Annotated in this window: 59 protein-coding genes (2 of these 59 cut by a window edge); 5 read left to right on the plus strand and 54 right to left on the minus strand. The window is 63.1% G+C overall.

Annotated elements, in window-relative coordinates:
- A protein-coding gene (locus JQ572_RS30950) for a zinc-binding alcohol dehydrogenase family protein (RefSeq protein WP_211386640.1) crosses the window boundary here: on the plus strand, nucleotides 1–694 show its 3' portion. The gene continues 320 nt to the left of window position 1, outside the view; 694 of the gene's 1,014 nt are visible here — the last part of the coding sequence; the start codon falls outside the window, past its left edge; the stop codon is at nucleotides 692–694.
- 106 nt (nucleotides 695–800) lie between these two features.
- Here the strand turns inward: JQ572_RS30950 and JQ572_RS30955 are convergent, their stop codons facing one another.
- The 36 genes from JQ572_RS30955 to rpsL all read right to left on the minus strand — a co-directional run bounded on the left by JQ572_RS30955 (nucleotide 801) and on the right by rpsL (nucleotide 23,130).
- On the minus strand, nucleotides 801–1,100 hold the full coding sequence (locus JQ572_RS30955; RefSeq protein WP_211386641.1) for a DUF1330 domain-containing protein: 300 nt from the start codon (nucleotides 1,098–1,100) through the stop codon (nucleotides 801–803).
- Nucleotides 1,101–1,109: 9 nt separating this feature from the next.
- The gene (locus JQ572_RS30960) at nucleotides 1,110–1,898 is read right to left on the minus strand and encodes an SDR family NAD(P)-dependent oxidoreductase (RefSeq protein WP_211386642.1); all 789 of its coding nucleotides are present in this window, start codon (nucleotides 1,896–1,898) and stop codon (nucleotides 1,110–1,112) included.
- A gap of 78 nt (nucleotides 1,899–1,976) precedes the next feature.
- Complete coding sequence (locus tag JQ572_RS35175; RefSeq protein WP_349643119.1) at nucleotides 1,977–2,390, minus strand: c-type cytochrome; 414 nt, start codon at nucleotides 2,388–2,390, stop codon at nucleotides 1,977–1,979.
- Entirely contained in the window at nucleotides 2,294–2,809 is a 516-nt protein-coding gene (locus JQ572_RS35180; RefSeq protein WP_249129540.1) for a c-type cytochrome, read from the minus strand. Before JQ572_RS35180 ends, JQ572_RS35175 begins: the two co-directional genes overlap by 97 nt.
- 122 nt (nucleotides 2,810–2,931) lie before the next feature.
- On the minus strand, nucleotides 2,932–3,348 hold the full coding sequence (rplQ, locus tag JQ572_RS30970; protein WP_211386643.1) for a 50S ribosomal protein L17: 417 nt from the start codon (nucleotides 3,346–3,348) through the stop codon (nucleotides 2,932–2,934).
- Between the two features lie 120 nt (nucleotides 3,349–3,468).
- Nucleotides 3,469–4,500, minus strand: a complete 1,032-nt coding sequence (locus JQ572_RS30975) for a DNA-directed RNA polymerase subunit alpha (protein WP_063195091.1) — start codon at nucleotides 4,498–4,500, stop codon at nucleotides 3,469–3,471.
- A gap of 114 nt (nucleotides 4,501–4,614) precedes the next feature.
- Nucleotides 4,615–5,004 (minus strand): 30S ribosomal protein S11, encoded by a 390-nt coding sequence (gene rpsK, locus JQ572_RS30980; protein WP_007603045.1) that lies wholly within the window; start codon nucleotides 5,002–5,004, stop codon nucleotides 4,615–4,617.
- 122 nt (nucleotides 5,005–5,126) lie between these two features.
- Nucleotides 5,127–5,495 (minus strand): 30S ribosomal protein S13, encoded by a 369-nt coding sequence (rpsM, locus tag JQ572_RS30985; protein WP_211386644.1) that lies wholly within the window; start codon nucleotides 5,493–5,495, stop codon nucleotides 5,127–5,129.
- A 187-nt stretch (nucleotides 5,496–5,682) separates the two neighbouring features.
- Nucleotides 5,683–6,552: an adenylate kinase gene (locus tag JQ572_RS30990; RefSeq protein ID WP_211386645.1), complete on the minus strand. Its 870-nt coding sequence runs from the start codon at nucleotides 6,550–6,552 to the stop codon at nucleotides 5,683–5,685.
- Nucleotides 6,549–7,760 carry a preprotein translocase subunit SecY gene (locus tag JQ572_RS30995; protein WP_211386646.1) on the minus strand — a complete coding sequence of 404 codons (1,212 nt, stop codon included), beginning with the start codon at nucleotides 7,758–7,760 and terminating at the stop codon, nucleotides 6,549–6,551. The genes JQ572_RS30990 and JQ572_RS30995 overlap by 4 nt, the downstream gene beginning before the upstream one ends.
- On the minus strand, nucleotides 7,757–9,088 hold the full coding sequence (secY, locus tag JQ572_RS31000; protein ID WP_211386647.1) for a preprotein translocase subunit SecY: 1,332 nt from the start codon (nucleotides 9,086–9,088) through the stop codon (nucleotides 7,757–7,759). The genes JQ572_RS30995 and secY overlap by 4 nt, the downstream gene beginning before the upstream one ends.
- Nucleotides 9,089–9,238: 150 nt before the next feature.
- A complete protein-coding gene (rplO, locus tag JQ572_RS31005) occupies nucleotides 9,239–9,724 on the minus strand; it encodes a 50S ribosomal protein L15 (RefSeq protein ID WP_211386648.1) in 486 nt (161 codons plus the stop codon).
- Nucleotides 9,725–9,798: 74 nt separating this feature from the next.
- Nucleotides 9,799–9,993 (minus strand): 50S ribosomal protein L30, encoded by a 195-nt coding sequence (gene rpmD / locus JQ572_RS31010; protein ID WP_011088137.1) that lies wholly within the window; start codon nucleotides 9,991–9,993, stop codon nucleotides 9,799–9,801.
- 25 nt (nucleotides 9,994–10,018) lie between these two features.
- Nucleotides 10,019–10,609, minus strand: coding sequence for a 30S ribosomal protein S5 (gene rpsE, locus JQ572_RS31015; RefSeq protein WP_211386649.1), 591 nt, complete (start codon nucleotides 10,607–10,609; stop codon nucleotides 10,019–10,021).
- 44 nt (nucleotides 10,610–10,653) lie between these two features.
- Entirely contained in the window at nucleotides 10,654–11,016 is a 363-nt protein-coding gene (gene rplR, locus JQ572_RS31020) for a 50S ribosomal protein L18 (RefSeq protein WP_211386650.1), read from the minus strand.
- A gap of 11 nt (nucleotides 11,017–11,027) precedes the next feature.
- On the minus strand, nucleotides 11,028–11,561 hold the full coding sequence (rplF, locus tag JQ572_RS31025; RefSeq protein ID WP_027549201.1) for a 50S ribosomal protein L6: 534 nt from the start codon (nucleotides 11,559–11,561) through the stop codon (nucleotides 11,028–11,030).
- 16 nt (nucleotides 11,562–11,577) lie between these two features.
- On the minus strand, nucleotides 11,578–11,976 hold the full coding sequence (gene rpsH / locus JQ572_RS31030; protein WP_007603034.1) for a 30S ribosomal protein S8: 399 nt from the start codon (nucleotides 11,974–11,976) through the stop codon (nucleotides 11,578–11,580).
- A 14-nt stretch (nucleotides 11,977–11,990) separates the two neighbouring features.
- Nucleotides 11,991–12,296: a 30S ribosomal protein S14 gene (gene rpsN / locus JQ572_RS31035; protein WP_211386651.1), complete on the minus strand. Its 306-nt coding sequence runs from the start codon at nucleotides 12,294–12,296 to the stop codon at nucleotides 11,991–11,993.
- A 46-nt stretch (nucleotides 12,297–12,342) separates the two neighbouring features.
- The gene (gene rplE / locus JQ572_RS31040; RefSeq protein WP_211386652.1) at nucleotides 12,343–12,900 is read right to left on the minus strand and encodes a 50S ribosomal protein L5; all 558 of its coding nucleotides are present in this window, start codon (nucleotides 12,898–12,900) and stop codon (nucleotides 12,343–12,345) included.
- Nucleotides 12,893–13,207: a 50S ribosomal protein L24 gene (rplX, locus tag JQ572_RS31045; protein WP_007603031.1), complete on the minus strand. Its 315-nt coding sequence runs from the start codon at nucleotides 13,205–13,207 to the stop codon at nucleotides 12,893–12,895. Before rplX ends, rplE begins: the two co-directional genes overlap by 8 nt.
- On the minus strand, nucleotides 13,207–13,575 hold the full coding sequence (gene rplN / locus JQ572_RS31050) for a 50S ribosomal protein L14 (protein ID WP_007603030.1): 369 nt from the start codon (nucleotides 13,573–13,575) through the stop codon (nucleotides 13,207–13,209). Before rplN ends, rplX begins: the two co-directional genes overlap by 1 nt.
- 83 nt (nucleotides 13,576–13,658) lie before the next feature.
- Complete coding sequence (rpsQ, locus tag JQ572_RS31055) at nucleotides 13,659–13,907, minus strand: 30S ribosomal protein S17 (protein WP_007603028.1); 249 nt, start codon at nucleotides 13,905–13,907, stop codon at nucleotides 13,659–13,661.
- A 13-nt stretch (nucleotides 13,908–13,920) separates the two neighbouring features.
- Entirely contained in the window at nucleotides 13,921–14,127 is a 207-nt protein-coding gene (rpmC, locus tag JQ572_RS31060) for a 50S ribosomal protein L29 (protein WP_140982250.1), read from the minus strand.
- Between the two features lie 5 nt (nucleotides 14,128–14,132).
- Nucleotides 14,133–14,546 (minus strand): 50S ribosomal protein L16, encoded by a 414-nt coding sequence (gene rplP, locus JQ572_RS31065; protein ID WP_008136349.1) that lies wholly within the window; start codon nucleotides 14,544–14,546, stop codon nucleotides 14,133–14,135.
- A gap of 32 nt (nucleotides 14,547–14,578) precedes the next feature.
- A complete protein-coding gene (gene rpsC / locus JQ572_RS31070; protein WP_129268065.1) occupies nucleotides 14,579–15,304 on the minus strand; it encodes a 30S ribosomal protein S3 in 726 nt (241 codons plus the stop codon).
- An 18-nt stretch (nucleotides 15,305–15,322) separates the two neighbouring features.
- Nucleotides 15,323–15,709, minus strand: a complete 387-nt coding sequence (gene rplV / locus JQ572_RS31075; protein WP_211386653.1) for a 50S ribosomal protein L22 — start codon at nucleotides 15,707–15,709, stop codon at nucleotides 15,323–15,325.
- A 10-nt stretch (nucleotides 15,710–15,719) separates the two neighbouring features.
- On the minus strand, nucleotides 15,720–15,998 hold the full coding sequence (gene rpsS / locus JQ572_RS31080) for a 30S ribosomal protein S19 (protein WP_008136357.1): 279 nt from the start codon (nucleotides 15,996–15,998) through the stop codon (nucleotides 15,720–15,722).
- A gap of 12 nt (nucleotides 15,999–16,010) precedes the next feature.
- Nucleotides 16,011–16,844: a 50S ribosomal protein L2 gene (rplB, locus tag JQ572_RS31085; protein ID WP_211386654.1), complete on the minus strand. Its 834-nt coding sequence runs from the start codon at nucleotides 16,842–16,844 to the stop codon at nucleotides 16,011–16,013.
- A gap of 12 nt (nucleotides 16,845–16,856) precedes the next feature.
- Nucleotides 16,857–17,159, minus strand: a complete 303-nt coding sequence (locus tag JQ572_RS31090) for a 50S ribosomal protein L23 (RefSeq protein ID WP_211386655.1) — start codon at nucleotides 17,157–17,159, stop codon at nucleotides 16,857–16,859.
- Nucleotides 17,156–17,776 carry a 50S ribosomal protein L4 gene (gene rplD / locus JQ572_RS31095; RefSeq protein WP_074116741.1) on the minus strand — a complete coding sequence of 207 codons (621 nt, stop codon included), beginning with the start codon at nucleotides 17,774–17,776 and terminating at the stop codon, nucleotides 17,156–17,158. The genes JQ572_RS31090 and rplD overlap by 4 nt, the downstream gene beginning before the upstream one ends.
- Nucleotide 17,777: 1 nt before the next feature.
- A complete protein-coding gene (rplC, locus tag JQ572_RS31100; protein WP_211386656.1) occupies nucleotides 17,778–18,491 on the minus strand; it encodes a 50S ribosomal protein L3 in 714 nt (237 codons plus the stop codon).
- 53 nt (nucleotides 18,492–18,544) lie between these two features.
- Nucleotides 18,545–18,853 (minus strand): 30S ribosomal protein S10, encoded by a 309-nt coding sequence (gene rpsJ / locus JQ572_RS31105; RefSeq protein WP_002712302.1) that lies wholly within the window; start codon nucleotides 18,851–18,853, stop codon nucleotides 18,545–18,547.
- Nucleotides 18,854–18,935: 82 nt separating this feature from the next.
- Nucleotides 18,936–20,126, minus strand: a complete 1,191-nt coding sequence (gene tuf / locus JQ572_RS31110; RefSeq protein ID WP_200455586.1) for an elongation factor Tu — start codon at nucleotides 20,124–20,126, stop codon at nucleotides 18,936–18,938.
- A gap of 40 nt (nucleotides 20,127–20,166) precedes the next feature.
- The gene (gene fusA, locus JQ572_RS31115) at nucleotides 20,167–22,239 is read right to left on the minus strand and encodes an elongation factor G (RefSeq protein ID WP_211386657.1); all 2,073 of its coding nucleotides are present in this window, start codon (nucleotides 22,237–22,239) and stop codon (nucleotides 20,167–20,169) included.
- Nucleotides 22,240–22,272: 33 nt separating this feature from the next.
- Entirely contained in the window at nucleotides 22,273–22,743 is a 471-nt protein-coding gene (gene rpsG, locus JQ572_RS31120) for a 30S ribosomal protein S7 (protein WP_018322260.1), read from the minus strand.
- Between the two features lie 15 nt (nucleotides 22,744–22,758).
- Entirely contained in the window at nucleotides 22,759–23,130 is a 372-nt protein-coding gene (gene rpsL / locus JQ572_RS31125) for a 30S ribosomal protein S12 (protein WP_007603006.1), read from the minus strand.
- Between the two features lie 689 nt (nucleotides 23,131–23,819).
- On the opposite strand from rpsL, the gene JQ572_RS31130 reads away from it, so the two are divergent.
- Nucleotides 23,820–25,049: an FAD-dependent oxidoreductase gene (locus tag JQ572_RS31130; RefSeq protein ID WP_211386658.1), complete on the plus strand. Its 1,230-nt coding sequence runs from the start codon at nucleotides 23,820–23,822 to the stop codon at nucleotides 25,047–25,049.
- Here the strand turns inward: JQ572_RS31130 and JQ572_RS31135 are convergent.
- The 14 genes from JQ572_RS31135 to JQ572_RS31200 form a co-directional block, all read right to left on the minus strand.
- Nucleotides 24,986–26,995, minus strand: coding sequence for an ABC transporter ATP-binding protein (locus JQ572_RS31135; RefSeq protein WP_211386659.1), 2,010 nt, complete (start codon nucleotides 26,993–26,995; stop codon nucleotides 24,986–24,988). The two genes, JQ572_RS31130 and JQ572_RS31135, sit on opposite strands and share 64 nt — an antisense overlap.
- A 133-nt stretch (nucleotides 26,996–27,128) precedes the next feature.
- Entirely contained in the window at nucleotides 27,129–29,189 is a 2,061-nt protein-coding gene (locus tag JQ572_RS31140) for an FAD-dependent oxidoreductase (RefSeq protein WP_211386660.1), read from the minus strand.
- A gap of 193 nt (nucleotides 29,190–29,382) precedes the next feature.
- On the minus strand, nucleotides 29,383–33,579 hold the full coding sequence (rpoC, locus tag JQ572_RS31145) for a DNA-directed RNA polymerase subunit beta' (RefSeq protein WP_211386661.1): 4,197 nt from the start codon (nucleotides 33,577–33,579) through the stop codon (nucleotides 29,383–29,385).
- A gap of 129 nt (nucleotides 33,580–33,708) precedes the next feature.
- Nucleotides 33,709–37,827 (minus strand): DNA-directed RNA polymerase subunit beta, encoded by a 4,119-nt coding sequence (gene rpoB / locus JQ572_RS31150; protein WP_211386662.1) that lies wholly within the window; start codon nucleotides 37,825–37,827, stop codon nucleotides 33,709–33,711.
- Between the two features lie 480 nt (nucleotides 37,828–38,307).
- Nucleotides 38,308–38,679, minus strand: a complete 372-nt coding sequence (rplL, locus tag JQ572_RS31155; protein ID WP_211386663.1) for a 50S ribosomal protein L7/L12 — start codon at nucleotides 38,677–38,679, stop codon at nucleotides 38,308–38,310.
- 54 nt (nucleotides 38,680–38,733) lie between these two features.
- Nucleotides 38,734–39,252: a 50S ribosomal protein L10 gene (gene rplJ, locus JQ572_RS31160; RefSeq protein ID WP_211386664.1), complete on the minus strand. Its 519-nt coding sequence runs from the start codon at nucleotides 39,250–39,252 to the stop codon at nucleotides 38,734–38,736.
- Between the two features lie 587 nt (nucleotides 39,253–39,839).
- Nucleotides 39,840–40,787 (minus strand): 2-hydroxyacid dehydrogenase, encoded by a 948-nt coding sequence (locus tag JQ572_RS31165; protein WP_211386665.1) that lies wholly within the window; start codon nucleotides 40,785–40,787, stop codon nucleotides 39,840–39,842.
- 90 nt (nucleotides 40,788–40,877) lie between these two features.
- Nucleotides 40,878–41,570, minus strand: coding sequence for a 50S ribosomal protein L1 (gene rplA / locus JQ572_RS31170; RefSeq protein WP_014494487.1), 693 nt, complete (start codon nucleotides 41,568–41,570; stop codon nucleotides 40,878–40,880).
- A gap of 6 nt (nucleotides 41,571–41,576) precedes the next feature.
- On the minus strand, nucleotides 41,577–42,005 hold the full coding sequence (gene rplK / locus JQ572_RS31175; RefSeq protein WP_045008228.1) for a 50S ribosomal protein L11: 429 nt from the start codon (nucleotides 42,003–42,005) through the stop codon (nucleotides 41,577–41,579).
- A gap of 131 nt (nucleotides 42,006–42,136) precedes the next feature.
- Nucleotides 42,137–42,691, minus strand: a complete 555-nt coding sequence (gene nusG / locus JQ572_RS31180) for a transcription termination/antitermination protein NusG (RefSeq protein ID WP_008136441.1) — start codon at nucleotides 42,689–42,691, stop codon at nucleotides 42,137–42,139.
- Nucleotides 42,691–42,882, minus strand: coding sequence for a preprotein translocase subunit SecE (secE, locus tag JQ572_RS31185; RefSeq protein WP_007611620.1), 192 nt, complete (start codon nucleotides 42,880–42,882; stop codon nucleotides 42,691–42,693). Before secE ends, nusG begins: the two co-directional genes overlap by 1 nt.
- Nucleotides 42,883–43,257: 375 nt before the next feature.
- Nucleotides 43,258–44,526 (minus strand): class I SAM-dependent methyltransferase, encoded by a 1,269-nt coding sequence (locus tag JQ572_RS31190; RefSeq protein WP_211386666.1) that lies wholly within the window; start codon nucleotides 44,524–44,526, stop codon nucleotides 43,258–43,260.
- 84 nt (nucleotides 44,527–44,610) lie between these two features.
- On the minus strand, nucleotides 44,611–45,633 hold the full coding sequence (locus tag JQ572_RS31195) for a lysylphosphatidylglycerol synthase transmembrane domain-containing protein (RefSeq protein WP_211386667.1): 1,023 nt from the start codon (nucleotides 45,631–45,633) through the stop codon (nucleotides 44,611–44,613).
- 12 nt (nucleotides 45,634–45,645) lie between these two features.
- Entirely contained in the window at nucleotides 45,646–46,233 is a 588-nt protein-coding gene (locus JQ572_RS31200) for an SIS domain-containing protein (RefSeq protein WP_249129548.1), read from the minus strand.
- 166 nt (nucleotides 46,234–46,399) lie between these two features.
- Between JQ572_RS31200 and JQ572_RS31205 the strand changes: the two genes are divergently transcribed.
- The 3 genes from JQ572_RS31205 (at nucleotide 46,400) to JQ572_RS31215 (ending at nucleotide 50,112) form a co-directional block, all read left to right on the plus strand.
- Complete coding sequence (locus JQ572_RS31205) at nucleotides 46,400–47,428, plus strand: SDR family oxidoreductase (RefSeq protein ID WP_211386668.1); 1,029 nt, start codon at nucleotides 46,400–46,402, stop codon at nucleotides 47,426–47,428.
- A gap of 89 nt (nucleotides 47,429–47,517) precedes the next feature.
- Complete coding sequence (locus tag JQ572_RS31210; RefSeq protein ID WP_211386669.1) at nucleotides 47,518–49,083, plus strand: PfkB family carbohydrate kinase; 1,566 nt, start codon at nucleotides 47,518–47,520, stop codon at nucleotides 49,081–49,083.
- 27 nt (nucleotides 49,084–49,110) lie between these two features.
- Nucleotides 49,111–50,112, plus strand: coding sequence for an NAD-dependent epimerase/dehydratase family protein (locus tag JQ572_RS31215; protein WP_211386670.1), 1,002 nt, complete (start codon nucleotides 49,111–49,113; stop codon nucleotides 50,110–50,112).
- Between the two features lie 44 nt (nucleotides 50,113–50,156).
- Here JQ572_RS31215 and JQ572_RS31220 read toward each other — a convergent pair whose 3' ends face one another.
- The 4 genes from JQ572_RS31220 to JQ572_RS31235 form a co-directional block, all read right to left on the minus strand.
- Nucleotides 50,157–51,359, minus strand: a complete 1,203-nt coding sequence (locus JQ572_RS31220) for a class I SAM-dependent methyltransferase (RefSeq protein WP_211386719.1) — start codon at nucleotides 51,357–51,359, stop codon at nucleotides 50,157–50,159.
- Between the two features lie 53 nt (nucleotides 51,360–51,412).
- Nucleotides 51,413–52,357, minus strand: a complete 945-nt coding sequence (locus JQ572_RS31225) for a transketolase family protein (RefSeq protein ID WP_211386671.1) — start codon at nucleotides 52,355–52,357, stop codon at nucleotides 51,413–51,415.
- Nucleotides 52,357–53,139, minus strand: a complete 783-nt coding sequence (locus JQ572_RS31230; protein WP_249129550.1) for a transketolase — start codon at nucleotides 53,137–53,139, stop codon at nucleotides 52,357–52,359. The genes JQ572_RS31225 and JQ572_RS31230 overlap by 1 nt, the downstream gene beginning before the upstream one ends.
- Nucleotides 53,140–53,204: 65 nt before the next feature.
- Nucleotides 53,205–55,289, minus strand: partial view of a hypothetical protein gene (locus tag JQ572_RS31235; protein ID WP_211386673.1) — the 3' portion only. It continues 75 nt past the right edge of the window; 2,085 of the gene's 2,160 nt are visible here — the last part of the coding sequence; the start codon falls outside the window, past its right edge — the gene reads right to left on this strand; it ends in the stop codon at nucleotides 53,205–53,207.

Genomic DNA, 55,289 nt, shown 5'->3' on the forward strand with positions numbered 1-55,289 from the left:
GCGCATCGTCGGCAACAAGCCGAAGAGCCTGTCGTTTGCGCAGGCCGCCGCCCTCCCCCTCACCTCCATCACCGCCTGGGAATTGCTGTTCGACCGGCTCGGCGCGGTGCCCGGCAAGAGCGTCGACCCACGCACGCTGCTGATCACGGGCGGCGCCGGCGGCGTCGGCTCGATCCTGATCCAGCTTGCGCGCCGCCTCACCGGTCTCACGGTGGTCGCGACCGCGACGCGGCCGGATTCGCAAAAATGGTGCCTCGACCTCGGCGCGCATGCGGTGATCGACCACGGCAAGCCGATGAAGGAGCAGATCGAGAAGCTGAAGCTGCCGCCGGTCGCGCTGGTCGCGAGCCTCACCTTCACCGAACAGCACTACAAGGCGATCGCCGAGTTGATGGCGCCGCAGGGCAAGTTCGGCCTGATCGACGATCCGCCAGAGTTCACCATGAGCACGTTCAAGGGCAAGGCGATCTCGGTGCACTGGGAATCGATGTTCACGCGCTCCTCGTTCCAGACGCCGGACATGATCGCGCAGCATCATCTGCTCAATGACGTCGCCGACCTCATCGACAAGGGCGTGCTGCGCACCACGCTCGACCAGACTTTCGGCACGATCAACGCGGCCAACCTCAAGCGCGCGCACACGCTCTTGGAGAGCGGCAAGTCGCGTGGGAAGATCGTGCTGGAGGGGTGGTAGCAGCCACAGCGTTGCTGCGTAGGGTGGGCAAAGGCGCACTCGCGCCGTGCCCACCATCTCTCGACAGATGCGGCAGAAGTGGTGGGCACGCTTCGCTTTGCCCACCCTACGATTCCAGCGTCACGCCCTCGACGAACATCAACCGTCGCTCCAGCGCCGTATGCCGCAGCTTCAGCGCCTCGGCATATTCCGCCGACGCGTACCATTCGCGCGCCCGCGCCATCGTGGGAAACTCGACGATGATGATGGTCTTGGGCGGCGGGCCACCCTCCACCACCTCAGTGGCGCCGCCGCGCGCGAGGTAGCGGCCGCCATATTGCGCGATGGTTGTTGCTGCAAGCGAGCGATAGGCCTCCATCGCGGCCCTGTTGCGGGCCTCGACTTCGGAGATCACATAGGCGGGCATGTGTGCGCCTCACGCGATCGTGTTGACGATGCCGCCTTCCGCGCGCAGTGCCGCTCCGTTGGTCGCAGAGGCTTGCTTCGAGGCGACGTAGACAACCATGTTGGCGATCTCGTCGACGCTGGCGAAGCGCTGGATCAGCGAGCTCGGTCGATGCTGCTTGACGAAATTGGCAGCGGCTTCATCCACCGACTGTCCATTCTGCTTGGCGAGATCCTTCACGAAGGTCTCGACGCCTTCCGACATGGTCGGACCCGGCAGCACGGAATTGACGGTGACGCCGGTGCCGCGGGTGAGCTGGGCAAGCCCGCGCGCGACCGAGAGCTGGGCCGTCTTGCTCATGCCGTAATGGATCATCTCGACGGGAATGTTGAGGCCGGATTCCGAGGAGATGAAGACGATCCGGCCCCAATTGCGCTTGAGCATACCCTTCAGATACGCGCGCGACAGCCGCACGCCGCTCATGACGTTGACCTCGAAGAAGCGACTCCAGTCCTCGTCGGGAATGTCGAAAAAGTCCTTCGGCTCGAAGATGCCGGCATTGTTGATGAGGATGTCGACCTCGGGCAGCGCCGCCACGAGCGCCTTGCAGCCCGCCGCCGTCGAGACGTCGGCGGCGATGCCGCGCACCTTGGCACCGGCCGCCTCCAGCTTACGCGCGGCCACATCGACCTTGTCCTGGCCGCGACCGTTGATCACGACGCTCGCGCCTGAGCCCGCGAGGCCCTTGGCGATGGCGTGGCCGATGCCGGCGGTCGAGCCGGTCACGAGGGCGGTCTTTCCGGAAAGGTCGATGTTCATGCGTCGTCTCCATTGAGGCTGACGCAGATATCGTGCGCTACACAAGCAGCTTCAATCGCCCTCACCGACGCGTGAGGATCAGTTGCGCGCCCGTAGTGTCCTGAGAAAGGCGACGATCGCATCGAGGTCCTGCGCCGTCATGCTGGCGTAGGCAGCATAGGCCATCGGCGGCTTGAGCTTGTGGCCGTCGCGCGCGATGCCTTGCGTAATCGCACGTTTGATTTCGTCATCGCTCCACGCGCCGAGACCTGCGCCGGGATCCGGGGTGATATTGGGGGAGACGGATTCGCCCCAGGGCCCCCTAAATGTCCGACCGCCCTTGCCGCTCGCTGCGGCGAAATCGTGCACGGCGGACGGGCCCTCCGGCGTGTGGCATTCCAGGCAATGGGCGATGGTCAGCAGATAACGGCCATGCGCAAGCTGGTCGGACAGCTCCTGCTCGCTTGCTTGCCGGCATAGATCGGCGTCTCCGGCTTCAGCGCGATCTTGTATTCCGGGGCCGGCGTCTCGTGTCGCACCGGAGGCACGGAGCGCAAGTAAGCCGCGAGCGCATCGAGATCGCGGGCGGTGAGCACCGTGTAGAACGCAGTCGGCATGATCGGCGCGACCCTGGTCCCGTTCGGCCTGTTGCCGCTGACGAGAAACCGCTTCAGCTCGGCGTCGCTCCAATTGCCGATCCCGGTGTCCTTGTCCGGCGTGATGTTGGAACCGGTGACCTTGAATGCCGGCTCGTCGAAGGTCTGCCCGCCCGACAATGCGCGCGAGAGATCGAGGCCCTGCGGCGCGCGCGGGGTGTGGCAGTTGTGGCAGACCATCACGCTGTTGACGAGATAGGCGCCGCGCTCGACCAGCGTCTCGCAGGTGGCCGGCGACATCAGCATCGCCAGCGCAATCCCAACCACAATCCTCATGTCAGCCCCCCGGCCCGCATTGCCTTCAACAAAACGATCGTGCGCGGCATGAGATATCGCCGCGCTATAAAAAAAGCGGCGCCCTGGGGCGCCGCTTTCTGAAAACTGAAATGCCGGTCGGCTTACGCCGCCTCGGCTTCCTTCTCCTGCACCGGACCGGAATCCTGGCCCTTGGCATCGACGTCGCGATCGACGAACTCGATCACGGCCATCGCGGCGTTGTCGCCGTAGCGGAAGCCGGCCTTGATGATGCGGGTGTAGCCGCCCTGGCGGTCCTTGTAGCGGGTCGCCAGGACGTCGAACAGCTTCCTGACCTGATCCTTGTCGCGCATCTCGGAGATGGCCTGGCGGCGCATGGCGAGACCGCCCTTCTTGCCGAGGGTGACGAGCTTCTCGACGATCGGACGCAGCTCCTTCGCCTTCGGCAGCGTGGTGACGATCTGCTCGTGCTTGATCAGCGCGGCGCACATGTTGGCGAACATCGCGCGGCGATGCTCGGCAGTGCGGTTGAGCTTCCGATGAACCTTGCCGTGACGCATTGATCTATTCCTTGACTTGTCTTCGTCGCGACGGTTCGTCGGACTTGTTGCTCAGGTGGGCTGCCTGCGTTCGCCCGCTAAAGCGCGATGAACTCGCGCTTTAGCCTGTCGTAGCTCGGATCAGTAGTGATCCTCGAAGCGCTTGGCGAGCTCGTCGATGTTCTCCGGCGGCCAGCCCGGCACTTCCATGCCGAGATGCAGACCCATCTGGGCCAGCACTTCCTTGATCTCGTTCAGCGACTTGCGGCCGAAGTTCGGGGTGCGGAGCATTTCGGCTTCCGACTTCTGCACGAGGTCGCCGATGTAGACGATGTTGTCGTTCTTCAAGCAGTTGGCCGAACGCACCGACAGCTCGAGCTCGTCCACCTTCTTGAGGAAGGCCGGGTTGAAGGCGAGGTCCGGGATGATCTCCTGGGCGACTTCCTTGCGCGGCTCTTCGAAGTTGACGAACACGTTGAGCTGATCCTGCAGGATGCGGGCGGCGTAGGCCACCGAGTCATCCGGCGAGATCGCGCCGTTGGTCTCGATCGTCATGGTCAGCTTGTCATAGTCGAGGATCTGGCCCTCGCGGGTGTTCTCGACCTTGTAGGAGACCTTGCGGACCGGCGAGTACAGGCTGTCGACCGGGATCAGGCCGATCGGCGCGTCCTCGGGACGGTTGCGCTCGGCGGGCACGTAGCCCTTGCCGGTGGCGACCGTGAACTCCATGCGAATCTCGGCGCCCTCGTCGAGGGTGCAGATCTGCAGGTCCGGATTGAGCACCACGACGTCGCCGACGGTCTGGATGTCGCCGGCGGTGACGACGCCCGGGCCCGACTTCTTGACGACCATGCGCTTGGGGCCTTCGCCCTGCATCTTGATCGAGATGTCCTTGATGTTCAGCACGATGTCGGTGACGTCCTCACGGACGCCCGCGATCGAGGAGAACTCGTGCAGCACGCCGTCGATGTGCACCGACTGCACCGCCGCGCCCTGGAGCGAGGAGAGCAGGATGCGGCGCAGCGCGTTGCCGAGCGTCTGGCCGAAGCCGCGCTCGAGCGGCTCGGCGACGATGGTCGCAAAGCGGTTCGAATCGCTTCCGGGGGTCACCTGGAGCTTGTTCGGCCGAATCAGTTCTTGCCAATTTTTCTGGATCGTCACTGTTTCACCCATACGGGCCAGTCGAACTGCGATTGCAGATTCTGGCGTTGGAGAAAGGCCGCGGGTCGCACCCGCAGCTTCTTAAAAAAAGTCATCGCAGGCGACGATGGCGCCCGCGACCTCGTATCAAACGCGCCGACGCTTGCGGGGACGGCAACCGTTGTGCGGGATCGTGGTCACGTCGCGGATCGAGGTGACGGTGAAGCCCGCGGCCTGGAGCGCGCGGAGCGCCGATTCGCGGCCCGAACCGGGACCGGCGACTTCGACTTCCAGCGTGCGCATGCCGTGCTCCTGCGCCTTCTTGGACACGTCCTCGGCGGCAACCTGCGCGGCGTACGGGGTCGACTTGCGCGAGCCCTTGAAGCCCATCGTGCCGGCGGAAGACCAGGCAATCGTGTTGCCCTGCGCGTCGGTGATGGTGATGGTCGTGTTGTTGAACGACGAGTTCACGTGCGCGACGCCGGAGGCGATGTTCTTGCGCTCACGACGACGAACGCGGGTGGCTTCCTTGCCCATGGAGTACCTTTCCTGGAGATCTCAAACGCCGCCGTAATGCCAGCGGCTACACCTGTGGAACGAAAGGCGTGTGGCGAACGGGTCATCCCCTTTCGCCACACGCCGTGATTGGATTCGAAAACTTACTTCTTCTTGCCGGCGATGGCCTTGGCCGGGCCCTTGCGCGTGCGCGCATTGGTGTGGGTCCGCTGACCGCGCACCGGCAGGCCGCGACGATGGCGCAGGCCGCGATAGCAGCCGAGGTCCATCAGACGCTTGATGTTGATGCCGACCTCACGACGCAGGTCGCCCTCGACGAGATAGTCGCGGTCGATCACTTCGCGGATCTGGAGCACCTCAGCATCGCTGAGCTGATTGACGCGACGATCCGCGGGGATCTTCACCTTCTCCATGATCTCACCGGCGATCTTCTGGCCGATGCCATGGATGTACTGGAGCGCGATGAGAACGCGCTTGTTGGTCGGAATGTTCACGCCGGCAATACGGGCCACGGCCTTCTCTCCTGTTGCCGATCCCTCGTCAGGAACCGGTCTTTAAGTGCTTGGTTTCTCGGGCAGGTGTTCACAAACGCGAACACGACGCCCACCCCTGGTCTTCCTGGGGCCCGGCATCGTTTGAAACTATCCGACTTGGATGCGGGGCTTATTAGGGGATTCAGGGGGCTTTCGTCAACCGCCGCTAGCGCTTGGCTCGCCTTTTCGTGACCTTTTTTGCGGCCTTTTTGGCACCCTTTTTGACGGCCTTCTTGACCGTCTTTTTGGCCGCCTTCTTTGTCGCCTTCTTGACGGTCTTCCTGGCCGCCTTCTTGGCACCCTTCACGGCCTTCTTGGTGGCCTTTTTGGCGGATTTCGCAGCCTTTTTGGCTGTTTTCACCGGCTTTTTGGCCGCTTTGGCCTTCTTGGCCGTCGTCTTGGCGGGGCCCGTCTTGGCCGCACTGCGGGCATGCGTCTTGGGCTCGACCGCCCCGAGCGCCAGGAGCAGGCGGTGGATGGCGCGGGTCACCTCGTCGATGGCCATCATGCCGTCGATGGTCGAGAGCTTCCGCCGCTCGGAATAGTAGTGAATCAGGGGTTCCGTCTGGTTGCGGTAGCTGGCTAAACGCCTGGTCAGGACCTCCGGGGTATCGTCGATCCGGACCTCCTCGCCGCGCTCCCGCATCTGGGCAACGCGGGTCTCGACACGGTTCAGCAGCGCGCTCTCGTTGACGCGGAGCTCGATCACCGCGTCGAGCTTGAGGTGCTTGTGCTTGAGCAACTCGTCCAGCGCCTCGGCCTGCGGCACGGTGCGCGGGAAACCGTCGAGGATGAAACCGTTCTTCGCGTCCGGCTGGTCGATGCGATCGGAGATGATTCCGACCACGACCTCGTCGGGAACGAGGCCGCCGCTGGCCATGATTTCCTTGGCCTTGAGCCCGACCGGCGTTCCCGCCGCCACGGCCGCGCGCAACATCTCACCGGTCGAAAGCTGGACGATGCTGTAGCGCTGTACCAGCCGCTGCGCCTGGGTCCCCTTGCCCGATCCCGGCGGTCCCAGAAGTATAATTCTCATCGGCGTACGCCCCCCGGATTGGTGAGCGATACGTCGCGCACCTGTGTTTTGATATCAAGAGCGGTGCAAACCACAACCAGCGCCGCACCACCATCGATGATCATACTATAAGGCAGCCCGATCCGGTAAAGCTCGAAGACCTCCGGAATCAACTGCAATGCCGTCAGGTAGACGGCTCCGACGACCGTCGTCAATGATACGACGCGATCGAGATAGCCGGCCGTCGCCTCGCCGGGTGCGACACCGGTGATGCTGCCGTCGCGTGCAGCCAAGGATTGGGCCGTGTGCTCGGGATCGACCACATAGGCGGTGTAGACGAACGCAAGCACGAAGACCGCAACCGATCCGAGGACCACGTGCGCCAGCGTGCCAAGCTCAAGTTGCCGGTAGGCGGCGGCGACCCATGGCGTATCGGCACCAAAGATGTAGGTCAGGCCAGCCAGCGGCAGAAACCAGATCCACGGCGCCACGGTGGCCGGCACCAGAAAGCCGGCGTTGTTGATCTTGATCGGAAGAACCGCCGAGCACGCGGGCAGCAGACGTTCGCCGACTTTGCGTTCGGCGAACTCGACCCGGACATTCCGTCGCGCGCCCTCAACAAAGACGATCAGGGCGACGAGCGCGAACCAGAAGACGGCGTGGACCAGCACGAGATCGCCGGAGATTTCACCGCTCTGCAGCAGGCCTGCGATGCCGGCAACGTCGCCCGGGATATGAACCAGAAAATTGACGCTGAGCAGCAGCGCCAGACCATTGCCGATGCCGTGGCGGGTGATCTGTTCACTGAGCCAGATCAGGACGAACACACCACCGACGACCGAGGCCGTGGCCGCGAGCACGGACCATTCGTCCGGATTGGGAACCAGTGCCGGAATTGTCCGGACGGCCGAGGCGTAGCCGTAGGCCTGGAAGGCCCCAAACGCGAAAGTCAGGATCAGCGTGTAGCCGGAGATCCTGCGCCGGCCGCGCTCGCCCGACCTCTCGAGCGAGCTCAGGCCCTGCCATACCAGCGAAGGAAGCCGAATGACGATCGCAGCACTCAGATAAGGAAAGATACCGAGTGCAAAGATCGAAAAGCGGCCCACATGCTCGGCGGAGAACGACAGGCTCGAAGCACCCATCCCTGCGAACGGGATCTGGGTGCCCAGCCTGAAAAGGAGCAGCACGCCAATCGTGAAAGCGATCCGGCGCGCGAGCTCCCTGCTCATCTACGGCGGCCGCGCAGCTTCGACTTACGGATCAGGCCCTCATACTGATGGGCCAGCAGATAGCCTTGCACCTGCGCCACCGTGTCCATGGTGACGCTGACGACGATCAGCAGCGATGTGCCGCCGAAGTAGAACGGCACCGAGGCGTAGGAGATCAGGATCTCCGGGATCAAGCAGACGATCGCCAGATAGACCGCTCCGAGCACGGTGATGCGCGACAACACGTAGTCGATATATTCCGCCGTGCGCTCACCGGGGCGGATGCCCGGAATGAAGCCGCCGTGCTTCTTCAGATTGTCCGCGGTCTCGGTCGGGTTGAACACGATCGCGGTGTAGAAGAACGCGAAGAAGACGATCAGCGCGAGATACATGATCAGGAACAGCGGCCGGCCGTGGCCGAGCTGGGTCGTGATCCACTGGAACCATTCCGGTCCCTTGCCCGCGTTGAAATTCGCAACCGTGGTCGGCAGCAGCAGCAGCGAGGACGCGAAGATCGGCGGGATCACGCCCGAGGTGTTGAGCTTGAGCGGCAGATGCGAGGACTGGCCTTCGAACATCTTGTTGCCGACCTGGCGCTTGGGATACTGGATCAAGAGCCGGCGCTGGGCGCGCTCCATGAACACGATGAAGGCGATCACGGCGACCGCCATGATGATGACGACCAGGATCAGGCCGGTCGACATCGCCCCCTGACGGCCGAGCTCGAGCATGTTGGCGAGCGCCGCCGGCAGCTCGGCGACGATGCCGGAGAGAATGATCAGCGAGATGCCGTTGCCGATGCCGCGCGAGGTGATCTGCTCGCCCAGCCACATCAGGAACATGGTGCCGCCGGTCAGCGTGATCGCCGTGGACAGGCGGAAGAACATGCCGGGGTCGCTGACGACGTTGCCGGCGCCCTCGAGGCCCACGGCGATGCCGTAGGACTGGAACGCGGCCAGGATGACCGTGAGATAGCGGGTGTACTGGTTCAGCAGCTTGCGGCCGGCCTCGCCTTCCTTCTTCAGCGCCTCGAGCTGCGGCGAGACGGTGGTGAGGAGCTGGATGATGATCGAGGCCGAGATGTACGGCATGATGTTCAGCGCGAAGATCGCCATGCGGTGGATGCCGCCGCCGGCGAACATGTTGAACATGCCGAGGATGCCGCCCGCCTGGGAGCGGAACACCTGCTCCCAGATGTTGGGATCGATGCCGGGCAGCGGGATGTAGGTCCCGAGCCGATAAACGAGCAGCGCACCCAGGGTGAACCAGATGCGCTTCTTCAGCTCGTCGGCCTTGGCAAACGCGCCGAAATTGAGATTGGCTGCCAGTTGTTCCGCTGCAGAGACCATCTTGGACTTTCTCCCGCCGCCTGTTGCGCCGTCATGCCCGCGGCCGGGCTACTATATAGCGGACGCCGGACATTATCTGGGGCTCGGCTTCGATAAGTCCACGTCCCACATGCGTAAAGGCCCGCGAGCCGCGGGCCAATGACGCAGTTGTTACGCCGCCTCGCCTTCTTCCTTGGCAGGGGCGAGAATCTTCACCGAACCGCCGGCCTTCTCGACCGCGGCAATCGCGGTCTTGGTGGCGCCGTGCACTTCAATGTTGAGCTTGGACTTGAGCTCGCCGCGGCCGAGCAGCCGCAGCCCGCCCTTGGGGCGACGCAGCACGCCGCCCTTCACCAGGGCCTCGACATTCACGACGCTGCCGGCATCGATCTTCTTGGCATCGACCGCTTCCTGGAGCCGGTCGAGATTGATCTCGGCGAACTCGATGCGGAAGATGTTGTTGAAGCCGCGCTTGGGCAGACGGCGATGCAACGGCATCTGGCCGCCTTCGAAACCCTTGATGCGCACGCCCGAACGCGCGGTCTGGCCCTTGCCACCGCGGCCGGATTGCTTGCCCTTGCCGGAACCGATGCCGCGGCCGACGCGCATACGCTTCTTGCGCGAGCCGGCGTTGTCGGCGATATCGCTGAGCTTCATCGCCCTTCTCCTTGTTTCTTGCGCATGATCTTCGCCGAAAGCCGGTGCCGGACTTCGGGATCGCGCGCCCTTGCTTACTTCTCGTCGACGATGCGGACGAGATGGTGAACCTTCTCGATCATGCCGCGGACCGCCGGGGTATCCGGCAGTTCACTGGTGCGGCCGATCTTGTTGAGCTTGAGCCCGATCAGCGTCGAACGCTGCGAGTGATGGCGGCGAATCGCGCTGCCGGTCTGCTCGAGCTTGATCGTCTTTGCGGCCTTGGCCATCGTGGTCTACTCCGAAAAGCTTCCGTTAGTCAGCAGCCACTTCGGCATCGCCGCCGATGCGACGGGCCTGAAGGGTGGAGACCTTGATGTTGCGGCGGGCTGCGACCGAACGCGGCGAATCCTGGTGCTTCAGCGCATCGAAGGTCGCGCGCACCATGTTGTAGGGGTTCGACGAGCCGATCGACTTCGCCACCACGTCCTGGACGCCGAGCGTCTCGAACACGGCGCGCATCGGACCGCCGGCGATGATGCCGGTACCCGCGGGAGCTGCACGCAGGTAGACACGACCCGCGCCATGACGGCCGGCGATGTCGTGATGCAGCGTACGGCCCTCGCGCAGCGACACGCGCGTCAGGTTGCGCTTGGCGGACTCGGTTGCCTTGCGGATCGCCTCGGGCACTTCGCGCGCCTTGCCGTGACCGAAACCGGCGCGGCCCTTCTGGTCGCCGATCACGACCAGCGCTGCGAAACCGAAGCGCTTGCCGCCCTTGACGACCTTGGCCACGCGGTTGATGTGAACGAGCTTGTCGACGAACTCGCTGTCGCGCTCCTCGCGCTGCTGACGGTCACGTCCGCCGCGTTGATCGCGTCCACCACGTTGTTCGCGTTCTGCCATTTTTCCAATCCTTCAGAGGCTTACGCCTCAATCCTCAAATTCTGTTAGAAGCTCAGCCCGCTCTCACGCGCCGCGTCGGCAAGAGCCTTGACGCGCCCGTGATAGAGATAGCTGCCGCGATCGAACACGACTTCCTTGACGCCCTTCTCGGCGGCGCGCTCGGCCAGCAGCTTGCCGACCGCCTTCGCCGCATCGATGTCGGCGCCGGTCTTGCCGCCGTCGCGCATCGACTTCTCGAGCGACGAGGCGGAGGCCAGCGTCTCGCCCTTCAGATCGTCGATGACCTGGGCGTAGATGTGCTTGGACGAGCGGAACACCGACAGACGCGGACGGCCGCCACCGGAGCGGCGCAACTTGAGCCGCACACTCCGCTTGCGCCGGGCATTCGTAACCTTGGCTTTCGTCATGACCGGCTCCGTTACTTCTTCTTGCCTTCCTTGCGGAAGATGAATTCGCCAACATACTTCACGCCCTTGCCCTTGTAGGGCTCCGGCGGACGATAGGAGCGAATCTCGGCGGCGACCTGGCCGACGCGCTGGATGTCGCTGCCGGTCACCGTGATCTCGGTCGGCTTCGGCACGGTGATCGTGATCCCTTCCGGGATCGCGTAGACCACATCGTGGCTGTAGCCGAGCGCGAGCTGCAGGTTCTTGCCCTGCATCGCGGCGCGGTAACCGACGCCGGTGATTTCGAGCTTCTTTTCGAAGCCCTTGGTGACGCCTTCGACCAGATTCGCGACCTGGGCGCGAGCCGTGCCGTACAGCGCCCGCGCGCGATTGGTCTCGACCCGCGGGTTCACCTTCACCTGGCCGTTCTCGAGCTTCACCTCGACGTCGTCATGGACGACGAACTGAAGCTGGCCCTTCGGCCCCTTCATCTTGACGGTCTGCCCATCGACGGTCGCGGTCACACCCGACGGCACCGCAACAGGCCTTTTGCCAACACGTGACATGGATCAAAAATCCTTCTCAGAACACCGTGAAGAGAACTTCACCGCCCACGTTCGCTTCACGCGCACTGTGGTCGGCCATGATTCCCTTCGGCGTCGACAACACCGAAATGCCGAGTCCGTTGTTGACCCGCGGCAGGTTCTTCACCGAGGCGTAAACGCGACGCCCAGGCTTGGAGACCCGCTCGATCTCGCGGATGACGGGCTCGCCGTCGAAATACTTCAGCTCGATCTCGATCTCGCTGCGGCCCGAGGAATGCTCGAGCGTGGCGTAACCGCGGATGTAGCCCTCGCTCTTCAGCACTTCGAGGACGTTCTCGCGCATCTTCGAGCCAGGCGTGGAGACCTTGTTCTTGGAGCGCATCTGCGCGTTGCGGATACGGGTGATCAGATCGCTGATTGGATCGTGCGTAGACATCTAAACGACCCTCCTTACCAGCTGGACTTCACGAGGCCCGGGACCATGCCCTTGGAGCCAAGCTCGCGCAGCGCGATACGGGACAGCTTGTTCTTGCGGTAGATCGAGCGCGGACGGCCCGACAGCTCGCAACGCAGACGGATGCGGGTCGCCGACGAGTTGCGCGGCATTTCCGCCAGCTTCAGGGTCGCGGCGAACCGCTCCTCCATCGGCAGCGTCTTGTCGGCGATGATCGCCTTCAACCGCGCGCGCTTCGGGGCGGCGTTCTTCGTCATCCGCTTGCGCCGGTTGTTCTTCTCGATTGAACTCTTCTTTGCCATGCTTGGCTCCTGGGTATCCGCGTTTGAGAGGCTTTAGGTCAGCGTCTCACTGCCGGAACGGGAAATTGAAAGCGGTCAACAAGGCCCTCGCCTCTTCGTCGGTCTTGGCCGTGGTGCAGACGGTGATGTCCATACCGCGGGCTTCCGTGACCTTGTCGAAGTCGATCTCGGGGAAAATGATGTGCTCCTTGATGCCGAGCGAGTAGTTGCCGCGGCCGTCGAAGCTCTTCGGGTTCAGGCCGCGGAAGTCGCGGACGCGCGGCAGCGCGACCGTCACCAGGCGATCGATGAACTCGTACATGCGGGCCTTGCGCAGCGTGACCTTGCAGCCGATCGGCTGGTTCTCACGCAGCTTGAAGGTCGCGATCGCGATACGCGAGTAGGTCACGATCGCCTTCTGGCCGGCGATCTGGGTCAGCTCGGCGGCTGCCGTCTCGGCCTTCTTGCGGTCGTTGACGGAATCGCCAACGCCCATGTTCAGCACGATCTTGTCCAGGCGCGGAACCTGCATCACGTTCTCATAACCGAACTTCTCGGTCATGGAGGTGCGGATCTTCGCGTCGTATTCCGCGCGCAGGCGCGGCGTGTAAGCGGCCTCAGCCATCGATCTCAGCTCCCGAGCTCTTGGCGATGCGGACCTTCTTGCCGTCCGCCAGAATCTTGAATCCGACGCGGGTCGGCTTTCCATCCTTGCCGACATACGCGATGTTAGACAGTTGGATCGGCGACTCCTTCGAGATGATGCCGCCCTCCTGGGCCTGCGTCTGCTTCTGGTGACGCTTGACCATGTTGATTCCGCGCACCAGGGCCGTGCCGGCGTCGGGACGCACCTCGAACACCTCGCCGGTGCGGCCCTTGTCGCGACCGGTCAGCACGACGACCTTGTCGCCCTTGCGGATCTTCGCAGCCATCACAGCACCTCCGGCGCGAGCGAGATGATCTTCATGTGATTCTTGGCGCGCAGCTCGCGCGGCACGGGCCCGAAGATACGGGTGCCGACCGGCTCGGACTGGTTGTTGATCAGAACGGCGGCGTTGCGGTCGAAGCGGATGACCGAACCGTCGGCGCGGCGGATGTCCTTGCGGACGCGCACCACGACGGCCTTCATCACGTCGCCCTTCTTCACCTTGCCACGCGGAATCGCTTCCTTGATCGAGACGACGATGATGTCGCCGATCGTGGCGTAGCGGCGCTTGGAGCCCCCGAGCACCTTGATACACATGACACGGCGTGCGCCAGAATTATCGGCCACGTCGAGGTTGGTCTGCATCTGAATCATTGATGCACCTCGTCCTCTTCTCTTTGCGCCAGCCCAGCCGGCGCTCAACATTTCCCTGAAGTCAGTCGGCTAAAGCCAACAGATCAGGCGCTTTTCTTGTGTTCGCCCCGGATCACGACCCAGCGCTTCAACTTCGAAATCGGCTTCGATTCCTCGATCCACACCATGTCGCCCGGCTTGAATTCGTTGCTCTCGTCGTGCGCGTGGTAGTTCTTCGAACGACGGATCGTCTTCTTGTAGATCGGGTGCGTGAAGCGGCGATCAACGCGCACCACGATGGTCTTGGCTTGCTTGTCGCTGACGACCACGCCCTGCAAAGTACGTTTCGGCATCTTCGTAAGCCTCTTACTTCTTCTTCGCGCGCTTTTGCGCGGCGACGGTCTTGATCCGGGCGATGTCACGACGAGCCTCGCGCAGGCGCGAGGTGTTCTCGAGCTGCCCCGTGGCACGCTGGAAGCGCAGGTTGAAGCGCTCCTTCTTCAGGTTCAGGATGGCGTCATCCTGCTGGTCGGGGCTCATCGCGCGGATGTCTTCGATCTTCATCTGTGCCATGGCCATTACTCCGCAATGCGCTCGACGAAGCGCGTCTTGATCGGCAGCTTGGCGGCCGCCAGGGTCAGCGCCTCACGCGCCGTCTGGGTGTTGACGCCGTCGATCTCGAACAGCACCCGGCCCGGCTTGACGCGCGCGACCCACAGTTCCGGCGAACCCTTGCCGGAGCCCATGCGGACTTCGGCCGGCTTCTTCGACACCGGAACGTCCGGGAACACGCGGATCCAGACGCGGCCCGCACGCTTCATGTGGCGGGTCAGCGCGCGGCGAGCGGCTTCGATCTGGCGCGCGGTGACGCGTTCAGGCTCGGTCGCCTTCAGGCCGAACTGGCCGAAGGCCAACGTCGCACCCGAAGACGCAACGCCGTGGATACGGCCCTTATGCGCCTTCCGGAACTTCGTTTTCTTAGGTTGCATCATGGCTTCAAGCCCTCAAATTCTCTGTGCTGGCGTCAGGCCGCAGCGTTGTCACGGCGCCCACGGCCACCGCGATCACCACCGCCGCTGGTCTCGCCTTCGGCCATTCTCTTGTCCTGGGCCATCGGATCGTGCTCGAGGATCTCGCCCTTGAAGATCCAGACCTTGACGCCGCAGGTGCCGAAGGTCGTGAACGCGGTCGCAACGCCGTAGTCGATGTCGGCACGCAGCGTGTGCAGCGGCACGCGACCTTCGCGGTACCATTCCATACGCGCGATTTCCGCACCGCCCAGACGTCCCGAGCAGTTGATTCGGATGCCTTCCGCGCCGAGACGCATCGCCGACTGAACGGCGCGCTTCATGGCGCGGCGGAACGCCACGCGGCGCTCCAGCTGCTGCGCGATCGATTCGGCCACCAGCGTCGCATCGAGCTCCGGCTTGCGGATTTCGACGATGTTGATGACGACGTCGGACGAGGTGATGTCCGCGACCTTCTTGCGAAGCTTGTCGATGTCGGCACCCTTCTTGCCGATCACCACGCCCGGACGAGCCGAGTGGATGGTGACGCGGCACTTCTTGTGCGGACGCTCGATCACGATGCGGGCGACGGCCGCCTGCTTGAGCTCCTTGTGCAGGATCTCGCGGATCTTGACATCCTCGTGCAGCAGCTTGCCGTACTCCTGCTTGCCGGCGAACCAGCGCGAATCCCAGGTCCGGTTGATGCCCAGACGCAGGCCGATCGGATTGATCTTTTGACCCATCGTTTTCTCCTGCGTCCCTTAAGCCGCTGCTTCGGCTTCGACCTGACGAACGATGATCGTCAGCTGTGAAAATGGTTTGTAGACACGGCCCGAGCGGCCACGGCCGCGGGGGGCAAAGCGCTTCATCACGAGGCCGTTGCCGACGAAGGCCTGCGCCACGACGAGATCGTCGACGTCGAGGTCGTGGTTGTTCTCGGCGTTGGCAATAGCCGATTCCAGGCACTTCTTCACGTCAACCGCGATCCGCTTGCGCGAAAACTGCAGGTCGGCGAGCGCAGCAGCCGCCTTCCGGCCGCGAATGAGCTGGGCGACCAGGTTGAGCTTCTGCGGGCTCACCCGCAGCATCCGGGCGACCGCCTTGGCCTCGTTCTCGGCGAGGCTCCGTTCGCGCTTAGGTTTGCTCATCGTTTAATCCTCAAGCCTTCTTGGCTTTCTTGTCCCCGGAGTGGCCATGGAAGGTCCGGGTCGGCGAGAACTCACCGAACTTGTGACCGACCATTTCCTCGTTGACGGCCACGGGCACGTGCTTCTGACCGTTGTAGACGCCGAAGGTCAGGCCGACGAACTGCGGCAGGATCGTCGAGCGACGGCTCCAGATCTTGATGACGTCGTGACGGCCGGACGCGCGCGCGGCATCTGCCTTCTTGAGCAGAGAACCCTCGACGAACGGGCCTTTCCAGACTGAACGAACCATGTCCGGCGTTCCTTACTTCTTCCGCTTGTGGCGGCTTAGGAGAATGAATTTGTTGGTCGACTTGTTGCTGCGGGTCTTCTTGCCCTTGGTCGGCTTGCCCCACGGAGTGACCGGGTGGCGACCGCCCGAGGTACGACCTTCACCACCGCCGTGCGGATGGTCGATCGGGTTCATCGAAACGCCGCGGTTGTGCGGCTTGCGGCCCAGCCAACGGTTGCGGCCGGCCTTGCCGATCGACGTGTTCATGTGATCCGGGTTCGACACCGCGCCGATCGTGCCGCGGCACCGGCCGTGCACCAGGCGCTGCTCGCCCGAATTCAGGCGGATGATCACGTAGTCATGGTCGCGACCGACGAGCTGGGCATAGGTGCCCGCGGAACGGGCCAGCTGGCCGCCCTTCCCGATCTTGACCTCGATGTTGTGGATGATCGTGCCGACCGGCATGTTGCCGAGCGGCATGACGTTGCCCGGCTTCACGTCGACATAGTTGCCGGCAACGACGGAATCGCCGACGGCCAGGCGCTGCGGCGCCAGGATATAGGCCTGGGTGCCGTCCTCGTACTTGACGAGCGCGATGAACGCGGTGCGGTTCGGATCGTATTCCAGCCGCTCGACCGTCGCGGGCGCATCGAGCCTGTCACGCTTGAAGTCGACGACGCGCAGCGTCCGCTTGTGACCACCGCCGCGGAAGCGCACGGTGATGCGACCGGTGTTGTTGCGGCCGCCCGAGGAGTGCTTGCCTTCGGTGAGCGCCTTGACCGGCTTGCCCTTGTAGAGCGCCGAACGATCGACCATGACCAGCTGGCGCTGGCCCGGCGTCGTGGGATTGAATGTCTTCAGTGCCATCGTCGTACGACCTTACAGACCGGTGGTGACGTCGATCCGGTGGCCCTCTTCGAGGGTCACGATCGCGCGCTTGGTGTTCGACTGCGAGCCGAGATTGCCGCGGAAGATCTTGGTCTTGCCCTTGCGGACCAGCGTGTTGACGCTCTTGACCTTGACGTCGAACAGCTTCTCGATCGCTTCCTTGATCTGCGGCTTGGTCGCCTTCGCGGCCACCTTGAACAGCACCTTGTTGTGCTCCGAGGCGATCGTCGCCTTTTCGGTCACGACCGGCGACAGGATCACGTCGTAGTGGCGAGGCTCGATGTTCTTCGTCATTTGAAGCGCGCCTCCAGCGCATCGATGGCGGCCTTGGTCAGAACGAGCTTCTGACGGCGCAGGATGTCATAGACGTTGATGCCCTGGATCGGCAGCACGTCCATGTTCGGAATGTTGCGGGCCGCAGCCGCAAAGCCGTTGTTGAGCTCGGCGCCGTCGATGATCAGGGCGTTGGTGAGCCCCAGACCCGAGAAGTGGCCGAGCAGCGCCTTGGTCTTGGCGGCTTCCAGCGCGGCCTTGTCGATCACGACGAGATCGCCGTCCTTGGCCTTGGCCGAGAGCGCATGCTTTAGAGCCAGCGCGCGGACCTTCTTCGGCAGGTCGGTGGCGTGCGAACGCACCACCGGACCGAAGGCCCGGCCGCCGCCGCGGAACTGCGGCACGCGGGCCGAGCCGTGACGAGCACCGCCGGTGCCCTTCTGCTTGTACATCTTCTTGCCGGTGCGCCAGATCTCGGCGCGGCCCTTGGCCTTGTGCGTGCCGGCCTGGCGCTTGTTGAGCTGCCACTGCACGCAACGTGCAATGATGTCCTGGCGCGGCTCGAGACCGAAAATGGTATCGGAGAGCTGGACCGAGCCGGCTTCCTTACCTTCGAGGGTGGTGACCTTCAATTCCATCTCACGCCTCCTGCGCAGCCGGGGCGGCTTCCGCTTCGCCAGCAACCTTGAACTTGCCGGGCTTCGGAGCTTCCTTAGGCAGCGGCTTCTTGACGGCGTCGCGCACGCGGATCCAGCCGCCCTTGGAGCCGGGAACGGCGCCTTCGACGAGGATCAGGCCGCGCTCGACATCGAGCTGGACGACTCGAAGGTTGAGCGTGGTGATGCGGTCGACACCCATATGGCCGGGCATCTTCTTGTTCTTCCAGGTCTTGCCGGGGTCCTGACGGCCGCCGGTCGAACCGATCGAGCGGTGCGAGACCGACACGCCGTGCGTAGCGCGCAGACCGCCGAAGTTCCAGCGCTTCATGCCGCCGGCGAAGCCTTTACCGACCGAGGTGCCGGTGACGTCGACGAACTGGCCGACCACGAAGTGGTCGGCGAGAATCTCGGCGCCGACAGGGATCATGGCATCCGCGGAGACGCGGAATTCCTCGACCTGCCGCTTCGGCTCGACCTTGGCGACAGCGAACTGGCCGCGCTCCGCCTTGGGCATGTACACGGTCTTGCGGCTGCCAGAACCAAGCTGGAGCGCGACGTAACCGTTTTTCTCTTCAGTGCGGTGGCCTACGACCTGGCAATTGCCGAGCTTCAGCACGGTCACGGGGATATGTTCGCCGGCCTCTGTAAAGACCCGCGTCATCCCGACCTTTTGTGCGATCACTCCGGAGCGCATCGGCGTGCTTCCTGTTCTTTCTGTCCGCTAGTCGCGAACGTGATCCAAAAATCTTAGAGCTTGATCTCGACGTCGACACCGGCGGCCAGGTCGAGCTTCATCAAAGCATCGACGGTCTGCGGGGTCGGATCGACGATGTCGAGCAGACGCTTGTGGGTGCGCATCTCGAACTGTTCGCGGCTCTTCTTGTCGACGTGCGGCGAACGGTTGACGGTGAACTTCTCGATGCGGGTGGGCAGCGGAATGGGTCCGCGGACCTGCGCGCCGGTGCGCTTCGCCGTGTTCACGATCTCGCGGGTCGACGTATCGAGGATACGATGGTCGAACGCCTTGAGCCGGATACGAATGTTTTGGCCGTTCATTGCCGTGGTCTTTCTTCAGTGGGTGGCGAATAGCGAATAGCGAATGTCTCCATTCGCTACTCGCCGATCCCTATTCTCGTAATTACTCGATGATCGAGGCGACGACGCCGGCGCCGACGGTGCGACCGCCTTCGCGGATCGCGAAGCGGAGCTTCTCTTCCATCGCGATCGGCACGATCAGGTGCACTTCCATCGCGATGTTGTCGCCCGGCATCACCATCTCGGTGCCTTCCGGCAGATGCACGACACCGGTCACGTCGGTGGTGCGGAAGTAGAACTGCGGACGGTAGTTGGTGAAGAACGGGGTGTGGCGGCCGCCCTCTTCCTTGGTGAGGATGTAAGCCTCGGCCTTGAACTTGGTGTGCGGCTTGACCGAACCCGGCTTCGCCAGCACCTGACCGCGCTCGACGTCTTCGCGCTTGGTGCCGCGGAGCAGCGCACCGATGTTGTCGCCGGCCTGGCCCTGATCGAGCAGCTTACGGAACATTTCGACGCCGGTGACGGTGGTCTTCTGGGTCGCACGCAGACCGACGATCTCGATTTCCTCGCCGACCTTGACGATGCCGCGCTCGACACGGCCGGTCACGACGGTACCGCGACCCGAGATCGAGAACACGTCTTCAACCGGCATCAGGAACGGCTGGTCGATCGGACGCTCCGGCTGCGGAATGTACTCGTCGACGTTCTTCATCAGCTCGAGGATGGCGTCGTGGCCGAGCTTCTTGTCCGAATCTTCGAGAGCGGCGAGTGCCGAACCCTTGATGATCGGGATCTTGTCGCCCGGGAATTCGTACTTCGAGAGCAGTTCGCGGACTTCGAGCTCGACGAGCTCAAGCAGCTCCGGATCGTCGACCATGTCGCACTTGTTGAGGAACACGACGAGCGCGGGCACGCCGACCTGGCGGGCGAGCAGGATGTGCTCGCGGGTCTGCGGCATCGGGCCGTCAGCGGCCGACACGACCAGGATCGCACCATCCATCTGGGCGGCGCCGGTGATCATGTTCTTCACGTAGTCAGCGTGGCCGGGGCAGTCGACGTGGGCGTAGTGGCGGTTCGGCGTCTCGTACTCGACGTGCGCGGTCGAGATCGTGATGCCGCGCGCCTTCTCTTCCGGCGCCTTGTCGATCTGGTCGTACGCGGTGAACGTCGCGCCGCCGGCTTCGGCGAGAACCTTGGTGATCGCCGCGGTCAACGACGTCTTGCCATGGTCAACGTGACCGATGGTGCCGATGTTGCAGTGCGGCTTGTTACGTTCAAACTTTGCTTTGGCCATTTGACTCTCCGTTCAATCGTCAGCTTTCAACCGACGACAATCAGGCAAACTTCTTCTGGACTTCTGCCGACACGTTGGCCGGCGCTTCTGCGTAGTGGTCGAACTGCATGGTGAAGGTCGCGCGACCCTGGCTCATCGAGCGCAGGTTGTTCACGTAACCGAACATGTTCATGAGCGGCACCATCGCGTTGATGACGTTGGCGTTGCCGCGCATGTCCTGACCCTGGATCTGACCGCGCCGGGAATTCAGGTCGCCGATGACCGAGCCGGTGTAGTCTTCCGGGGTCACCACTTCGACCTTCATGATCGGCTCGAGCAGGACGGACTTTCCCTTCTGCAGCGCTTCGCGGAACGCCGCGCGCGATGCGATTTCGAAGGCGAGCGCCGACGAGTCGACGTCGTGATACTTGCCGTCGACGAGCTGAACCTTGACGTCGACCACGGGGAAGCCCGCGACGACACCAGAGCCCATCACGCTGTTGAGGCCCTTTTCGACGCCGGGGATGTATTCCTTCGGAACCGCACCGCCGACGATCTTGGACTCGAACTCGTAACCCTTGCCGGGCTCGTTCGGCTCGACCACGATCGACACTTCCGCGAACTGACCGGTACCGCCGGTCTGCTTCTTGTGGGTGTACTTGACCTCGGCCCTCTTGGTGACGCGCTCACGGAACGCAACCTGCGGCGCGCCGATGTTGGCGTCGACCTTGTAGGTACGCCGGAGGATGTCGACCTTGATGTCGAGATGGAGTTCGCCCATGCCCTTGAGGATGGTCTGGCCGGACTCCTGGTCGGTCGACACCCGGAAGGACGGATCCTCCGCGGCGAGCTTGGCCAGCGCCACGCCCAGCTTTTCCTGGTCGGCCTTGGACTTCGGCTCGATCGCGATCTCGATGACCGGCTCGGGGAATTCCATCTTCTCCAGGATCACCTGCTTGTCGGGATCGCACAGCGTGTCACCGGTGCGCGCTTCCTTCAGGCCCGCCAGCGCGACGATGTCGCCGGCATAGGCTTCCTTGATGTCTTCGCGGTTGTTCGCATGCATCAGCAGCATGCGCCCGATGCGCTCCTTCTTCTCGCGCGTCGAGTTCACGACGCCGGTGCCGCTCTGCAGGACGCCCGAGTAGATGCGGCAGAAGGTGATGGTGCCGACGAACGGGTCGTCCATGATCTTGAACGCGAGCAGCGCGAGCGGCTCCTTGTCGTCGGCCTTGCGCACGACCTCGTTGCCGCGGTCGTCGGTGCCCTTGATCGCGGGGACGTCGATCGGCGACGGCAGATAGTCGACGACGGCGTCGAGCAGCGGCTGCACGCCCTTGTTCTTGAAGGCCGAGCCGCACAGCACGGGATAGAACGCACCGGTAAGCACCGCCTTGCGGATCAACCGCTTCAGCGTCGCTTCGTCCGGCTCGTTGCCGTCGAGGAAGGCGGCCAATGCGTCGTCGTCGAGTTCGACGGCGGCTTCCACCATCTTCTCGCGATATTCCTTGGCCTGCTCGACGAGATCTTCCGGAATGTCGACATAGTCGAACTTCGCGCCGAGCGATTCATCGTTCCAAACGATACCCTTCATCTTCACGAGGTCGACGAGACCCTTGAAGTTGTTCTCGGCGCCGATCGGAAGCTGGATCGCGATCGGCTTGGCACCGAGGCGATCGACGATGTCGGACAGGCACTTGAAGAAGTCGGCGCCGGTCTTGTCCATCTTGTTGGCGAAGACGATCCGCGGAACCTTGTACTTGTCGCCCTGGCGCCAGACGGTCTCGGTCTGGGGCTCGACGCCCTGGTTCGAGTCGAGCACGCAAACGGCGCCGTCGAGCACGCGCAGCGAACGTTCGACTTCAATGGTGAAGTCGACGTGGCCGGGAGTGTCGATGATGTTCAGGCGCTTGCCGGCCCAGAACGCGGTGGTGGCAGCCGAGGTGATCGTGATGCCACGCTCCTGTTCCTGCTCCATCCAATCCATCGTCGCAGCACCTTCGTGCACTTCGCCGATCTTGTGGCTCTTGCCGGTATAATAGAGGATGCGCTCGGTCGTCGTGGTCTTGCCGGCGTCGATATGCGCCATGATACCGAAGTTACGGTAATCCTCGATGGCATGTTGGCGGGGCATGAGTCGTTCCTTGCAAGTCCGGGTGTGTCGCCGTTACCAGCGATAGTGCGAGAAGGCGCGGTTGGCTTCCGCCATCCGGTGCACGTCTTCACGCTTCTTGACGGCGTTCCCGCGGTTGTTCGACGCGTCCAGAAGCTCCGCCGAGAGCCGCTCGGTCATGGTCTTCTCGTTGCGATCGCGCGCAGCGGAGATCAGCCAGCGGATGCCCAGCGCCTGCCGGCGGGTCGAGCGAACCTCGACCGGAACCTGGTAGGTCGCGCCACCAACGCGGCGGGAGCGCACCTCGATGGTCGGCATGACGTTCTCGAGCGCCTGCTCGAACACGCCGAGCGGGTTCTGCTTGGTCTTGGTTTCGATGATGCCGAACGCACCGTAGACGATACCTTCGGCGACCGACTTCTTGCCGGCGTACATCACCGAGTTCATGAACTTGGTGACGATGATGTTCCCGAACTTCGGATCCGGCAGAACTTCGCGCTTTTCCGCTGAGTGGCGACGAGACATAGGCTTGGTTCCCGCTTACTTCGGACGCTTGGCGCCGTACTTCGAACGACGCTGCTTACGGTTCTTGACGCCCTGGGTATCCAGAACGCCGCGGAGGATGTGGTAGCGCACGCCGGGCAAGTCCTTGACGCGGCCGCCGCGGATCATGACCACCGAGTGCTCCTGGAGGTTATGGCCCTCACCAGGGATGTAGCCGATCACCTCGAAGCCGTTGGTCAGGCGCACCTTGGCAACCTTACGAAGCGCCGAGTTCGGCTTCTTCGGGGTCGTGGTGTAAACGCGCGTGCAAACGCCGCGCTTCTGCGGCGACTGCTGCAGCGCCGGCACCTTCTTGCGCGACTTCTGCACTTCCCGCGGTTGAGCGATCAGCTGGTTGATCGTCGGCATCCTGGCCTTACCCTTTGTGTTCTGCCGCGGCCCCTTGCGGGTCCGCTGTCTTGCCGCGGCCCGTCACCGGGTCCGCAAATTCTTTCGAGCTACCCGCCCGACGAGGCCACCTTCCGCGGGACAATCCGCACAAAGCGAAATTGCGCCAACCGCACCATCACTGAGCGGAAAGCGTTACGACGCCACAGAGGACCGCGATATTCAGACCGGTCAGCTTGAAGCTGCGGTCCGCGCACCGAGGTCATGCATCCGAATTCGATCTCGAGAGAGCTTGCTCAAGAGAACTAAAATCGCACTGGCATTGCCTAGCTATGATCGACAGCGTTTGAGCGGCATTCGTCGAGGTTGGTGCCCGTGTTTAGCGACCCTTGGGGGTTCACAGAACCTTGGAGGTCAACGGGTGGCCCGTTCCGACGTTGGCGATGCTCACCGCCTGTCGTTAAGTGAGGCGCTTTCTATAAGTGGGAGTCGATCAAGTCAAGGCGAAACGACAGTCACAAAACGCTTCTCGCGCCTATGGAATTTGCCAGTTTGCCGCGCTCACCAAGCCTTTCCCATATGGGAACGCAGCGCAGGTTCGGCCACCTCAAAATATAATTACACCCGGATAAAATATACTTTTATTACCCTTGCTAAGGCTTTCTTTCCGATTGAGGCGTCAATCTGCCCCCTTCGCCGAGATTTACGCCATGCGCTACACCGATATTGCCATCATCGGCGGAGGACTTTCGGGCTCGACCGCCGCCGCGATGCTCGGCCGCGCCGGTATTTCGACTGTCCTGATCGATCCGCATGAGAGCTATCCGGCGGACTTTCGAGTCGAAAAACTCAGTGGTCACGTGCAGGTCGAGCGATTCCTGAAGACCGGAATCGCCGAATCGGTGCTGCGCCGCGCGACCTTCGTCGGCAAGAACTGGATCGCCCGCTTCGGCCAACTCCTCGACAAGGCCCCCAGCCGCCAATTCAACATCCTCTACGATTCCCTCGTTAACACCGTCCGCGACGACATCGCTGCCAGCGTCGAGCGAATCTGCGCCAAGGCCGTCTCGGTCGAGACGAGCCCGGAACGGCAGAAGATCACGCTCTCCAACGACGAGGTGGTCTCGGCCCGGCTGGTCGTGCTCGCCAACGGCCTCAATGTCGGCCTGCGCCGCCAGCTCGGCATCGCGCGAACAGTCATCAGCGCCTGCCACTCGATCTCAATCGGGTTCGACGTGGTGCCGGCGGGACGGAATTCGTTCGACTTCCCGGCGCTGACCTATTTCTCGGAACGGCCGAGCGACCGCATCCCCTACCTCACGCTGTTTCCGATCGGGGCGAGGATGCGCGCCAATCTGTTCGTCTACCGCGGCTTCGACGATCCCTGGCTGCATGAATTGCGCCGGGCGCCGGCCGAGACGCTGAACGCCGCGCTGCCGCGGCTGAAGCGCATCACCGGCGCATTCGACGTTCCCGGCGAGATCAAGATCCGCCCGGTCGATCTCTATGTGAACGACGCAAGCGGCCAGCCCGGCCTCGTGCTGGTGGGCGATGCCTTCGCGACCTCCTGCCCTGCCGCCGGCACCGGCTGCGACAAGGTCTTCACCGACGTCGAGCGACTCTGCAATGTCTACATCCCGCAATGGCTCGCCTCCGACGGGATGGATACCGACAAGATCGCCGCTTTCTATGCCGATCCGGTCAAGCGGGCGTGCGACGAATGGTCGGCGGCGAAGGCATTCGACTTCCGTTCAGTATCGATCGCGACGAGCCCCTACTGGGCGGCGCAGCGCTGGGCACGCTTCCTTGCCTGGTCGGTTCAGGGGCTGCTGCGGCCTCTTGGAGGAGCTGTCCATCTGGAGCCGAACTTCCTCGGTCACTCCTCCTCGTCGTCCTCGTCGAGGTCGTCTTCATCCTCGTCGCTGTCGTCGCCGGCCTGAGCCGCCGTGCCATGCGGCTGGTGGATCTGGTCGTTCCACAGCTTGCGGTAGGTGCCGTTCTTCGCCAGCAACTCGGCATGCGAGCCGCGCTCGATCGCCCTGCCCCCTGAAATCACGATGATCTCGTCCATCTCGACCACCGAGGTCAGGCGGTGAGTCGACCAGATCACGGTGCGACCCTTGGCGACCTTGAGCAGCGTACGGTTGATCGCGGCTTCCGTGGTCTGGTCGAGCGCCGAGGTAGCCTCGTCCAGCAGCAGCACGGAAGGATTACGGATGACCGCGCGCGCGATCGCGACCCGCTGGCGCTGGCCGCCCGAGAGGGTATCGCCGCGCTCGCCCACCGGCGTGTCGTACCGCTGCGGCAGGCTCATGATGTAGCGGTGGATCTCGGCCTTCCTGGCCGCCTCCTCGACCTCCTCGTCGGTCGCGCCTTCCTTGCCGAGGCGGATGTTCTCGCGGATCGACATGTTGAACAGCATGTTCTCCTGGAACACGACCGCCATGCTCCGGCGCAGCGAATCCAGCGTCACCTTGCGGACGTCGACCCCGTCGATAGTGACGCGGCCCTCGTCGGGCACGTAGAGTCGCAGGATCAAATTGAGCAGCGTGCTCTTGCCGGAACCTGAGGGACCGACGATGGCGATGCGCTTGCCGACGTCGAGCTTGAGGCTGAGATTGTCCAGCACCGGGGTCTGGCTGCCCTCGTACTGGAACGTCACGCGGTCGAAGGTGATGTCGTGGGTGATGCGCGGCAGGTCCGGCGCACCGGCACGATCGGCCCCGCGCGTCGGCTCGTCGAGCAGCTCCTGAATGTGCCGGATCGCGGCGGCCGAAGAGATCGACACCGGAATGAAGTGCATGACGTGGGCGATGTTGTAGGAGACCTCCCAGAACGCGCTCTCGAAGGTGACGAAAGTACCGATGGTGATCTGGCCCTTGGTCGCCAGATAGGCGCCGATCGCGAGCACCACGAGGTGCAGGAGCAGCACCGAGATGGTGACCGTGCGCTCCACCATGGTCGACAGGAACGCGGCCGAGGCGATCCTGTTGCGCGTCTCGTCGTTGCGGAAAGCGAAGAAGCCGAACATCCTGCGCTGCAGGCTGAACGCCTTGATCACGGCCTGCGCAGCGACGTTTTCCTGCACCATGCCGAGCAGCGCGCTCTCGTTCAGCTTCTGCTCGTAATTGGCCTGCACCGCCTTCGGAGTGAGCATGCGCGGGCCGATCAGCGTGATCGGGAACACCAGCAGCGCGACCGCCGCCAGCTGCCAGTTCAGGAACAGCATCAGGATAATGCCGGCGATCAATTCCAGGAACGGCAGCGCCGCGCTGTTGGCAAAGGTCTTGACCGAGCCTTCGAAGGCCGAGAGGTCGACGGAAAAGCGCGACAGGATCTCGCCGCGCTTGGTGCGGCCGAAATACGCCGCCGGCAGGTCCTGGACATGCTCGAACAGCCGTTTGCGGACATCGGAAATGATGCAGGCGGCCAGCCGCGCATCCCAGCGCTCGTACCAGACCGCGACGATCGAGGTGAAGATGCCGGCGACCGCGAGCACCCCGAGGATCTTGTACAGCGCGTGAAAATCCTCCTCGCCGAGCGCGTCGTCGATCAGGTACTTCAGGCTGAGCGGCATGATGACGTTGAACAGCGTCTCGACGAAGACGCCGAACGCCACGAAGGACAGCATCCGCTTGTAGTTGACCAGGAAGGGTTTGACGAAACCCAGGATGGTCGCGAGCGCGCCGGCAGCCTCGCGCGCGGTAAAGACGACAAGATCCTCGTCCTCATCGTCGTCGTCGAGCTCCAGCTCGTCATCCTCCTCGTCTTCGTCGTCCTCGTCGTCTTCGAGGTCGGGCTTGACGGGGGCGAGCTTGTCGTCGAGCTCGGCCGCCTCTTCCGCAGCAAGCTTCTTTTTGTCGGGAGAAGGAGGCCTGGACGCCATGAAACCAACCGATGCTGACGGCCGGCATGACCGCAGAGAAAGCAGAAAATAGCGGAAACCGCTATTGCACCGATTCTATGCGATCAGAATGAATTCGGCAAAGCAAATGGCGAATCCGGCTCGGTCCTTGCCGCTACTCCTCGTCCTCGTCTTCGACCTTGTCGAAGAAGGAATAGCGCAAGCTGTCGGCGTCGGCGTACCACTGGCCCGGGCCCTTGTTGGCGGCGAGCGTCGCCTCCCAGAGCGCGTCGGTGCAATCCTTGCGGTGCATCGACAGGTCGAAGCCGTTGCCGAAGAACAGTTCGGACCATTCCCACCAAGTGCCGAGCTTCCTGACCCCGCGCAACAGGTCGTAGCGGTCGATGACCGTCGAGGCCATGTCGGAGGTGATCGAGCCGAACACGAGGCCGGTCTTGACCACGCGGTTCAGCTCCCGGATCCCGCGGACCACTTGCTTCGGGGAAACGTGGCAGAGGCTGGTCTCGAACACGAAGTCGAACGCGCCGTCCTTGAACGGCATGTCGGTGATCGAGCCGAGCTTGTTATACTTCTTCAGCGCTTTCGGCGTTTTGGCGTGGATCGCGCGGTTGTTCTCGATGCCGAAGGCATCAAAGCCGCGATCGCGCAGTGCGCCGACCAGCTCCCCGCTGGCCGAGCCCGCGACCAATAGCTTGGCACCCTTGGTCTTGCCCCAGACGATGCCGATCAGCCTGGTGAGGTAATCCGGATCGGTGAAGTGACGCCACGCCTCGCTATAGGGGCCGAGGCCGCGATAGTTTGCGAAATAGTCGCGATCGATCTTGTCGGACAGCGGCTTGTCGTCCTGCGAACGCTCGCGGCGGAGGCGCATCATCTCGGTCAGGATGATGTCGGTCGCCGCGTCCGAGGAGTCGAGCAAACCGTTCAGCGTCGAGTCGAACAGATAGTCGCCGACCACGACGATTCCGGGATGCTCTTTCGGCTCGGGCCGGTGATTGGTCATGACGTCGCGCACGGGCAAGCCGCCCGGAATCGCGTTCACCGACGACAGCCAGCGGTGGATCTTGCCCTCCATGACATGCGAACGCGCATCGCCGAGCGAGGCCGGCAGCGATTTCAGCGCGGCGTCGATCAGCTCCTGGTCGGAGAGATTGGCGAAGGCCAGCGCGTCGGAGCCCGGAATCAGCCAGTTCAGTACGCCGTGGTTGCCGACGTCGTGACGCGCGCCTTCGTTGTAGACGCAGCAGCCACCGAAGGCCTCCGACATGAACCAGGCGCCCGTGATCTTGTCGCCCCAGAACGGCGTGTCGAACAGGATCGAGACGCGCAAATAATGCGCGGGGCGGTCGAAATAGGAAACGTGCTTGACCATCGACTTGCGGAGCTGCTCGCCCTCCCAGCCCATGGTGGCAAGCCAGGAATGCGGCAGGCAGACCAGCACGAGATCGAAGTCGCGCGTCTCCGGGCCCTTGCCGTTCATCATCTTGAGCTGGTAGCGGCCCGTCGGCGCCTTGCCGACGGTGAGCACGCGGTGATTGAGCTGGATGTCGGCATTGACCTCCGACTGCAGGCACTCGATCAGCTGCTCGTTGCCGTTCTGGATGGAATAGAGGCCGATATAGCCGTCGACATCCATCAGATAGTTCTTGAGCGCGTTGAGGCCGTTGGTGTTGTGGCTCTCGGTCGCAATGTCCGAGCGTGCCATCACCTTGAAGAAACGCTTTGCGGTCTCGTCCTCGACCTCCTCGTCGAGCACCTGCTCGGCGGTCTTGTAGGCCCAGGGGTTCTCGTTGTCGTGCGCGCCGACGCCTTCGTAATATTCGATCGGCGACATCGCCTCGGCGCAGCGCTCGCGGAACGTCTCGATCGCGGCCGCAGTCCTGGCGCCGTATTTGCGGCGCATGCCGGCGACGTCGTTGAGCAGCTCGCCGCCGAACTGCACCTGTTCGGCGTCCATCGGAATGGTCTGCAGGCCGAAATGCTGGATCAGTTCGCGCAGCGGATCCGGCCCGGTCATCGAGTAGTCGTAGATCTCGGCGACGCCGGCCTCGTACATCGCGGGCGCGGAATCGAATTTACGCGTGACGATCTTGCCGCCGAGCCGGTCGGATGCCTCGTAGATGGTGACGCGGCAGAGATCGCCGAGCTTGCGCTTCAGATACCAAGCGCTCATCAGCCCGCCGGGGCCGCCGCCTACGATTGCCAGATCAAGCATGAGAGTTCCGTGGTCTCCGGCCCTGCCCCTGTCACGGGATCCACCGGTCTAAACTCTCCTAGCAGAAGCGCTTTTGCGCCTGAAGGAAAGATGAACAAATGTTGATCTTGCACCGCAACAGGCAAACAAAGCAGCAAAAAGGCCGGCTTGCGCCGGCCTTTTCATTGTCCTCGGTATTCCTACGGATGAACGATCATTCCGCGGGCGGCAGCGCCATCGGCTCCGCTTCCGGCGCGGGCGACACGACGGCCGCCTGCTTCTCGCGCTCGTCCAGGATCAGCTTGTCGCGCTTCATCGCGACTTCGCGGATCTTGGCCATCGAGGCGCCGGTGCCTGCCGGGATCAGCCGGCCGACGATGACGTTCTCCTTGAGGCCTTCGAGCGGATCGACCTTGCCGTTGACCGCCGCTTCCGTGAGGACGCGGGTGGTCTCCTGGAACGAGGCCGCCGAGAAGAAGGAACGGGTCTGGAGGCTCGCCTTGGTGATGCCGAGCAGAACCGGCGTACCCGTGGCGATCTTCTTGCCCTCTTCCTTGGCCTTCTCGTTCAGCGCGTCGAACTCGATCTTGTCGACCTGCTCGCCCGAGATCATGTCCGTGTCGCCCTGGTCGGTGACTTCCACCTTCTGGAGCATCTGACGGACAATCACCTCGATGTGCTTGTCGTTGATGAGCACGCCCTGGAGCCGGTAGACCTCCTGGATCTCGTTGACCAGATAGGCCGCGAGCTCCTCGATGCCCTTCACCGCCAGAATGTCGTGCGGCGCCGGGTTGCCTTCCACGATGAAGTCGCCCTTTTCGACGACGTCGCCGTCCTGAAGGTGGATGTGCTTGCCCTTAGGGATCAGGTACTCGCGCGCCTCGTCGGTCTTGTCCATCGGCTCGATCGAGATGCGACGCTTGTTCTTGTAGTCGCGCCCGAACCGGATGGTGCCCGCGATTTCGGCGATGATCGCCGCATCCTTCGGACGCCGGGCCTCGAACAGTTCCGCCACCCGCGGCAGACCGCCGGTGATGTCACGCGTCTTGGCGCTTTCGGTCGAGACACGGGCGAGGATGTCACCCGGGTTGACCTTGGCTCCGACGTCGACCGAGAGAATGGCATCGACGGACAGCATGTAGCGGGCATCGCCGCCACGGGCGAGCTTGAGCACCTTGCCGTCCTTGCCCTTGACCACGATGGCCGGACGCAGGTCCGCGCCGCCGCGGGTCGAGCGCCAGTCGATGACCACGCGCTTGGCGATACCGGTGGCTTCGTCCAGCGTTTCCGAGATCGACTGCCCTTCGACCAGATCCTCGAAGCCGATGGTACCTTCGACTTCGGTGAGGAGCGGACGGGTGTAGGGATCCCACTCAACGATGCGTTGGCCGCGCTTGACGGTGTCGCCTTCGTCGACATGCAGGCGCGAACCGTACTGGATACGGTGCGTCGCACGCTCGGTGCCGTCGGCATCGACGATCGCGATCACCATGTTGCGGACCATCGCGACCAGATGACCTTCGCTGTTTCGGGCGATGGCCTTGTTCCGGATCACGATCTTGCCGTCGAAGTTGGATTCGACGAACGACTGCTCGTTGAGCTGCGCCGCACCGCCGATGTGGAAGGTGCGCATGGTCAGCTGGGTGCCCGGCTCGCCGATCGACTGCGCCGCGATGACGCCGACGGCTTCACCGTGGTTGACCGGCGTGCCGCGGGCAAGGTCGCGGCCGTAGCACATGCCGCAGATGCCGTTGACGAGTTCGCAGGTCAGTGCCGAGCGGATCTTCACCTCCTGCACACCACCCTGATGGATGGCGTCCAGATGGCTCTCTTCCATCAGCGTACCGCGCTTGATGATCACCTTGCCCGAGCTGTCGCGCACGTCTTCGCAGGCCGTGCGGCCCAGGATGCGCGAACCGAGCGAGGCAACCACGGTGCCGGCATCGACGATGGCGCGCATCTTGATGCCGAGCTTGGTGCCGCAGTCGTTCTGCGTGATGATGCAGTCCTGCGCGACGTCGACCAGACGACGGGTCAGGTAGCCGGAGTTCGCGGTCTTCAACGCGGTGTCCGCGAGGCCCTTGCGGGCGCCGTGGGTCGAGTTGAAGTACTCGAGAACCGAGAGGCCTTCCTTGAAGTTCGAGATGATCGGCGTCTCGATGATCTCGCCCGACGGCTTGGCCATCAGGCCGCGCATGCCGGCGAGCTGGCGCATCTGGGCCGGCGAACCGCGGGCACCGGAGTGAGCCATCATGTAGATCGAGTTGATGTCAGCATCCGCCCCGCTCGCCGTCTTCTTGGTCGAGGAGATCTCCTTCATCATCGCCTTGGCGATTTCTTCCGTGGCCTTCGACCAGGCGTCGACGACCTTGTTGTACTTCTCGCCATGGGTGATCAGACCGTCGTTGTACTGCTGCTCGAAATCCTTCGCCAGCGTACGGGTGGTGTCGACGATCTTCCACTTGGAGTGCGGAACGACCATGTCGTCCTTGCCGAACGAGATGCCGGCCTTGAACGCGTTGTAGAAGCCGAGCGCCATGATGCGGTCGCAGAAGATCACAGTCTCCTTCTGACCGCAGTGGCGGTAGACCTGGTCGATGACGCCGGAGATCTCGCGCTTGGTCATCAGCTTGTTGATGATCTCGTACGAAATGCGCGGGTTCTTCGGCAGGAGATTGCCGAGCATGACGCGACCTGCGGTGGTCTCGATCCAGCGCGTCGAGACCTTGCCGGTCTCGTCCATGCCCTGCCACCGATACTTGATCTTGGTGTGCAGGTGGATGACCTTCGCGTGCAGCGCATGCTCGAGCTCGGCCATGTCGCCGAAGATCTTGCCCTCGCCGGGCAGGCCTTCGCGCATGATGGAGACGTAGTACAGACCGAGCACGATGTCCTGCGACGGCACGATGATCGGCTGGCCGTTCGCCGGATGCAGGATGTTGTTGGTCGACATCATCAGGACGCGCGCTTCCAGCTGCGCCTCGAGCGACAGCGGAACGTGCACGGCCATCTGGTCGCCGTCGAAATCGGCGTTGAACGCGGCGCAGACCAGCGGGTGGAGCTGGATCGCCTTGCCCTCGATCAGCACGGGCTCGAACGCCTGGATGCCGAGGCGATGCAGCGTCGGCGCTCGGTTGAGCAGCACTGGATGCTCGCGGATGACCTCGTCCAGGATGTCCCAGACCTCGGGCCGCTCCTTCTCGACCAGCTTCTTGGCCTGCTTCACGGTCGTGGACAGGCCCTTCGCGTCAAGCCGCGAGTAGATGAACGGCTTGAACAGCTCGAGCGCCATCTTCTTCGGCAGGCCGCACTGATGCAGGCGCAGCTCGGGACCGACCACGATCACCGAACGGCCCGAATAGTCGACACGCTTGCCGAGCAGGTTCTGACGGAAGCGGCCCTGCTTGCCCTTGAGCATGTCGGCGAGCGACTTCAGCGGACGCTTGTTGGCGCCCGTGATGACGCGGCCGCGGCGGCCGTTGTCGAACAGCGCATCGACCGCTTCCTGAAGCATGCGCTTCTCGTTGCGGATGATGATGTCCGGGGCGCGCAGCTCCATCAGTCGCTTCAAGCGGTTGTTGCGATTGATGACGCGGCGGTAGAGGTCGTTGAGGTCCGAGGTCGCGAAGCGGCCGCCGTCCAGCGGCACCAGCGGACGCAGGTCCGGCGGAATCACCGGGACCACGGTCATGATCATCCATTCCGGCTTGTTGCCGGAGTGGCGGAACGCTTCCACGATCTTCAGGCGCTTGGCGAGCTTCTTGTGCTTGATGTCGGAGTCGGTCTCCTGCATCTCGATGCGCAAGGAGGCCTCGAGCTTCTCGAGATCCATGCCCTTGAGCAGCTCGCGGATCGCCTCAGCGCCGATCATGGCGGTGAAGGAATCCTGGCCGTACTCGTCCTGCGCCTTCAGATACTCGTCTTCCGACAGCAGCTGACGGTCCTTCAGCGCGGTAAGGCCCGGCTCGAGCACGACGTAATATTCGAAGTAGAGGATCCGCTCGAGATCCTTCAGCGTCATGTCCAGCAGGAGGCCGATGCGCGAGGGCAGCGACTTCAGGAACCAGATGTGGGCGACGGGGGCTGCGAGCTCGATATGGCCCATGCGCTCGCGCCGGACGCGCGACAGCGTGACCTCGACCGAGCACTTCTCGCAGATGATGCCCTTGTACTTCATGCGCTTGTACTTGCCGCACAAGCACTCGTAGTCCTTGATCGGCCCGAAGATGCGGGCGCAGAACAGGCCGTCGCGCTCGGGCTTGAAGGTACGGTAGTTGATGGTCTCCGGCTTCTTGATCTCGCCGTAGGACCAGGACAGAATCTTCTCTGGAGACGCGATCGAGATCCGGATCTGGTCGAAGACCTGAGCCGGAGTCGTCGGGTTGAAGAGATTCATAATTTCTTGGTTCATCGTCTTCTCCTCGCGTGCCGGTCGCCTACGGCCGCAAATTCGAAAATCACTCGAGCGGGGCGCCCTGCCCTCAAGGCCTCGGGTCGGGCGCCGATGCCCGGCCGTGAAGGCCGGGCATGAAAGGTCGTATTACTCGGCCGCTTCCGACGTCGGCGCCGGTCCCACCTTGGAATTGTGCAGGTCGACGTTGAGGCCGAGCGAGCGCATTTCCTTGACCAGCACGTTGAACGATTCCGGAATACCGGCCTCGAACGTGTCGTCGCCGCGCACGATCGCCTCGTACACCTTGGTGCGGCCGGCGACGTCGTCCGACTTCACCGTCAGCATCTCCTGGAGCGTGTACGCCGCGCCGTAAGCTTCGAGCGCCCACACCTCCATTTCGCCGAAGCGCTGGCCGCCGAACTGCGCCTTGCCGCCCAGCGGCTGCTGGGTGACGAGCGAGTACGGACCGATCGAACGCGCATGGATCTTGTCGTCGACCAGATGGTGCAGCTTGAGCATGTAGATATAGCCCACCGTCACCTTGCGATCGAACGCATCGCCGGTGCGGCCGTCATACACGGTCGACTGACCCGAAGCGTCGAGACCGGCAAGCTTCAGCATCTCCTCGATGTCGGCTTCCTTGGCGCCGTCGAACACCGGCGTCGCGATCGGCACGCCGCGGCTCAGATTGTGGCCGAGCTCGATCAACTCGTTGTCGTTGAGCGACTTGATCGTCTCGTCCTCGCCGTAGACCTTCTTCAAGGTTTCCTTCAGCGGCCTGATGTCCTGCTTCGACAAATAGGCATCGACCGTCTGGCCGATGCGCTTGCCGAGGCCGGCGCAGGCCCAGCCGAGATGGGTCTCGAGGATCTGTCCGACGTTCATGCGCGAGGGCACGCCCAGCGGGTTGAGCACGATGTCGGCGTGCGTACCGTCTTCGAGGAACGGCATGTCCTCGATCGGCACGATCTTCGACACCACGCCCTTGTTGCCGTGGCGGCCGGCCATCTTGTCGCCGGGCTGGATCTTGCGCTTCACCGCGACGAAGACCTTGACCATCTTCATCACGCCGGGCGGCAGCTCGTCGCCGCGCTGAAGCTTCTCGACCTTGTCGAGGAAGCGCTGTTCCAGCCCCTTCTTCGACTCGTCGTACTGCTTCCGCATGGCCTCGATTTCGGCCATCAGCTTGTCGTTCGGCGAAGCGAACAGCCACCACTGCGACTTCGGGTACTCCTCGAGCACCGCACGGGTGATCTTGGTGTCCTTCTTGAAGCCCTTCGGACCGGCGATGCCCTGCCGTCCCTCGAGCAGCTCGGCAAGACGGTTGTAGACGTTGCGGTCCAGGATCGCCTGCTCGTCGTCGCGGTCCTTGGCCAGACGCTCGATCTCTTCCCGCTCGATCGCCAGAGCGCGCTCGTCCTTGTCGACGCCGTGACGGTTGAACACGCGCACTTCCACGATCGTGCCCTGCACGCCCGGAGGAACGCGCAGCGAGGTGTCGCGAACGTCGGAGGCCTTCTCGCCGAAGATGGCACGCAGGAGCTTTTCTTCCGGCGTCATCGGGCTTTCGCCCTTCGGCGTAATCTTGCCGACCAGGATGTCGCCGGCGCGCACTTCCGCGCCGATGTACACGATGCCGGCTTCGTCGAGGTTCTTCAGCGCTTCTTCCGAAACGTTCGGAATGTCGCGGGTGATTTCCTCGGGCCCGAGCTTGGTGTCGCGCGCCATCACCTCGAATTCCTCGATATGGATCGAGGTGAAGACGTCTTCCTTCACGATCCGCTCGGAGAGCAGGATCGAGTCTTCGAAGTTGTAGCCGTTCCACGGCATGAACGCGACGAGCACGTTCCGGCCGAGCGCGAGCTCGCCGAGATCGGTCGACGGACCGTCGGCGATGATGTCGCCCTTCTTGACGATGTCGCCGACCTTCACCAGCGGACGCTGGTTGATGCAGGTCGACTGGTTGGAGCGCTGGTACTTCATCAGACGGTAGATATCGACGCCCGACTTGGTCGGATCGAGATCTTCGGTGGCGCGGATGACGACGCGGGTCGCGTCGATCTGGTCGATCACGCCCGAACGGCGCGCCGCGATCGCGGCACCCGAGTCACGCGCAACGACGCCTTCCATGCCGGTGCCGACGAACGGAGCCTCGGCGCGAACCAGCGGCACCGCCTGGCGCTGCATGTTCGAGCCCATCAGCGCGCGGTTGGCGTCGTCGTTCTCGAGGAACGGGATCAGCGCCGCGGCAACCGAAACGAGCTGCTTCGGCGACACGTCCATGTAGTCGACCTTGTCCGGCGTCACCGGCAAGACTTCGCCGGCGTGACGGCAGACCACGAGGTCTTCGGTGAAGCGGCCCTTCGGGTCGAGCGGCACGTTGGCCTGCGCGACCGTGTAGCGGCCCTCTTCCATCGCCGAGAGGTACACGACCTCGTCGGTGACGCGGCCGTCCTTGACCTTGCGGTAGGGCGTCTCGACGAAGCCGTACTTGTTCACGCGCGCGAAGGTCGCGAGCGAGTTGATCAGGCCGATGTTCGGACCTTCCGGCGTCTCGATCGGGCAGATGCGGCCGTAATGCGTCGGATGCACGTCGCGCACCTCGAAGCCGGCGCGCTCGCGGGTCAGACCGCCCGGTCCGAGCGCCGAGAGACGGCGCTTGTGGGTGATCTCCGACAGCGGGTTGGTCTGGTCCATGAACTGCGAGAGCTGCGAGGAGCCGAAGAACTCGCGCACGGCGGCAGCCGCCGGCTTGGCGTTGATCAGGTCCTGCGGCATGACCGTGTCGATGTCGACCGAGGACATGCGCTCCTTGATCGCGCGCTCCATGCGCAGGAGGCCGATGCGGTACTGATTCTCCATGAGCTCGCCGACCGAGCGCACACGGCGATTGCCGAGATGGTCGATGTCGTCGATTTCGCCCTTGCCGTCGCGCAAATCCACCAGCGTCTTGATGACGGAGAGGATGTCTTCCTTGCGCAGCGTGCGCTGGGTGTCGGGCGCATCGAGGTCGAGGCGCATGTTCATCTTGACGCGGCCGACCGCGGAGAGGTCGTAACGCTCGGAATCGAAGAACAGCGACTGGAACATCGCCTGCGCCGAATCCAGCGTCGGCGGCTCGCCCGGACGCATCACGCGATAGATGTCGAACAGCGCGTCCTCGCGCGTCATGTTCTTGTCGGCCGAGAGCGTATTGCGGATGTAGGCGCCGACATTGACATGGTCGATGTCGAGCAGCGGCAACTCCTTGTAGCCGTGCTCGTTGAGGGCCTTCATGGACTTGTCGGTGATCTCTTCACCGGCTTCCGCGTGGATCTCGCCGGTCTTGGGATTGACGAGGTCCTCGGCGAGATAGTTGCCGACGAGCTCCTCATCCGACAGGCGCAGCGCCTTCAGCCCCTTCTCCTGCATCTGACGCGCACCGCGGACGGTGAGCTTCTTGCCGGCCTCGAGCACGACCTTGCCGGTGTCGGCGTCGATCAGGTCGTTGATGGTCGAGTAACCGCGGAAACGGTTGGCGTCGAACGGAACGCGCCAGCCTTCCTTGGTCCGCTTGTAGAGGATCTTCTTGTAGAACGTGGACAGGATCGCCTCGCCGTCGAGGCCGAGCGCGAACATCAGCGACGTCACCGGAATCTTGCGGCGACGGTCGATACGCGCATACACGATGTCCTTGGCGTCGAACTCGATGTCGAGCCAGGAACCGCGATACGGGATGACACGGGCGGCGAACAGTAGCTTGCCCGAGGAATGGGTCTTGCCCTTGTCGTGGTCGAAGAACACGCCGGGCGACCGGTGCATCTGCGAGACGATGACGCGCTCGGTGCCGTTGACGATGAAGGTGCCGTTCATCGTCATGAGCGGGATGTCGCCCATGTAGACGTCCTGCTCCTTGATGTCCTTCACCGACTTCGCGCCGGTTTCCTCGTCGATATCGAACACGATGAGGCGCAGCGTCACCTTGAGTGGTGCCGCGAAGGTCATGCCGCGCTGGCGGCACTCGTCGACGTCGTACTTCGGCTGTTCGAACTCGTAGCGGACGAATTCCAGCATCGAGGTGCCCGAGAAGTCCGAGATCGGGAACACCGAGCGGAACACCGCCTGCAGACCCTCGTCGAGGCGTCCGCCCGCGGGTTCGTCGACCATCAGGAACTGGTCATAGGATGCCTTCTGAACCTCGATGAGGTTCGGCATCTCGGCGACTTCCTTGATGTGTCCGAAGAACTTGCGAACGCGTTTGCGACCGGTGAATGTCTGCTGCGCCATCGTGGCCTCTCATTTCGTCGCCCGCTCGGGGCGCGTCGTCCAAGAAGCGGCTGCCACCACTCCCCGGGTTGAATTTTTCGAACCCGTTTTGGGGACCAAAAATCCAGTTTCAGGCCGTCATGTCCTGAATCTGTTCTTCAGATCTTCAAAACGCAAAACGACGCGCGGGGCGCATAGGCACGCCCGCCCGTCACAACGATCGTCTTCACGGACTGCAAAAGCCCGAAATAGCTTGCTCTCCCAACGGCTTACAGGGAAATCCGGCATCCCTGCCCACCGCGCTTTCGTGCTGCCGACCCGATATGGGGCGACAATAGTGGAGATTCGAGGGGTAAACCCTCAAATCCCCACACTTTTCCGTGTTCGGCCTGCGTCGGGACGTTCCGTCGCACGCCTTTTGCATCTGGCCCACCCTTTCGAGATGGTCAGAGATCCCGGTTTCGCTGACGCTCGCCGGGATCTTGTGCCAGTAAGCGTTGCTTACTTGAGCTCGACCTTTGCGCCAGCCTTCTCGAGCTGGACCTTGATCTTCTCGGCTTCGTCCTTGTTCACGCCTTCCTTGACAGGCTTCGGCGCGCCCTCGACGAGGTCCTTTGCTTCCTTCAGGCCCAGGCCGGTGATGGCGCGGACTTCCTTGATGACCTCGATCTTCTTGTCGCCGGCGGCGGCCAGAACGACCGTGAACTCGGTCTTCTCTTCCGCCGGAGCGGCGGCAGCAGCGGCGGGACCGGCAACGGCCACTGCCGCAGCGGCGGACACGCCCCACTTTTCTTCGAGGAGCTTCGCGAGTTCGGCAGCTTCGAGCACGGTGAGGCTCGAGAGGTCGTCAACGATCTTCTGCAAGTCAGCCATTGTTCAGTTTCCTTGAATGTAAGTCTGGTTCGGGTTTGAGTTTTGCGAAGGGCGTCAGGCCGCTTCGCCCTTTGAGGCATGAGCCTGGATGACGCGCGCGAGCTTGCCCGCGGGCGCATTGGCGAGCTGAGCGAGCTTGGTCGCCGGGGCCACAAGCAGGCCGACGATCTTTGCACGCAGCTCGTCAAGCGACGGCAGCGAGGCAAGAGCCTTCACGCCGTCGACATTCAGGACGGTCGTTCCCATCGAGCCGCCGATGATGACGAACTTTTCGTTCGTCTTGGCGAATTCGACGGCGACCTTTGGCGCCGCTACCGGATCATTCGAAGTGGCGATCACGGTCGGTCCCTTCAGCATGGGACCGATGGCAACGACGTCAGTGCCTTCAAGAGCAATTTTGGCGAGACGGTTCTTCGAGACCTTCACCGAGGCGCCAGCCTGCTTCATCTGCGTCCGCAGCTTCTGCATCTGGGCAACGGTCAGGCCGGAATATTGGGCAACGACCGCGACGCTCGTGGTCTTGAAGACCCCATTGAGCTGTTCGACCGCTTCCTTTTTTGCCGCTCGTTCCACAGCAAGCTCTTTCCGGTTGGCGGTCATCGCGAAAGCGGGACCGCCGGGTTGCACCCATCGTCCCGCCCAAACCTGAACCTCAGGGCCAAAACCCATCGGACACGCCGGGCAAGACGACAATTCAAAGCCTGCCCTCCGGGAGCCCGCTAAGGCCCACGGCGTGTCGAGGTCCGAACCAGACCCGTTCCGCGGAGCCAGCCGTAAAGCTGGGCGCGAAGTGAAATCCGGTCTTCACCCGTCTATGCAGGCCATGCGATTAAGCCGTTGAGAAATCGAGATTCCCCGCGGGCGCCTGCAGTCTTGGACAGGACAAGGTCAGCCGGCGAACCGCCCGACCTCTGCCCGCACTCCACCAACCGACGGGTTTTCTTCCCTTTTCCGGCAAATCCTTACGGACGTCCTGAAAAGGAATGATCTCCTGTCTTGTCGGGTTTTCGGAATGCGTGCACGAACGCGCCAGCCGAGGCCGGCACGTCCGGAAGCGGTTCTTTAACCGCTCGGAGCCTGCTTGCCAAGAGCAAAATTCACACCAGTTCCAATCCGTTGCCGCGGATGCCTGTCCTGGGCCGACAAGGGCTGATTCAGGCTCATTTGACCCCATGAGGCAGCGACTTGCCCTCGAAGAACGCGCCTAGATTCGTCAGCACGCAATCCTGCATGGCGACGTGCGATTCGAGGGTGTGACCGCCGATATGCGGCGCGAGCACTACGTTAGCGAGCGCCGTCAGGGCGTCGGGGGCGTGCGGTTCGTTGTCGAAGACGTCGAGGCCGGCCCCCGCAATGGTCTTGTCGGTCAGGGCCGCTACCAGGGCCTTCTCGTCGATGACAGAGCCGCGGGAGATGTTGACGACATAGCCGTCCGCGCCCAGGCGCTTCAGGATGTCCGCATTGACGACATGCTGGGTGTCGGCCCCTGCCCGGACCGCGATCATCAGCACGCTGCACCAATCGGCCAGCGCCTCCAGGGTCGGGAAATATTGATAGGGCAAATCGTACTTAGTCCGGCTGAAATAGCCGATTTCGCTCTCGAAGGCGGCACAGCGCGCGGCGATCTTGCGACCGATCTCGCCCATGCCGTAGACGCCGATGCGGCGGCCGGGCATGCCGGCCTTGGGCCGCATCATCGGCGACGGCATTGACGCCACCCAATCGCCGCTGCGGACATATTGGTCGGCAGCCAGGATCCGCCGCGTCGTCGCGAGCATCAAGGTCATCGCGATGTCGGCGACCGAGGCCGCATTGGCGCCCGGGCTGTGGCCGACTTCGATGTTGCGGGCTGCGGCCGCCTTCAGGTCGATGCCGTCATAGCCGGTGCCATAGCAGACGATGGCGCCGAGCTTCGGAAACAGGTCCATCGCCTCCGCGTCGAGCGGCGTGCCGCCCGCGGTGAGCAGCGCGCGGATGCCACTCAGTTCATCGGCCGAAAACACTTCGCGCGCGGGCTTGCCGCCGGTATCGAGCAGTTCGAACCGCTCGGCGAAACGCACCATCATCGTCTTGGGAAAGCGCGAGTAGATCAGGACCTTGTCAGCCATTGTTCTTGTTTCCGGTAAACGTCGCCACAAACGATGAGGGGCGGAATCGGTTGCCCGATTCCGCCCCTCACCTCATGCAATTTTCAAACCTTAGCCGAGAATGGTGCCCGGCTCGACCTTCACGCCCGGGCCCATCGTCGAGGACACCGCAACGCGCTGGATGTAGGTCCCCTTGGAACCGGCGGGCTTGGCCTTCGAAACAGCATCGGCCAGCGCCTTGATGTTCTCGACCAGCTTCTCCTCGGAGAACGAGGCCTTGCCGACGCCGGCCTGCAGGATGCCGGCCTTCTCGACACGGAACTCGACCGATCCGCCCTTGGCACCCTTCACCGCACCGGTGACGTCCATGGTCACGGTGCCGATCTTCGGGTTCGGCATCAGGCCGCGCGGGCCGAGCACCTTACCGAGACGGCCGACCAGCGGCATCATGTCGGGGGTGGCGATACAGCGGTCGAAATCGATCGAGCCGTTCTGCACCTTCTCGACCAGGTCTTCGGCGCCGACGACGTCGGCGCCCGCAGCCTTGGCCTCGTCGGCCTTGGCGCCGCGGGCGAACACGCCGACGCGGAGCGTACGGCCGGTGCCGTTCGGCAGGGTCACGACGCCGCGGACCATCTGGTCGGCGTGGCGCGGATCGACGCCGAGATTGATCGCGACCTCGATGGTCTCGTCGAACTTCGCTTTCGCGCGTTCCTTGACCATCTTGATGGCGTCCGCGAGCGGGTAAAGCTTTTCGCGGTCAACACCTTCGCGGGCTTTGTTCAAACGCTTTCCGATTGCCATGAGCCCTTACCCCGCCACTTCCAGACCCATCGAGCGGGCAGAGCCCTCGACCATCTTCATGGCCGATTCGATGGTGTCGCAATTGAGATCCTTCATCTTCTTCTCGGCGATCTCGCGCACCTGCGCCTTGGTCACCGCGCCGGCCTTGTCGCGGCCCGGCGCCTTCGAGCCGGACTGGATTTTTGCAGCCTGCTTGAGGAAGAAGGACATCGGCGGCGTCTTCATCTCGAAGGTGAAGGAACGGTCCGCATAGATGGTGATGACCACCGGGATCGGGGTGTTCTTCTCTTCCTTCTGGGTCTGGGCGTTGAACGCCTTGCAGAACTCCATGATGTTGAGACCGCGCTGACCGAGCGCGGGACCGATCGGGGGCGAAGGATTCGCCGCACCGGCCGGGACCTGAAGCTTCAGGTATCCGGTCACTTTCTTTGCCATGTATCACTCCTGTTGTGCCGGCCTGGACCGGCGGTTTCAGGTTCCGTGGTTGGGATCGAGCGCGGCTGGCAACCGCCCTCTTCCTCCCACGGCCTATTTTCGCGCGAAGCTTCGCTTCACGCGTCGTCCGGTCAGACCTTCTCGACCTGACCGAATTCCAGCTCGACCGGCGTGGCGCGGCCGAAGATCGACACCGCGACCTTCACGCGCGAGCGCGCCTCGTCGATTTCCTCGACCACACCCGAGAACGAGGCGAACGGGCCGTCGGCCACGCGCACGTTCTCGCCGATCTCGAACGACACCGACGCCTTCGGCCGTTCCACGCCCTCCTGCACCTGGTGCAGGATGCGCATGGCCTCGGATTCCGAGATCGGCATCGGCTTGTTTTCGGCGCCGAGGAAGCCCGTCACCTTCGGCGTGTTCTTGATCAGATGAAACGCCTCGTCGGTCAGCTTCATCTTCACTAGCACGTAGCCCGGGAAGAACTTGCGCTCGGCGTCGATCTTGCGGCCGCGGCGCACTTCCGTGACCTTCTCGGTCGGGACCAGCACCAGCTCGAACAGCTCCTCGAGCCCGCGCTGCTTGGCCTGCTCGCGGATCGATTCGGCGACCTTCTTTTCGAAATTCGAATAGGCGTGGACGATGTACCAGCGCTTGTCAGACAATTGAGCCGTTGCTGTTGCCATCAGTGGATGCCCAGAAGGAAGGTGATGAGGTAGCGGATGATCTGGTCGGCGGCGAAGAAGAAGATCGAGGCCACGGCGACCATCACGAACACCATGATGGTGGTGATCGTGGTCTCGCGGCGGGTCGGCCAGGTGACCTTGGCGGTCTCCGAGCGCACTTCCTGCAAGAACTTGAACGGGCTGACTGCCATCGTTTGATGTCCAACGTCCGTCGACAGACGCGAATGAATTTCAGGGATCCGAACAGCCGCCGTTGGCCCAGCCCTCTGTCTTGAAGGATGAGCCGGAAACCGGGCTCGATTGTTCGGGGATTTCAAAGCCGCGCCGGAAATCCGCGTTTAACGGGCCGGCAGCGAGTGCGGGGTATCTACTGCGGATGGGACCAAAGGTCAAGATAGAGAGGGCTCGCACGGACAACCCGACCTCCCCGGACGACCGAACAGAGCCCAGGCCGATCAAGGGCTTATCTGCCCCTGCCAAAGCGCCGTCCCGGAGCTTCAGCCGGTTCCTTGCAGAACGACAGTAAAGGGGTCCCTCTCCTGCCCCCCTTTAGCGACCTGGCACGGTCAGTCGGCCCGATCGACCACGGAGATACCGGGCAGCGGCACCACGAACTTTCCGCCCTCGGCGAAATAACGGGCATGCTTGGCCCGGATCGGATCCACATAGCGCCAAGCGAAGACGACGACGAACGCCGGCTTGCGCTCGTAAAGGGCTGCGGGCGGCAGAATCGAAATGTCGTATCCCGGGCCGGCCATCACGTTCGCCTTCTTGGGGTCGTCGTCCACCAGGAAGTCGATCTTGTTCTCCAGGCCGAACTGCGGCAGCAGGGTCGTGGTGCCGACGGAGACGCCGTAGCCGGCCACCAGCTGACCGCGCGCGTGGGCGGCATCGGCCATCGCGACCAGCTCGTCCCGGATGGCGGCGATTCTCTTCGCATAGGGCGCATAATAGGCCGGCCGGTCGACGCCGAGCCGGTCTTCCTCGGCGACGAAGCGGGCAACCTCCGCAGACGGCTTCTTGGCGCCGCCAACGCGCTGCACCGTCACGCGGATCGAACCGCCCTTGGTCCAGATGTGCTGGACGTCGATCAATTCCATGCCGAGCCGCGCGAAGAAGCGCGTCAGCGGCTTGATGTTAAAATACGACAGATGCTCGTGGTAGACAGTGTCGAGAAGGTTCTTCTCGGTGACGTCAACGCCGTATTGCGTCTCGAAAACGAACAACCCGTCCGGCGCAAGCACGTCGCGAACCCCGATCACCAGCGGATCGAGATTGTCGACATTGGCGATCATGTTATTGGCGATGACGACGCTGGCCGCACCATGGCTCTGCAGAATGCGGTGACCAATGGCATCGGTGAAGAAATCGCCGATAGTCTCGATCCCCGCTTCCGTCGCACGCCGCGCGATGTCGACGGCGGGATCGACACCCAGTACCCGCATGCCGCGCTCTTTGAAGAAGCCGAGCAGCGAGCCGTCATTGCTGCCGAGTTCGACGACCAGCGAGCCCGGCGCAATCCCGAAACGGCTGATGACGTCGTTGGCATAGCCTGCGAAATGCTCCCGCAGGCCGAGCGAGAGCGAGGTCGTGTAGACGTAGTTGCGGTACTGGATCTCCGGATTGCCGACATGGAGAATCTGGAGGTGGCCGCAGTCTGCGCACAGGTGCAGCGCCATCGGCACGGCGGCCCGAAAGACGGGATCGTCGACGCTGGCGTCCGGCACCTGGAAGTTCGGCGTGCCAATGGGCATGCCAGCCATGGGGACGACCAGTTCCTGCTTGTCCGAATGACAAAGGCGGCAGGTATGACGAACGTAGAACAGGTTTTTCATTGTGGGACCGGAAAACGGAGACACGCGCGGGTGAGGCAATCCTACCCTGTGGAGATCAGATCGGCGGCAATGATTCAAGAGCGATCAAGGGTGGCTCGATACCTCCTCGGCTTTCGCCAGCCCGTAGTCCGCCGATGCTTCCGCAGCCTTCGCTGCCTTGTCCGCCGAATATGAGCCGCGCTCCCGACTTGCTAGCCAGATCACGCCGCCTGCGAGACCGATGAGGACGCTGACGGCACCCAGCAGGATTGAAACCGACAGCGCTTCCTCGGAAGGAACGCCCGCCAGACCGAGACAGGCGACCATCGCCCCTTCACGAACGCCCCAGCCGCTGATCGAGATCGGAACTGCGGTCAGCAGGATCACCGGCGGAATCAGAACGGCGGCGTCCACCACCGAGAGTTGCGCTCCTACGCCGCGGGCCAGGGCATAACAAGCCGCCGCCGTCACGAGATGGATGAGGAGCGCCGATCCGAAAAGCAAACCGCGGTGCTCGGATTGCAGGAGAAGGAATCTGACGAGCGTTCCGAACCGGACGAAGCTCGCGATCGCGGGAAACGCGATGAGGCGCTTGGGCAGGCGATCGAGCGTCAACAGCACCACGGTGCCGGCGACGCCCGCCAATGTCAGCCCGCCGATGGCCAGGATCGCGGCCTGATTGGACACGCGCGACATCAGGAACGGCAATCCGGCCACCATCAGCACGATCAGCCCGATCAACGCCGTGAAACGGTCCGCTGCAACGCCCTTGACCGCTTCCGGCCACTGCACGCCACGCTGGCGCAGCAGCCACATTCGCACCGCATCGCCGCCGACCGACGACGGCAATACCTGATTGAACCAGAGGCTGATCATGAGGATTCGCCAGCCGGCCAGCCAGTCCAGCGACACGCCGAGCGCGCGCATGATCAGCTCCCACCGGCCGTTGAGCGCGAAGGTCTGAACGAATATCAGCGCGAGCGCGAGCACGAACAGGAACGGATCGACGGAGACGAGGTGGGTCCGCAACGCATGCAGATCGAGACCGCGCGCGATGTAGATCAGCACGGCGATCGACAGCAGAAGTTTTACTGAAAACAGGACCGCCTGCTTGAGCCGCGACTGCATCGGATGCCCGCCTCAGGATGCCGGATATTCCGCGCGACCGATAACGAGGTCGATCGCGGCCATCATCCAGAACTGGTGCGTGGTCTCGACGATGTTGTAGCTGCGGCTGTCGGCCCAGAAATTGATGTCCCCGAGGTTGCGCAGGGGGTTGTCCTCGTTCATGCCCGACAGCGTGATCACGCCGAGCTTCATCGTCCGTGCCTGTGCAACCGCATTGAGGATGTTCTTCGAACGCCCCGACGAGCTGATCGCGACCAGACAGTCGCCGGCGCGGGCGCTCAACCGCACGGCATGCGCGATCCAGTCCTCGAAGCCGTAGTCGTTGGCAAGGCACGACATCATGCTTGCATCGCTGAAGCACAGTGCGGGCACAGCGGCGTTCTTCGCCAGATCGATAGCCAGATGCGAGGCGATACCGGCCGAGCCGCCGTTGCCGATGAAGATGACGCGGCCACCCTGCTCGCGGGCGCGCAACCAGGCCGCGCGCGTGGCGGAGATCCTGGCAAAAACACCGTCGTCCGCCGCCGTCGCGCGATGGAGGCGTTGCACGTAATCGTCGAGAAAAGCCTTGTGATCGGGATCGACGGACTCGGCTGGCATGGGCTGGCGGCTCGATTGCAACATGACGGGGTGATACCGGCTATTACCAGGGATTGCAAAGGTATAATACTTGCAAAGTTTGCGAGCGGCTGGTAGTCGGCTTTCGGGTTTCACTCAAACATTGGCGAGCCTGTTTCGCTGGGCATTCGCGTCACGGATGTTCCCCATGAAATGCATCGTTACTGGCGGCGCCGGCTTCATTGGAAGTCACCTCGTCGATCGCCTCCTGGATGACGGCCACGAGGTCATCGCGCTCGACAATTTTGTGATCGGACGGCCCGAAAATCTGGCCGCGCGTGCCAATTCGAGCCAGCTCAACATCGTGCGGGCCGACGTCACCGACCTCGATTCGATCAGACCGTATTTCAACGGTGTCGACTGGGTCTTCCATCTCGCGGCGCTGGCCGACATCGTTCCCTCGATCGAGTCCCCGATCCCCTATCATCGCGCCAATGTCGACGGCACGGTCAACGTTCTCGAGGCCGCACGGCAGGCGGGCGCCAACCGCTTCGTTTACGCCGCATCGTCGTCCTGCTACGGAATTCCCGACGCCTATCCGACCCCGGAGAGCGCCGAGATCCGTCCGATGTATCCCTATGCGCTCACCAAGAATCTCGGTGAGCAGTGCGTCATGCATTGGTGCCAGGTCTACAAGCTGCCCGCGGTCGCGCTGCGTCTGTTCAACGTGTACGGGCCGCGCCACCGTACCACGGGCACTTACGGTGCGGTGTTCGGCGTCTTCATGGCGCAGAAGCTCGCCGGCAAGCCCTTCACGGTGGTTGGCGATGGCGAGCAGACCCGCGACTTCACCTTCGTCAGCGATGTCGCCGATGCCTTCGTGACCGCCGCGCGCTCGGAGGTCTCGAACGAGATATTCAACGTCGGCTCCGACAACACCTACAGCGTCAACCGGCTGGTCGAGCTTCTCGGCGGCGACAAGGTCCACATTCCCAAGCGGCCCGGCGAGCCCGACTGCACCTACGCCGACATCACCAAGATCAAGCGGGTCCTGAAATGGACCCCGAAAGTGAAGTTCGAGGTCGGCGTCGCGACGATGCTGAAGTCGATGGACCAGTACAAGGACGCTCCCCTTTGGACGGTGGACAAGATCGCCGACGCCACCAAGGACTGGTTCAAATATCTTGGTGGCGAAAACGATTCGGCGTCCGGCACGTCGCAGAAGGCAAGCCGTTGAGCCGACGCGTTCGAACTCAATGCTCTCGCCGCCAACCGATCATTTCCGGGTCGGTCAACCGAGACCGACCTGCGCTTTAGGTAATTCACATGGGTAATGCTCCGACAGACAAGCCGACCGGCCATCCGGCCCCGCACGAGAAGATCAAGACGATCGAGGAACTGGCCGCGATCGCGCGGGCCGCGCAGGCAGAAGGCCGGACCGTCGCACTCTGCCACGGCGTGTTCGATCTCGTGCATCTCGGCCATGTCCGGCACATCCTGGCAGCGCGCAACGAGGCTGACGTCGTCATCGTGACCGTGACGGCCGACCGTTTCGTCAACAAGGGACCGGGACGGCCGATCTTTCCGGAGAACATGCGCGCGGAGATGCTGGCCGCGCTCGGCACGGTCGACTGGGTCGGAATCAACCGGACCTCGAGCGCCGAGCCGATCCTCGATGCCGTACGCCCCGACATCTACGTGAAGGGTTCGGACTACGAAAATCCCGAGGATGACGTCACCGGCAAGATCGCCACCGAGCGGGAGGTCGTCGAACGCCATGGCGGCCGCGTCGTCTTCACGCGCGACGTCACCTTCAGCTCGTCGTCGCTGATGAATCGCTACTTCGACATCTACGATCCCCCCCTGCGCGACTACCTCCAGAAGGTGCGCGAAGGCGGCGGCGCCGAACGCCTGCTGAAGCTGATCGACAAGATCCAGGACATGCACGTCGTGCTGGTCGGCGACACCATCATCGACGAATACCAGTACGTCACGGCGCTCGGAAAGGCCTCGAAGGAAAACATCGTCGCCACACTGTTCAAGAACGGCGAGCAATTTGCCGGCGGCGTCATTGCCGCGGCCAATCACGTGGCGAGCTTCTGCAAGTCCGTGGAGATCGTCACGACGCTCGGTGGCAACGACTACCCGGAAGAGTTCATCCGCGCGCATGTCCGCCCGAACGTCACGCTCACGCCGATCCGCATTCAGGGCCGTCCGACGACCCGCAAATTGCGGTACGTCGAGCTTGGATATCTGCACAAGCTCTTCGAAGTATACACCATGGACGACACGCCGCTCGACGAGGCCGAGCGGAAGGAGATCGACCAAATCACCGCCGAGCGCGTTCGCGGCGGGGACGTGGTGATCGTCACCGATTTCGGTCACGGCATGATCGCGCCAAGCACGATCGATGCCCTGATCGCCAACTCCAAGTTCCTGGCGATCAACGCCCAGAGCAACAGCGGAAACCACGGCTATAATCTGGTCACGAAATATCCGCGGGCCGACTACCTCTGCATCGACGCGCCGGAAGCCCGGCTGGCGGCCACCGACAAGTTCAGCGACATCGCGTCGGTGATCGAGAACGGACTGCACGGCAAGATCGACTGCGACAACATGATCATCACGCACGGCTCGTTCGGCTGCTACCCCTTCTCGTCGAAGACCGGCGTGGCGCGCGTTCCCGCTTTCACCAAGACAGTCGTCGACACCGTCGGCGCGGGGGACGCCTTCCTGACGATCACCGCGCCTCTGGTCGCCGCCGGCGGCAATATCGAGGACGTCGCCTTCATCGGCAACGCTGCAGGCGCGATCAAGGTCGGTATCGTCGGCCACCGCAGTTCGGTCGAAAAGGTGCCACTGGTCAAATTCGTCACCGCGTTGCTGAAGTAACGCGAACGGCAATTCTGGAGAACGACAGTGATTGATCAAAAATGGAATGTGATGGTCACCGGTGGCGCCGGCTATGTCGGCAGCGTGCTGGTTCCCCATTTGCTCGCCGCGGGCCACAAGGTCACCGTGCTCGACCTGTTCATGTACGGCGAGGACGTCTTCGACGCCGTCCGCAACAACCCCAATTTGCGCCTGATCAAGGGCGACATCCGCGACGAGGCCGCGATCAACGAGGCCCTGCGCGGCAACAACGCGGTGATCCATCTCGCCTGCATCTCCAACGACCCGTCGTTCGAACTCGACCCGTCGCTCGGAAAATCCATCAATTACGATTGCTTCCGGCCGATGGTGCGCGCCGCGAAGAAGGCCGGCATCAAGCGCTTCATCTACGCGTCCTCGTCCAGCGTCTACGGCATCAAGGACGAGGCCGAGGTGACGGAGGATCTGTCCTGTGAGCCGCTGACCGACTACTCGAAATTCAAGGCGATGTGCGAGACCGACCTTGCCGAGGAGGCCGCGTCGGGGTTCGTCACATGCACCGTCCGTCCCGCCACCGTCTGCGGTTACGCGCCGCGGCAGCGGCTCGACGTCGTCGTCAACATCCTGACCAATCTCGCGGTCAACACGGGCCGCATTCGCGTGTTCGGCGGAACGCAGCGCAGACCCAACCTGCACATCGAGGACATGTCCGCGGCCTATCTGTTCCTGCTGCAGCAGGACGACGCGAAGATCGACGGCAAGACCTACAATATCGGCTACGAGAATCACTCGCTGATGAAGATCGCCGATATCGTCAAGTCGGTGGTCGGCAGCAATGTCGACGTCGCGGTGGAGCCGACCGACGATCTGCGCTCATACCACGTCTCGTCGGAGAAGATCCGCCGCGAGCTCGGCTTTGCGCCGACGCACACGATCGAGCAGGCCGTGTCGGGGCTGGTCGACGCCTTCAAGTCCGGCCGTCTGCCGAACTCGCTCAACGACCCCCGGTACTTCAACATCAAGATGATGCAGAACATCAGCCTGAAGTGAGCCGCGGAGGTCCCGACCAAGCCGGCTCCTCGCCGGCTTGATCCCTACAGCGTCTCGAGGCGATCAAGCTCCCGCCAGATGTCGGCGGGCGCGAAGATCGAGAAGATGGCGTGCGGCCGGTCGAGCATGTTTTTCAGCTTCGCCGTCACCACGGCTTCATTCTCGTTGTTCACCGCGAGGAGACAAACGAGAGGCGCCGACGACTTCTTCAGCTCATCCGGCGAACGGATCGCGATGCGAGAGCCCGGCATGAACAGGCCCTGACGCTCCTTCTGATCGTCGATGGCGAAATCGACCAGCGAACCGAGCTCGAGCGAGTTGGTGTACGTGCAGGCCCGGCATCCGGCGCCATACATCACGATGTCCGTCCCTTTGGCCTTCAGGCGCGAGAGCGCGGGAACCAGGCGGCGCCCATAGTCGCGGGCCAACTCGCCGAACTTCTCCGCCGCCGCAGCCGATGCGCCGCCGTCGAACGCCGGCGGGTTCAGCTTGCTGCGGCGTGCCGTCACTGCAAGCGAGCCGCCGCTGAAATTGTACTTTTTGACGGCAACGGCCTCGAACCCCTTGCGCGCGAGCAAGGCCAGCAGCGTCTCCTCCGTGAAGTAGTTGACGTGCTCCTCCCACAGGACGGAGATGTCGCCGGCCGCGCGGCCCGGCGCGAAATCCGGAACGGCGATGAACAGGTAACCGTCATCGGAGAGCGTGCGGTCGATACAATCGAAGAAATTCTCGAAATCGCCGATGTGCTCGAGGACCTGGCGCGACACCACGAGGTCGAACTTGCCGTGACGTGCGACGGCGTCCTGACAGATCGCCGGGCTCACCATGTCGCAATGGACTTCGAGCCCGCGCTTTCGGGCAATCTCGCTCGATACTGAATTCGGCTCGACGCCGACAAGGGCCTCTGCACCGCGCTTGCGCAGCTCTTCGAGGAAACGGCCGTCGTTGCAGCCGATCTCGAAGACACTTCTCGGCTTGACGAAGGAGTGGATGGTGTCGAGCTCGTCGGGCTCGTGCGGCTCGACCTTCCAGCTGCTGAAGTTGAAGTTGAAGTCGCGATACAGGATATCGGGATCGATCGGCTCGGCGATTTGCGGCAGTCCGCAGGCATCGCAGACTTTCACGGCGAACGGAAAACGCTCTTCGCTCTCGTCCCGTTGACGCAACATCCGGTGGGCAATCGGCATGGGTCCGAGGTCGATGACCGGGCGCAACCGATCGGAGCGGCAGAGACGGCAGAGCTGCATGGTCACAGGGTCTTTCCGATTTTCAAAGCGAGGCGACTGTTCTGGGAACCTTGTTAGTCGGAGCCAACGGCCTTCCGTACCACGTCGGCGATGTTTGCGGCATGCAGGCCGAACGTTTCCATCAGCCATTCCTGGTTGCCGTAGTCGCTGGCGAAGACATCGGGAATGCCGATCCGGCGTATCCTCGGCACGCGCCCGTCGAAGCGCTCGACCAGCGCATCGGTGACGGCACTGCCGAGGCCACCAATGACCGTATGTTCTTCGACCGTGACGACGAGACGGGATGCGCGCGCGTATTTTTCAATGGCGGCGACATCCAACGGCTTCACCGTCGGCATGTGCAGAACGTGACAGGCGATGCCGTCCGCCGCCAGCATCTCTGCGGCCTGCAGCGCCTGCGTGGTTGCAACGCCGGTTCCGACGAGCAGGACCGGGTTCGATTTTCCGCCCTCGGCTTCGCGCAGCAGATAGGCTTGCCCGATCGCGAAGCCATGCTCCGGCCTGGTCACCACCCGGTCGCCGCCCTTGCCGAGCCGTATGTAGATCGGGTGCGGCCAGTCCACCGACACGGCCATGAACCGCTTCATCTCCTCGGCGTCGGCCGGCGCGACCACGGTCATGTTGGGCAGCGCCCGCATGATCGCGATATCCTCGATCGCTTCATGCGTGGGGCCCAGCGGTGCGTAGACCAGCCCGCCGCCGTTCGCGATCAGCCTCACCGGCAGGTCGTGCACGCATAGATCGACAGCGACCTGCTCGTAGCAGCGGCGGGTGATGAAGGTCGCAATCGTATTGACATAGGGAATCGCACCGTCCAGGGCCATGCCGGCTGCCATGCCGATGACGTTCTGCTCCGAGACGCCTTCCATGTACCAGCGGTCCGGAAACTGTTCCTGCATGCCGGCCAGCAGGCCGGGGCTGAGGTCGGATCCGATGAAGACGACGCGGTCATCGGCCTTGGCCAGCTCGTACACCATGTTAACGCAGGTCTGTCGCATCAGCGCGGCTCCAAGGCGGCATAAAGGCGCTCGCCGAGCTCGGCTGTAACCTTCGACTTGTGATGCCATTCGGGGTCGTGCTCGGCGAACGGGAGCCCCTTCCCCTTCACGGTGTGGCAGACGATCGCAGTTGGCCGGCCGGCATCGAGCGGCACACGTGCGAAAAGCTTCTGCAGCTTTGCAACGTCATGGCCATCGACCTCCTCGGCCGCAAATCCGAAAGCCCGCCACTTGTCGAGCAGCGGCTCCAGTTCCTGGATGTGAGCGGTCGCGCCGGCAGACTGGATCTTGTTGTAGTCAATGATGGCGACGAGATTGGACAGCTTGTGCTTGCCTGCGGAAAGCGCCGCTTCCCATACCGAGCCCTCGTTGATTTCGCCGTCACCCATGATCACGAAGACGCGGCTGTCGCGCTTCTGCATGCGGGCGGCCAGCGCCATGCCAACGCCGATCGAGAGGCCGTGGCCGAGCGCGCCGGTCGAGGCCTCGACGCCGGGCACCTTGCCGTGCTCGGGGTGACCGCCGAGGATCGATCCCTTGCGGCAGAACGTCTTGAGCAGATCGGTCGGGAAGTAACCCTTGTCGGCCAGCAGCGCATAGAGGGCGAGGCATCCATGGCCCTTGCTCAGAATGCAGCGATCGCGCAGCGACCAGCCCGGCTCGCTGGGCCGATGGCGCAGCACGTCGTCATAGAGCACGCGCAGAATTTCGATCGGCGACATCGACGAGCCGACGTGACCGCGCTCACCACCGACCAGGGCGTCCACCACCAGGCGCCGCAACCAGATCGATCGTTCATCAAGTGGCAGGCTCTTTGGAGACCGGGCAAGAGCAACCGAATCGGCAGTCATCGTGGAGGGCTTTCGGGACGGGGTTGTTCCGCGGATTTCTTCAGGCGATAGAGCGTCAAGGTGGTGGAGCGCTCGCTCGTTGGGGCATAATCCTTGTTGATCAGATTGACAAGCTGCTCGGAGGCGTCCGGGGCTTGGTTCAGGGGACGGTTATCGACAAAGACGAGGTCGGCATCCCTGAACGAGCGGTCGACGAAGGCGGGGTCAAACGCGAACATCAGCGGCATGAAGACCGATTTCGGCGGGCGTTGCGCTTCAGCCAGATAGGCCCAGTCGACGAGTGATACCACCAGGGCACGCTGATGAGGCGGAACATGCCGCTGGATCAACGCGATGTCGTCGGCCGATATCCCGGTCAGTAGCTGCGGCCAATCCCACCCCATCGTGTCGGTGCTCGCGAAATAGTCGCGGTAGGAAAGCTCGTCGTACAGATGCGAGGGTGCGACGATCGCCTTGGCAAGGCTGGGATAGGCTATGTAGGCCGGCAGCCCGTAAGGATACGGGTTCGCGCGATCGGTGACCTTGAGAAGAAACAATCCGGCCGCAAGAAAAGGCGCAGCCGCCACGCCGACACGCGTGGCCCTGCCCGCTTTTGCGAGGGCGATACGCGCTCCGGAAGTGCTCCAGAGAAAATGCCCCCACCAGCAGATCACAACGATGAGCGGCGCGGCATTCTGGTGCCACTCGGCATCCAGCGAACGATTGATCCATTTCGTCAGCATGCCGAGACCGACAAAGGACAGCATCGCCAGTACACCTGCGACCTGCCGTTCGCGCACGCTCAAGGCGTCAGGCCGGCACCACATGAAAAACCAGAGCCCGCCGATCGTGACGATGGCGACGGTCGGCAGGGGAAGGTTGTAGAACACGCTCCAGATCGTATTCCACCGCACCACCTCGCCGTCCCACCCTCCTGCGTAGGCCATGATCGGCTGCACGGCGGCAGTCAGAAACGACCAGGATAGCGACGACGGCCCCAGAAATAGCCAAGACACGGCAAAGAACATCGCGATCGATCCGACCACGAAAATGACGATCGTAGCGAGCTCAAGCGGCCGATTGCAGCGTGAGATGAATATCCCGCCGCATCCCGCCAGGATCAGATAGAGCCCGACCTCGGTATGCCAGAACAAGGAGATGCCGGCGAAGATCGACATCACGAGCACGGGCGCCAAGCGCTGCCGCCCTCCACAGAACCAGCCGAAGGCGAGCACGAACGGAAACAGCAATGGATATCGGGCCGGATATGCCGAGGGGGCATCGAACGCAAGATAAGTCGAGAAGTTCAGTACCGCGGTGAAAACGGGCGCGGCGAATGCCAGCAGCCGACTGCCGGTCAAAAACATCAGCAACAGATACTCGGCGCCATAGAACAACAAGGTGATTGCGACGGTCAGCTCGACGGCGCTGATCGCTACGTTTCTCCAGCCTGATCCCATCAGGTACGAGAAGGCCGGCCCCAGCCCCGGGCCGTAGTGAGAGTAGAAATCCAGACCAGGCGTCAAATGAGAGCCGTAGCTGTAAAGCCCCGGACCAACGAAATAGCTGATCTTCGCGATGCTGATGCCGATGTGCGCGGCCAGCCGGTCGCTACTTGCAGGGAGAAGCAGCATGCAGATGGCGACGATCGCAATCGCGTCGACCCAATTCACGCGGCGGGCGGTCGACGCAGCGATGACCGCCGGCTCGTATTGTCCGCGCCGCCAGCGAAGCGCAGCGACAACACTCGCCAGAGCCATGCACAGGAACAGGAATTGCAGACCCGTGCTTGCAGCCAACAGACCGAGGTGGGTGAGACCGACGATTGCAAACAGCAAGATGGCATTGCCGGGCGGCGGCATCTGACGCGCAGCGACGCGCCAATTGGCCAGGACGACCGCCACTGGGCCGAACATATAGAACGGCAGGTACAGAATGCGGTCGCGCAGTTCCGAATGAGTCAGATCGACGCCCGAGGCAATTGCGCTCTTCAGCGCCACCCACAGCAGCGCACATGCGATGAAGACGGTCAAAGCTACGTGGATCGAGAACCAGAATCGGGTGGGAATCTCGGCGAGAGCGGGTGCCAACAAGGCGACCTG

The sequence above is a fragment of the Bradyrhizobium sp. SZCCT0153 genome, from assembly GCF_018129995.1.
In the GTDB taxonomy this organism is placed as follows: domain Bacteria; phylum Pseudomonadota; class Alphaproteobacteria; order Rhizobiales; family Xanthobacteraceae; genus Bradyrhizobium; species Bradyrhizobium japonicum_G.

What these genes read in the sequence shown, in the direction of transcription:
- JQ572_RS30955 (WP_211386641.1), bottom strand. Translation starts at nt 1,100, where the DNA reads ATGCCCGCCTATGTGATCTCCGAAGTCGAGGCCCGCAACAGGGCCGCG.
- JQ572_RS30960 (WP_211386642.1), bottom strand. Translation starts at nt 1,898, where the DNA reads ATGAACATCGACCTTTCCGGAAAGACCGCCCTCGTGACCGGCTCGACC.
- JQ572_RS35180 (WP_249129540.1), bottom strand. Translation starts at nt 2,809, where the DNA reads ATGAGGATTGTGGTTGGGATTGCGCTGGCGATGCTGATGTCGCCGGCC.
- rplQ (WP_211386643.1), bottom strand. Translation starts at nt 3,348, where the DNA reads ATGCGTCACGGCAAGGTTCATCGGAAGCTCAACCGCACTGCCGAGCAT.
- JQ572_RS30975 (WP_063195091.1), bottom strand. Translation starts at nt 4,500, where the DNA reads ATGGGTGAAACAGTGACGATCCAGAAAAATTGGCAAGAACTGATTCGG.
- rpsK (WP_007603045.1), bottom strand. Translation starts at nt 5,004, where the DNA reads ATGGGCAAGGAAGCCACCCGCGTTCGTCGTCGTGAGCGCAAGAACATC.
- JQ572_RS30990 (WP_211386645.1), bottom strand. Translation starts at nt 6,552, where the DNA reads ATGAGAATTATACTTCTGGGACCGCCGGGATCGGGCAAGGGGACCCAG.
- JQ572_RS30995 (WP_211386646.1), bottom strand. Translation starts at nt 7,760, where the DNA reads ATGAGCAGGGAGCTCGCGCGCCGGATCGCTTTCACGATTGGCGTGCTG.
- secY (WP_211386647.1), bottom strand. Translation starts at nt 9,088, where the DNA reads ATGGTCTCTGCAGCGGAACAACTGGCAGCCAATCTCAATTTCGGCGCG.
- rplO (WP_211386648.1), bottom strand. Translation starts at nt 9,724, where the DNA reads ATGAAGCTCAGCGATATCGCCGACAACGCCGGCTCGCGCAAGAAGCGT.
- rpmD (WP_011088137.1), bottom strand. Translation starts at nt 9,993, where the DNA reads ATGGCCAAGGCCGCAAAGACGATCAAGCTCGAGCAGACCGGCAGCGCG.
- rpsE (WP_211386649.1), bottom strand. Translation starts at nt 10,609, where the DNA reads ATGGCAGAACGCGAACAACGTGGTGGACGCGATCAACGCGGCGGACGT.
- rplR (WP_211386650.1), bottom strand. Translation starts at nt 11,016, where the DNA reads ATGACGAAAGCCAAGGTTACGAATGCCCGGCGCAAGCGGAGTGTGCGG.
- rplF (WP_027549201.1), bottom strand. Translation starts at nt 11,561, where the DNA reads ATGTCACGTGTTGGCAAAAGGCCTGTTGCGGTGCCGTCGGGTGTGACC.
- rpsH (WP_007603034.1), bottom strand. Translation starts at nt 11,976, where the DNA reads ATGTCTACGCACGATCCAATCAGCGATCTGATCACCCGTATCCGCAAC.
- rpsN (WP_211386651.1), bottom strand. Translation starts at nt 12,296, where the DNA reads ATGGCAAAGAAGAGTTCAATCGAGAAGAACAACCGGCGCAAGCGGATG.
- rplE (WP_211386652.1), bottom strand. Translation starts at nt 12,900, where the DNA reads ATGGCTGAGGCCGCTTACACGCCGCGCCTGCGCGCGGAATACGACGCG.
- rplX (WP_007603031.1), bottom strand. Translation starts at nt 13,207, where the DNA reads ATGGCTGCGAAGATCCGCAAGGGCGACAAGGTCGTCGTGCTGACCGGT.
- rplN (WP_007603030.1), bottom strand. Translation starts at nt 13,575, where the DNA reads ATGATTCAGATGCAGACCAACCTCGACGTGGCCGATAATTCTGGCGCA.
- rpsQ (WP_007603028.1), bottom strand. Translation starts at nt 13,907, where the DNA reads ATGCCGAAACGTACTTTGCAGGGCGTGGTCGTCAGCGACAAGCAAGCC.
- rpmC (WP_140982250.1), bottom strand. Translation starts at nt 14,127, where the DNA reads ATGGCACAGATGAAGATCGAAGACATCCGCGCGATGAGCCCCGACCAG.
- rplP (WP_008136349.1), bottom strand. Translation starts at nt 14,546, where the DNA reads ATGATGCAACCTAAGAAAACGAAGTTCCGGAAGGCGCATAAGGGCCGT.
- rpsC (WP_129268065.1), bottom strand. Translation starts at nt 15,304, where the DNA reads ATGGGTCAAAAGATCAATCCGATCGGCCTGCGTCTGGGCATCAACCGG.
- rplV (WP_211386653.1), bottom strand. Translation starts at nt 15,709, where the DNA reads ATGAGCAAACCTAAGCGCGAACGGAGCCTCGCCGAGAACGAGGCCAAG.
- rpsS (WP_008136357.1), bottom strand. Translation starts at nt 15,998, where the DNA reads ATGGTTCGTTCAGTCTGGAAAGGCCCGTTCGTCGAGGGTTCTCTGCTC.
- rplB (WP_211386654.1), bottom strand. Translation starts at nt 16,844, where the DNA reads ATGGCACTGAAGACATTCAATCCCACGACGCCGGGCCAGCGCCAGCTG.
- JQ572_RS31090 (WP_211386655.1), bottom strand. Translation starts at nt 17,159, where the DNA reads ATGACGAAGAACATCGAGCCTCGCCACTACGACGTGATCCTGTCGCCG.
- rplD (WP_074116741.1), bottom strand. Translation starts at nt 17,776, where the DNA reads ATGGAATTGAAGGTCACCACCCTCGAAGGTAAGGAAGCCGGCTCGGTC.
- rplC (WP_211386656.1), bottom strand. Translation starts at nt 18,491, where the DNA reads ATGCGCTCCGGAGTGATCGCACAAAAGGTCGGGATGACGCGGGTCTTT.
- rpsJ (WP_002712302.1), bottom strand. Translation starts at nt 18,853, where the DNA reads ATGAACGGCCAAAACATTCGTATCCGGCTCAAGGCGTTCGACCATCGT.
- tuf (WP_200455586.1), bottom strand. Translation starts at nt 20,126, where the DNA reads ATGGCCAAAGCAAAGTTTGAACGTAACAAGCCGCACTGCAACATCGGC.
- fusA (WP_211386657.1), bottom strand. Translation starts at nt 22,239, where the DNA reads ATGCCCCGCCAACATGCCATCGAGGATTACCGTAACTTCGGTATCATG.
- rpsG (WP_018322260.1), bottom strand. Translation starts at nt 22,743, where the DNA reads ATGTCTCGTCGCCACTCAGCGGAAAAGCGCGAAGTTCTGCCGGATCCG.
- rpsL (WP_007603006.1), bottom strand. Translation starts at nt 23,130, where the DNA reads ATGCCGACGATCAACCAGCTGATCGCTCAACCGCGGGAAGTGCAGAAG.
- JQ572_RS31130 (WP_211386658.1), top strand. Translation starts at nt 23,820, where the DNA reads ATGCGCTACACCGATATTGCCATCATCGGCGGAGGACTTTCGGGCTCG.
- JQ572_RS31135 (WP_211386659.1), bottom strand. Translation starts at nt 26,995, where the DNA reads ATGGCGTCCAGGCCTCCTTCTCCCGACAAAAAGAAGCTTGCTGCGGAA.
- JQ572_RS31140 (WP_211386660.1), bottom strand. Translation starts at nt 29,189, where the DNA reads ATGCTTGATCTGGCAATCGTAGGCGGCGGCCCCGGCGGGCTGATGAGC.
- rpoC (WP_211386661.1), bottom strand. Translation starts at nt 33,579, where the DNA reads ATGAACCAAGAAATTATGAATCTCTTCAACCCGACGACTCCGGCTCAG.
- rpoB (WP_211386662.1), bottom strand. Translation starts at nt 37,827, where the DNA reads ATGGCGCAGCAGACATTCACCGGTCGCAAACGCGTTCGCAAGTTCTTC.
- rplL (WP_211386663.1), bottom strand. Translation starts at nt 38,679, where the DNA reads ATGGCTGACTTGCAGAAGATCGTTGACGACCTCTCGAGCCTCACCGTG.
- JQ572_RS31165 (WP_211386665.1), bottom strand. Translation starts at nt 40,787, where the DNA reads ATGGCTGACAAGGTCCTGATCTACTCGCGCTTTCCCAAGACGATGATG.
- rplA (WP_014494487.1), bottom strand. Translation starts at nt 41,570, where the DNA reads ATGGCAATCGGAAAGCGTTTGAACAAAGCCCGCGAAGGTGTTGACCGC.
- rplK (WP_045008228.1), bottom strand. Translation starts at nt 42,005, where the DNA reads ATGGCAAAGAAAGTGACCGGATACCTGAAGCTTCAGGTCCCGGCCGGT.
- nusG (WP_008136441.1), bottom strand. Translation starts at nt 42,691, where the DNA reads ATGGCAACAGCAACGGCTCAATTGTCTGACAAGCGCTGGTACATCGTC.
- secE (WP_007611620.1), bottom strand. Translation starts at nt 42,882, where the DNA reads ATGGCAGTCAGCCCGTTCAAGTTCTTGCAGGAAGTGCGCTCGGAGACC.
- JQ572_RS31190 (WP_211386666.1), bottom strand. Translation starts at nt 44,526, where the DNA reads ATGAAAAACCTGTTCTACGTTCGTCATACCTGCCGCCTTTGTCATTCG.
- JQ572_RS31195 (WP_211386667.1), bottom strand. Translation starts at nt 45,633, where the DNA reads ATGCAGTCGCGGCTCAAGCAGGCGGTCCTGTTTTCAGTAAAACTTCTG.
- JQ572_RS31200 (WP_249129548.1), bottom strand. Translation starts at nt 46,233, where the DNA reads ATGCCAGCCGAGTCCGTCGATCCCGATCACAAGGCTTTTCTCGACGAT.
- JQ572_RS31205 (WP_211386668.1), top strand. Translation starts at nt 46,400, where the DNA reads ATGAAATGCATCGTTACTGGCGGCGCCGGCTTCATTGGAAGTCACCTC.
- JQ572_RS31210 (WP_211386669.1), top strand. Translation starts at nt 47,518, where the DNA reads ATGGGTAATGCTCCGACAGACAAGCCGACCGGCCATCCGGCCCCGCAC.
- JQ572_RS31220 (WP_211386719.1), bottom strand. Translation starts at nt 51,359, where the DNA reads ATGCAGCTCTGCCGTCTCTGCCGCTCCGATCGGTTGCGCCCGGTCATC.
- JQ572_RS31225 (WP_211386671.1), bottom strand. Translation starts at nt 52,357, where the DNA reads ATGCGACAGACCTGCGTTAACATGGTGTACGAGCTGGCCAAGGCCGAT.